The organism is Nitratireductor basaltis (genome assembly GCF_000733725.1).
Lineage (GTDB): Bacteria > Pseudomonadota > Alphaproteobacteria > Rhizobiales > Rhizobiaceae > Chelativorans > Chelativorans basaltis.
On sequence record NZ_JMQM01000001.1, the window covers coordinates 2,498,872 to 2,554,594 of the forward strand.

General features: G+C 59.2%; 56 protein-coding genes and 3 pseudogenes (2 of these 59 running past the window's edge). 27 read left to right on the forward strand and 32 right to left on the reverse strand.

What is annotated here, in order from left to right:
- The 5 genes from EL18_RS12005 to EL18_RS12025 form a co-directional block, all read left to right on the forward strand.
- Positions 1–1,136, forward strand: the end of a protein-coding gene (locus EL18_RS12005) for a [protein-PII] uridylyltransferase (RefSeq protein ID WP_036483332.1). 1,675 nt of this gene lie to the left of the window's left edge; 1,136 of the gene's 2,811 nt are visible here — the last part of the coding sequence; its start codon lies off the left edge, out of view; the stop codon is at positions 1,134–1,136.
- A gap of 24 nt (positions 1,137–1,160) precedes the next feature.
- The gene (gene murJ / locus EL18_RS12010; RefSeq protein WP_036483335.1) at positions 1,161–2,729 is read left to right on the forward strand and encodes a murein biosynthesis integral membrane protein MurJ; all 1,569 of its coding nucleotides are present in this window, start codon (positions 1,161–1,163) and stop codon (positions 2,727–2,729) included.
- 73 nt (positions 2,730–2,802) lie between these two features.
- Complete coding sequence (gene trpS, locus EL18_RS12015; protein ID WP_036483338.1) at positions 2,803–3,870, forward strand: tryptophan--tRNA ligase; 1,068 nt, start codon at positions 2,803–2,805, stop codon at positions 3,868–3,870.
- A gap of 120 nt (positions 3,871–3,990) precedes the next feature.
- A complete protein-coding gene (locus EL18_RS12020) occupies positions 3,991–4,482 on the forward strand; it encodes a universal stress protein (protein ID WP_036483341.1) in 492 nt (163 codons plus the stop codon).
- A 98-nt stretch (positions 4,483–4,580) separates the two neighbouring features.
- Positions 4,581–5,156: a NifU family protein gene (locus EL18_RS12025; RefSeq protein WP_036483344.1), complete on the forward strand. Its 576-nt coding sequence runs from the start codon at positions 4,581–4,583 to the stop codon at positions 5,154–5,156.
- Positions 5,157–5,235: 79 nt separating this feature from the next.
- Here EL18_RS12025 and EL18_RS12030 read toward each other — a convergent pair whose 3' ends face one another.
- Positions 5,236–5,856: a L,D-transpeptidase gene (locus tag EL18_RS12030; protein ID WP_036483347.1), complete on the reverse strand. Its 621-nt coding sequence runs from the start codon at positions 5,854–5,856 to the stop codon at positions 5,236–5,238.
- 166 nt (positions 5,857–6,022) lie between these two features.
- Between EL18_RS12030 and EL18_RS12035 the strand changes: the two genes are divergently transcribed.
- On the forward strand, positions 6,023–6,481 hold the full coding sequence (locus EL18_RS12035; protein WP_036484701.1) for a metallophosphoesterase family protein: 459 nt from the start codon (positions 6,023–6,025) through the stop codon (positions 6,479–6,481).
- Between the two features lie 2 nt (positions 6,482–6,483).
- Here the strand turns inward: EL18_RS12035 and EL18_RS12040 are convergent, their stop codons facing one another.
- The 21 genes and pseudogenes from EL18_RS12040 to EL18_RS12140 form a co-directional block, all read right to left on the reverse strand.
- Positions 6,484–7,731: a glycoside hydrolase family 5 protein gene (locus EL18_RS12040; protein ID WP_036483350.1), complete on the reverse strand. Its 1,248-nt coding sequence runs from the start codon at positions 7,729–7,731 to the stop codon at positions 6,484–6,486.
- Between the two features lie 100 nt (positions 7,732–7,831).
- On the reverse strand, positions 7,832–8,413 hold the full coding sequence (locus EL18_RS12045; RefSeq protein ID WP_036483353.1) for a hypothetical protein: 582 nt from the start codon (positions 8,411–8,413) through the stop codon (positions 7,832–7,834).
- Positions 8,414–8,508: 95 nt separating this feature from the next.
- Complete coding sequence (locus tag EL18_RS12050) at positions 8,509–9,555, reverse strand: endonuclease/exonuclease/phosphatase family protein (RefSeq protein ID WP_036483356.1); 1,047 nt, start codon at positions 9,553–9,555, stop codon at positions 8,509–8,511.
- Between the two features lie 249 nt (positions 9,556–9,804).
- A complete protein-coding gene (locus tag EL18_RS12055) occupies positions 9,805–10,152 on the reverse strand; it encodes a VOC family protein (protein ID WP_036483359.1) in 348 nt (115 codons plus the stop codon).
- 242 nt (positions 10,153–10,394) lie between these two features.
- Entirely contained in the window at positions 10,395–10,958 is a 564-nt protein-coding gene (locus EL18_RS12060) for a TetR/AcrR family transcriptional regulator (protein ID WP_036483362.1), read from the reverse strand.
- Positions 10,955–11,491, reverse strand: coding sequence for a dihydrofolate reductase family protein (locus EL18_RS12065; RefSeq protein WP_036483365.1), 537 nt, complete (start codon positions 11,489–11,491; stop codon positions 10,955–10,957). The genes EL18_RS12060 and EL18_RS12065 overlap by 4 nt, the downstream gene beginning before the upstream one ends.
- Before the next feature lie 662 nt (positions 11,492–12,153).
- Positions 12,154–12,846, reverse strand: a complete 693-nt coding sequence (gene larB, locus EL18_RS12070; protein WP_051914096.1) for a nickel pincer cofactor biosynthesis protein LarB — start codon at positions 12,844–12,846, stop codon at positions 12,154–12,156.
- Positions 12,847–12,848: 2 nt separating this feature from the next.
- The gene (gene larE, locus EL18_RS12075) at positions 12,849–13,631 is read right to left on the reverse strand and encodes an ATP-dependent sacrificial sulfur transferase LarE (RefSeq protein WP_036483369.1); all 783 of its coding nucleotides are present in this window, start codon (positions 13,629–13,631) and stop codon (positions 12,849–12,851) included.
- Positions 13,624–14,784, reverse strand: coding sequence for a nickel pincer cofactor biosynthesis protein LarC (gene larC, locus EL18_RS12080; protein WP_036483371.1), 1,161 nt, complete (start codon positions 14,782–14,784; stop codon positions 13,624–13,626). Before larC ends, larE begins: the two co-directional genes overlap by 8 nt.
- On the reverse strand, positions 14,784–16,073 hold the full coding sequence (locus EL18_RS12085; RefSeq protein ID WP_036483373.1) for a nickel-dependent lactate racemase family protein: 1,290 nt from the start codon (positions 16,071–16,073) through the stop codon (positions 14,784–14,786). The genes larC and EL18_RS12085 overlap by 1 nt, the downstream gene beginning before the upstream one ends.
- Before the next feature lie 26 nt (positions 16,074–16,099).
- Positions 16,100–16,934 (reverse strand): annotated as a pseudogene (locus EL18_RS12090) (fumarylacetoacetate hydrolase family protein).
- Between the two features lie 27 nt (positions 16,935–16,961).
- Positions 16,962–17,696, reverse strand: coding sequence for an SDR family oxidoreductase (locus EL18_RS12095; RefSeq protein WP_036483376.1), 735 nt, complete (start codon positions 17,694–17,696; stop codon positions 16,962–16,964).
- Positions 17,697–17,915: 219 nt separating this feature from the next.
- A complete protein-coding gene (locus EL18_RS12100; protein WP_036483378.1) occupies positions 17,916–19,193 on the reverse strand; it encodes a TRAP transporter large permease in 1,278 nt (425 codons plus the stop codon).
- Positions 19,194–19,197: 4 nt separating this feature from the next.
- Positions 19,198–19,755 (reverse strand): TRAP transporter small permease, encoded by a 558-nt coding sequence (locus EL18_RS12105; RefSeq protein WP_051914098.1) that lies wholly within the window; start codon positions 19,753–19,755, stop codon positions 19,198–19,200.
- A gap of 55 nt (positions 19,756–19,810) precedes the next feature.
- Positions 19,811–20,788 (reverse strand): sialic acid TRAP transporter substrate-binding protein SiaP, encoded by a 978-nt coding sequence (locus EL18_RS12110; protein WP_036484706.1) that lies wholly within the window; start codon positions 20,786–20,788, stop codon positions 19,811–19,813.
- A gap of 43 nt (positions 20,789–20,831) precedes the next feature.
- A complete protein-coding gene (locus EL18_RS12115; protein ID WP_036483381.1) occupies positions 20,832–21,929 on the reverse strand; it encodes a mandelate racemase/muconate lactonizing enzyme family protein in 1,098 nt (365 codons plus the stop codon).
- Between the two features lies 1 nt (position 21,930).
- Positions 21,931–22,929, reverse strand: coding sequence for an ABC transporter permease (locus EL18_RS12120; RefSeq protein WP_036483384.1), 999 nt, complete (start codon positions 22,927–22,929; stop codon positions 21,931–21,933).
- A 3-nt stretch (positions 22,930–22,932) separates the two neighbouring features.
- The gene (locus tag EL18_RS12125; RefSeq protein ID WP_081871171.1) at positions 22,933–23,931 is read right to left on the reverse strand and encodes an ABC transporter permease; all 999 of its coding nucleotides are present in this window, start codon (positions 23,929–23,931) and stop codon (positions 22,933–22,935) included.
- Positions 23,928–25,451 carry a sugar ABC transporter ATP-binding protein gene (locus EL18_RS12130; RefSeq protein WP_036483386.1) on the reverse strand — a complete coding sequence of 508 codons (1,524 nt, stop codon included), beginning with the start codon at positions 25,449–25,451 and terminating at the stop codon, positions 23,928–23,930. Before EL18_RS12130 ends, EL18_RS12125 begins: the two co-directional genes overlap by 4 nt.
- 69 nt (positions 25,452–25,520) lie before the next feature.
- Positions 25,521–26,501, reverse strand: a complete 981-nt coding sequence (locus tag EL18_RS12135) for an ABC transporter substrate-binding protein (protein ID WP_036483388.1) — start codon at positions 26,499–26,501, stop codon at positions 25,521–25,523.
- A gap of 48 nt (positions 26,502–26,549) precedes the next feature.
- A complete protein-coding gene (locus tag EL18_RS12140) occupies positions 26,550–28,016 on the reverse strand; it encodes an aldehyde dehydrogenase family protein (protein WP_244444561.1) in 1,467 nt (488 codons plus the stop codon).
- Between the two features lie 189 nt (positions 28,017–28,205).
- Between EL18_RS12140 and EL18_RS12145 the strand changes: the two genes are divergently transcribed.
- The 5 genes from EL18_RS12145 to EL18_RS18310 all read left to right on the forward strand — a co-directional run bounded on the left by EL18_RS12145 (position 28,206) and on the right by EL18_RS18310 (position 31,151).
- Positions 28,206–28,931 carry an FCD domain-containing protein gene (locus tag EL18_RS12145; RefSeq protein ID WP_051914224.1) on the forward strand — a complete coding sequence of 242 codons (726 nt, stop codon included), beginning with the start codon at positions 28,206–28,208 and terminating at the stop codon, positions 28,929–28,931.
- A gap of 13 nt (positions 28,932–28,944) precedes the next feature.
- Complete coding sequence (locus EL18_RS12150) at positions 28,945–30,600, forward strand: GMC family oxidoreductase (RefSeq protein WP_036483391.1); 1,656 nt, start codon at positions 28,945–28,947, stop codon at positions 30,598–30,600.
- A 92-nt stretch (positions 30,601–30,692) separates the two neighbouring features.
- The gene (locus EL18_RS18300; RefSeq protein WP_280113660.1) at positions 30,693–30,785 is read left to right on the forward strand and encodes a chlorhexidine efflux transporter; all 93 of its coding nucleotides are present in this window, start codon (positions 30,693–30,695) and stop codon (positions 30,783–30,785) included.
- A gap of 7 nt (positions 30,786–30,792) precedes the next feature.
- Complete coding sequence (locus tag EL18_RS18305; protein ID WP_280113661.1) at positions 30,793–30,906, forward strand: chlorhexidine efflux transporter; 114 nt, start codon at positions 30,793–30,795, stop codon at positions 30,904–30,906.
- 56 nt (positions 30,907–30,962) lie between these two features.
- Positions 30,963–31,151, forward strand: coding sequence for a chlorhexidine efflux transporter (locus EL18_RS18310; RefSeq protein ID WP_280113667.1), 189 nt, complete (start codon positions 30,963–30,965; stop codon positions 31,149–31,151).
- Positions 31,152–31,174: 23 nt separating this feature from the next.
- On the opposite strand, the gene EL18_RS12160 is transcribed toward EL18_RS18310, so the two are convergent.
- Positions 31,175–31,861, reverse strand: coding sequence for a GntR family transcriptional regulator (locus tag EL18_RS12160; RefSeq protein ID WP_161781997.1), 687 nt, complete (start codon positions 31,859–31,861; stop codon positions 31,175–31,177).
- Between the two features lie 125 nt (positions 31,862–31,986).
- On the opposite strand from EL18_RS12160, the gene EL18_RS12165 reads away from it, so the two are divergent.
- The 6 genes from EL18_RS12165 (at position 31,987) to EL18_RS12190 (ending at position 38,033) form a co-directional block, all read left to right on the forward strand.
- Positions 31,987–33,207, forward strand: a complete 1,221-nt coding sequence (locus tag EL18_RS12165) for an ABC transporter substrate-binding protein (RefSeq protein ID WP_161781998.1) — start codon at positions 31,987–31,989, stop codon at positions 33,205–33,207.
- 78 nt (positions 33,208–33,285) lie between these two features.
- A complete protein-coding gene (locus EL18_RS12170) occupies positions 33,286–34,155 on the forward strand; it encodes a carbohydrate ABC transporter permease (protein WP_036483398.1) in 870 nt (289 codons plus the stop codon).
- Positions 34,152–34,982: a carbohydrate ABC transporter permease gene (locus tag EL18_RS12175; RefSeq protein WP_036483401.1), complete on the forward strand. Its 831-nt coding sequence runs from the start codon at positions 34,152–34,154 to the stop codon at positions 34,980–34,982. The genes EL18_RS12170 and EL18_RS12175 overlap by 4 nt, the downstream gene beginning before the upstream one ends.
- A complete protein-coding gene (locus EL18_RS12180) occupies positions 34,979–35,728 on the forward strand; it encodes an SDR family NAD(P)-dependent oxidoreductase (protein ID WP_036483404.1) in 750 nt (249 codons plus the stop codon). The genes EL18_RS12175 and EL18_RS12180 overlap by 4 nt, the downstream gene beginning before the upstream one ends.
- 35 nt (positions 35,729–35,763) lie before the next feature.
- Complete coding sequence (locus EL18_RS12185; RefSeq protein WP_036483408.1) at positions 35,764–36,825, forward strand: ABC transporter ATP-binding protein; 1,062 nt, start codon at positions 35,764–35,766, stop codon at positions 36,823–36,825.
- Between the two features lie 8 nt (positions 36,826–36,833).
- Positions 36,834–38,033 (forward strand): mandelate racemase/muconate lactonizing enzyme family protein, encoded by a 1,200-nt coding sequence (locus EL18_RS12190; RefSeq protein ID WP_051914102.1) that lies wholly within the window; start codon positions 36,834–36,836, stop codon positions 38,031–38,033.
- A gap of 350 nt (positions 38,034–38,383) precedes the next feature.
- Here the strand turns inward: EL18_RS12190 and EL18_RS12195 are convergent, their stop codons facing one another.
- From EL18_RS12195 to EL18_RS12215, 5 genes are read right to left on the reverse strand one after another with little or no spacing between them, the layout of a single operon-like run.
- A complete protein-coding gene (locus EL18_RS12195) occupies positions 38,384–39,832 on the reverse strand; it encodes a sulfatase family protein (protein ID WP_036483410.1) in 1,449 nt (482 codons plus the stop codon).
- A 29-nt stretch (positions 39,833–39,861) separates the two neighbouring features.
- Positions 39,862–40,560, reverse strand: coding sequence for a FadR/GntR family transcriptional regulator (locus tag EL18_RS12200; RefSeq protein ID WP_051914104.1), 699 nt, complete (start codon positions 40,558–40,560; stop codon positions 39,862–39,864).
- Entirely contained in the window at positions 40,553–42,043 is a 1,491-nt protein-coding gene (locus EL18_RS12205) for a tripartite tricarboxylate transporter permease (protein WP_036484725.1), read from the reverse strand. The genes EL18_RS12200 and EL18_RS12205 overlap by 8 nt, the downstream gene beginning before the upstream one ends.
- A gap of 1 nt (position 42,044) precedes the next feature.
- Complete coding sequence (locus EL18_RS12210) at positions 42,045–42,539, reverse strand: tripartite tricarboxylate transporter TctB family protein (RefSeq protein WP_036483413.1); 495 nt, start codon at positions 42,537–42,539, stop codon at positions 42,045–42,047.
- Positions 42,540–42,597: 58 nt separating this feature from the next.
- A complete protein-coding gene (locus EL18_RS12215) occupies positions 42,598–43,590 on the reverse strand; it encodes a tripartite tricarboxylate transporter substrate binding protein (protein ID WP_036483416.1) in 993 nt (330 codons plus the stop codon).
- 212 nt (positions 43,591–43,802) lie between these two features.
- On the opposite strand from EL18_RS12215, the gene EL18_RS12220 reads away from it, so the two are divergent.
- The 4 genes and pseudogenes from EL18_RS12220 (at position 43,803) to EL18_RS17370 (ending at position 46,574) form a co-directional block, all read left to right on the forward strand.
- Positions 43,803–44,687, forward strand: coding sequence for a formylglycine-generating enzyme family protein (locus EL18_RS12220; RefSeq protein WP_244444562.1), 885 nt, complete (start codon positions 43,803–43,805; stop codon positions 44,685–44,687).
- Between the two features lie 550 nt (positions 44,688–45,237).
- A pseudogene (locus EL18_RS12225) lies at positions 45,238–45,839 on the forward strand (TRAP transporter large permease subunit).
- Between the two features lie 106 nt (positions 45,840–45,945).
- Complete coding sequence (locus EL18_RS18410) at positions 45,946–46,188, forward strand: winged helix-turn-helix domain-containing protein (RefSeq protein ID WP_081871176.1); 243 nt, start codon at positions 45,946–45,948, stop codon at positions 46,186–46,188.
- On the forward strand, positions 46,182–46,574 hold the full coding sequence (locus EL18_RS17370) for a FadR/GntR family transcriptional regulator (RefSeq protein WP_161782001.1): 393 nt from the start codon (positions 46,182–46,184) through the stop codon (positions 46,572–46,574). The genes EL18_RS18410 and EL18_RS17370 overlap by 7 nt, the downstream gene beginning before the upstream one ends.
- A 200-nt stretch (positions 46,575–46,774) precedes the next feature.
- On the opposite strand, the gene EL18_RS12235 is transcribed toward EL18_RS17370, so the two are convergent.
- From EL18_RS12235 to EL18_RS12245, 3 genes and pseudogenes are all read right to left on the reverse strand, one after another.
- The gene (locus EL18_RS12235) at positions 46,775–47,152 is read right to left on the reverse strand and encodes a hypothetical protein (RefSeq protein ID WP_036483421.1); all 378 of its coding nucleotides are present in this window, start codon (positions 47,150–47,152) and stop codon (positions 46,775–46,777) included.
- Positions 47,152–49,364 (reverse strand): annotated as a pseudogene (locus tag EL18_RS18335) (DNA cytosine methyltransferase). Before EL18_RS18335 ends, EL18_RS12235 begins: the two are co-directional and overlap by 1 nt.
- Before the next feature lie 177 nt (positions 49,365–49,541).
- Positions 49,542–49,823: a hypothetical protein gene (locus tag EL18_RS12245; protein WP_036483423.1), complete on the reverse strand. Its 282-nt coding sequence runs from the start codon at positions 49,821–49,823 to the stop codon at positions 49,542–49,544.
- 642 nt (positions 49,824–50,465) lie between these two features.
- On the opposite strand from EL18_RS12245, the gene EL18_RS17625 reads away from it, so the two are divergent.
- Positions 50,466–50,594, forward strand: a complete 129-nt coding sequence (locus tag EL18_RS17625) for a D-lyxose/D-mannose family sugar isomerase (RefSeq protein ID WP_081871177.1) — start codon at positions 50,466–50,468, stop codon at positions 50,592–50,594.
- A 309-nt stretch (positions 50,595–50,903) separates the two neighbouring features.
- Here the strand turns inward: EL18_RS17625 and EL18_RS12255 are convergent, their stop codons facing one another.
- Positions 50,904–51,617 (reverse strand): GntR family transcriptional regulator, encoded by a 714-nt coding sequence (locus tag EL18_RS12255; protein ID WP_036483425.1) that lies wholly within the window; start codon positions 51,615–51,617, stop codon positions 50,904–50,906.
- 303 nt (positions 51,618–51,920) lie between these two features.
- Here EL18_RS12255 and EL18_RS12260 point away from each other — a divergent pair, with 303 nt between their 5' ends.
- The 5 genes in view from EL18_RS12260 to EL18_RS12280 are tightly spaced (at most 1 nt apart) and all read left to right on the forward strand, a layout consistent with a single transcriptional unit that may run on beyond the window.
- Entirely contained in the window at positions 51,921–52,100 is a 180-nt protein-coding gene (locus EL18_RS12260) for a hypothetical protein (RefSeq protein ID WP_036483427.1), read from the forward strand.
- A 1-nt stretch (position 52,101) separates the two neighbouring features.
- Entirely contained in the window at positions 52,102–53,265 is a 1,164-nt protein-coding gene (locus tag EL18_RS12265) for a UxaA family hydrolase (RefSeq protein ID WP_036483430.1), read from the forward strand.
- A complete protein-coding gene (locus EL18_RS12270) occupies positions 53,262–53,543 on the forward strand; it encodes a UxaA family hydrolase (protein ID WP_036483432.1) in 282 nt (93 codons plus the stop codon). Before EL18_RS12265 ends, EL18_RS12270 begins: the two co-directional genes overlap by 4 nt.
- Entirely contained in the window at positions 53,540–54,343 is an 804-nt protein-coding gene (locus tag EL18_RS12275; protein ID WP_051914114.1) for an HpcH/HpaI aldolase family protein, read from the forward strand. Before EL18_RS12270 ends, EL18_RS12275 begins: the two co-directional genes overlap by 4 nt.
- Positions 54,340–55,723, forward strand: partial view of an aldehyde dehydrogenase family protein gene (locus EL18_RS12280; protein WP_081871178.1) — the 5' portion only. Its footprint extends 56 nt past the window's final position; 1,384 of the gene's 1,440 nt are visible here — the first part of the coding sequence; its start codon is at positions 54,340–54,342; the stop codon falls past the right edge of the window. The genes EL18_RS12275 and EL18_RS12280 overlap by 4 nt, the downstream gene beginning before the upstream one ends.

Here is a 55,723-nt window from a genome sequence, read left to right on the forward strand (position 1 = left end):
AGCGTCTTTGCCCGCATATGGGCCTCGACAAGACGGAGACAGAGCTTGTCACCTGGCTGGTGCAGGAGCATCTGACCATGTCGATGATTGCGCAGACGCGCGATCTCAATGACCGGAAGACCATTCAGGACTTCGCCGATATCGTGCAGTCGGTAGACAGGCTGAAGCTGCTTCTGGTGCTGACTGTGTGCGATATTCGTGGTGTGGGGCCGGGCGTGTGGAATGGCTGGAAGGGTCAGCTCCTGCGCACGCTCTATTATGAGACCGAACTGCTCCTGACCGGCGGTTTCTCTGAAGCTTCCCGTGCCACCCGTGCAGACCAGGCGCGTGAGGAGCTGGTGCAGGCGCTTTCCGAAGCCGGGTGGCAGGAAAGACAGGCGCAGGACTATGTGAAGCTGCATTACCAGCATTATCTGCTGGCGGTGGATCTGGAGAACCGGGTGCGGCATGCCGATTTCATCCGCAAGGTGGATGAAGAGGGCAAGCCGCTGGCGACCATGGTCAAGCCGCACACATTCGAGGCGGTGACGGAGATTACCGTGCTGGCACCCGACCACCCTCACCTTCTCTCGGTGATCACGGGTGCCTGCTCGGCTGCGCAGGCCAATATCGTGGACGCACAGATCTTCACGACCACCGACGGGCGTGCACTCGACACGATCCTGATCAATCGCGAATTCGAATATGACGATGACGAGCGGCGGCGGGCGCAGCGCGTTGGCCAGCTCATCGAAGATGTTCTGGCCGGCAGGACCTATCTGCCGGAAGTGATCGAGAAACGCGGCAAGACGAAGCGTGCTGCAAAAGCCTTCCGCATCGAGCCGCGGGCCGAAGTGAAGAACACGCTGTCGAACCGGTTCTCTGTCATCGAGGTGGAGTGCCTGGACAGACCGGGCCTGCTTTCCGAAGTAACCGGGGCCATCTCGTCGCTCTCGCTCGACATTGCTTCAGCCCACATCACGACCTTCGGCGAGAAGGTGATCGACACGTTCTATGTCACGGACCTGACGGGCCAGAAGGTCGTCAATCCGGATCGGCTCGACGCCATACGTACCACGCTGGTCGACACGCTTACCAACGGCTTCCAGCGCAGAAGCAGCCGTTCATCCATTTCAGCCACGATTACAGCTCGATAATCCCCTCCACGGAAAACCCACCAGATGAGCCTCATCAAGAAATTTGCCAGTGTCGGCAGCGCCACCATGGCCAGTCGCGTTCTCGGTTTCGTGCGCGAAGCACTGATCGCGGCAGCACTTGGCGCGGGGCCGGTGACCGATGCGTTCTATGCCGCGTTTCGATTTCCCAACCTCTTCCGCAGGCTCCTGGCAGAAGGCGCGTTCAATACGGCCTTCATTCCCCTGTTCTCCAAAGAGATCGAAGGAGGCGGGCTGAAGGCTGCGCAGAAATTTGCCGAGGATGTTCTTGCAGTTCTCGTGCCGCTCCTGCTGGCACTGACCGGCCTTGCGATGCTCTTCATGCCCTTTCTGGTCTCGACAATCGTAGCGCCCGGCTTCAGCGACACCCCGGAGAAGTTTGACCTGACCGTCGTCATGACGCGGATCATGTTTCCCTATCTCTTCTGCATGTCGCTGGTGGCAATGCTGTCGGGCATCCTGAACTCGATGCGCAAATTCTTCCTTGCCGCGCTCGTGCCCGTCTTGCTGAACGACATTCTTATCGCGGTGCTCGCCATCGCGATTTTCGGCGAGTTCGATCCCAATGTCACCGGGCTCTGGCTCGCCTGGGGCGTGTTCATCTCCGGCTTCGCGCAGCTCGCCATACTTGCCGTGGCCGTGCGCAGGCACGGTTTCGGAATGCGGCTGCGCCGCCCGCGCCTGACGCCAGCAGTCAAACGCCTCGTCATCCTGATGGGACCGGCCCTTTTGACAGGCGGCATCTTGCAGATCAACCTGCTGGTGGGTCAGATCATCGCTTCCCAGCAGGACAAGGCGATTTCCTTCCTGAACTTTGCAGACCGCATCAACCAGCTTCCGCTAGGCGTCATCGGCATTGCAGTGGGCGTCGTGCTTCTGCCCGAGCTTTCGCGAGCGCTGAAGGCGGGAGACATGGCCGATGCGCAGCACCTGCAGAACCGCTCGATGGAGTTTGCACTGGGGCTGACCGTGCCTGCTGCCGTCGGGCTTATGGTGATGCCGGCGGCGATCGTCTCGCTTCTGTTCGAGCGGGGAGCGTTCACGGCCGAAGACACGCAAATGACGGCCATAACGCTTGCAGCCTTTGCCAGCGGGTTGCCGGCCTATGTGCTGATCAAGGTCTTTCAGCCGGGCTTCTTCGCCCGCGAGGACATGAAGACACCGATGTGGTTCTCGCTGGTGACGGTGGTTGCAAATATCGGCATCAGCATCGCCTTCTTCCCTGTTCTGGGTCACGTTGCCATTGCACTGGCAACATCGATTTCCGCATGGCTCAATGTCCTCCTGCTCGGCTCCACATTGTGGCGGCGCGACTATTTCCGGCCGTCTCCGGCAACGCTGCGCCGGATCGTCATGATCCTCCTGGCCAGCGTCGCAATGGGACTGGCGACCTGGGGCCTGCAGGCTCTTCTGGAGCCGGTCATAATGGAAGGCGCACTTGTGCTTCGCATCCTTGCCGTTTGCGCCGTCATCGCGGTCGCTGCGGTCGTCTATTTCGGACTGGTGATCGCGACCGGCGCGATGGATCGCAAGCAACTGGCAGGTCTTATGCGCCGCAGAAGGGCCGGGGCTTGATCGTCATCACCACCTCGTCCATAAGCCAACACGACTGCCATATGGCACAAAGATCAGCATTCAGAGGCTTTTCATGAGCGGTTTCAAAGAGCTCGTATTCTCCGGCATGCAGCCGACGGGCAATCTGCATCTGGGCAACTATCTCGGCGCCCTGCAGCGTTTCATCGGGCTGCAGGACAGCTATGAATGCATCTATTGCGTGGTGGACCAGCATTCGATCACCGCACAGCTCGTCCATGACGATCTCGCCGAACAGACGCGCCAGATTGCGGCAGCCTATCTTGCCGCGGGGCTCGACCCGAAGAAGAGCATCATCTTCAACCAGGCCCGCGTGCCGCAGCACACCGAGCTTGCATGGTACTTCAACTGCGTGGCGCGCATCGGCTGGATGAACCGCATGACGCAGTTCAAGGACAAGGCCGGCAAGGACCGCGAAAATGCCTCGCTCGGCCTGCTCGCTTATCCCAGCCTGATGGCCGCCGACATTCTGGTCTATCGCGCAACCCACGTTCCGGTGGGTGAAGACCAGAAGCAGCATCTGGAGCTTGCGCGCGATATTGCGCAGAAGTTCAACAACGACTTCTCCGCCCGGATTGCCGATCTTGGCTACGGTGTGGAAATGGAAGTGGGTGAAGAGCGCGTCAACGGTTTCTTCCCCGTGACCGAACCGCTGATCGGCGGTGCGGCGCCGCGTGTCATGAGCCTGCGCGACGGCACCAAGAAGATGTCGAAATCCGATCCTTCCGACCTTTCCCGCATCAATCTGAAAGATGATGCGGATGCAATCGCCAAGAAGATCAAGAAAGCGAAAACCGATCCGGAAGCCCTGCCGAGCGAGGTCGAGGGGCTCGCCGGCCGCCCGGAAGCGGAGAACCTTGTCGGCATCTACGCGGCACTTGCGGAGAAGAGCCGTGAGGAAGTTATCTCCGAGTTTGGTGGTCAGCAGTTTTCCGCCTTCAAACCAGCTCTTGCCGAGTTGGCCGTTGCGAAGCTTTCCCCCATCACTTCCGAGATGAACCGTATCTGCGAGGATCGCGAGCATGTTGACGCCGTGCTGCGAGACGGTGGCGAGCGTGCAGGTGCGATCGCGGAGGGAACCATGAAAATGGTCCGCGAAATCATCGGCTTCAACACGAAGTAAACGGCGGTTGGACATGCGCTTCGGGACAGGCGTCTTGCCGTGCACTGTCTCGGATGGCAGATTGCGCCTATCTGGCCGCACTGCCTGAAATGCTTTGCGCCGCTTGAACAGGGCATCTGAATGGTCTCCAAACGCCTGAGCCGGGAAGCCGGTCATCGACGTAAATTCCTTGCAATCATTGATGATACGCCTGAATGCGAGCGCGCCGCGGCCTATGCGGCGCACCGCGTTCACTCTACGGGCGGAGCGCTGGTCCTGCTGTTCGTCATCGAGCCCGGCGATTTCCAGCACTGGCTGGGCGTGGAGCAGATCATGCGCGAAGAGGCCTTGGCCACAGCCAATGCAACACTTGATGTGCAGGCAACGAAGATCCGTGAAACGGTGGGTATCGAACCGGAACTGGTGGTCCGTGAAGGAACGCCTGCAGAAGAGATACACAAGCTGATCGAGGAGGACCAGGACATCGCCATCCTGGTTCTGGCGGCCGGTAATGCGAAGGAAGGGCCCGGTCCTCTCGTTTCATCCATCGCAGGCAAGGGAGCCGCGTTCCCCGTTCCCGTCACGGTCGTGCCGCACAGCTTGACCGATGAGGAAATCCGAAGCCTGGCATAGCGCCATGGCCGTACCCATATTGGCGCGGAATGCGGCTTGATCGCGAAGCCATCTGCGCATATTTTAGAATTATTCCAAACAATGATCGGAGAACCTTGATGTTCATCCAGACCGAAGCCACGCCAAATCCTGCAACGCTGAAGTTCCTTCCAGGCCGCGTTGTCATGGAAGAAGGCACTGCGGATTTTCGTGACGCGCAGGCTGCAAGCGAGGCTTCTCCGCTGGCCGCACGCCTATTCGACGTTCCCGGGGTCACCGGCGTCTTTTTCGGCTACGACTTCATTACCGTGACGAAGGACGGCGCCGACTGGCAGCATCTGAAGCCGGCGATCCTCGGCAATATCATGGAACATTTCATGTCCGGTCAGCCGGTGATGGCTGCGACTTCCGGGCCGTCGCAGCAGGAGCTTTCCGCCGATGGCGAATTCTATGACGAGGCTGACGAGGAGATTGTCGCGACGATCAAGGAATTGCTTGAGACGCGTGTGCGCCCGGCCGTCGCGCAGGATGGTGGCGACATCACCTTCCGTGGATATGAGAAGGGAACCGTCTTCCTTCACATGAAGGGTGCCTGCGCTGGCTGCCCCTCCTCCACCGCAACGCTCAAGCACGGCATCCAGAACCTGCTCCATCACTTCGTTCCGGAAGTGCGTGAAGTGGAGCAGATGGTCTAGAGATCATCTGACGACCAATGAAAAAGCCGGCTCTCCAGAGAGCCGGCTTTTTATTGTCGCTGTTGCGCAAGCTGCAGTTTCAGCCTTTTACAATGACCTTCGCGCCGACTTCCGCACGTTCGTAGAGGTCGATGATGTCCTGGTTCATCAGTCGGATGCAGCCGGATGACATGGCCTTGCCGATGGAGTTCCATTCCGGCGTACCATGCAGGCGATATCCGGTGTCGCTGCCTCCGCGATAAAGGTAGAGAGCACGTGCACCAAGGGGATTGCTCGTTCCGGGAGGCATACCGCCTGCCCACTTCTTCAGCTTGGGCTCACGACGGATCATGGCCGCAGGCGGTGTCCAGGTTGGCCATTCGCGCTTCATGGCAATGCGGGCCGTGCCCGTCCATTCAAACCCTGCGCGTCCAACGCCGATGCCATAGCGCATGGCTTTGCCGTCGGGCATCACGAAGTAGAGGAACTTCTCGGAGGTGTCGACGATGATGGTCCCCGGCTTCTCCCTGGTGTCGTAATTGACGACCTGGCGGTGATATTTGGAAGCCACCTTCTCGATCGGGATGCGGGGCAGGCTGTATCCGGCATCGCGGACCGCGCCATATTCAGAGGTAAAGACTTGCTTTGGCAGGTTCGCGCAGCCGCTCAAGAAAGCCGCGGCAACAAGCAATGTGGCCAACAGGCCGGATCTCAGATTCATCGTTTTCCCCGATCCCCCAGAATCAAAATGGTTTCGGCGCCATCACACCGAAACATGGTAAGCGAAGTATTAATGACGCAGCGTAAACTTGCAAAGCCAAGGGGTTGAATTTGCGCAATTGCCGCGCAGCTATGGCGGGAGCGCAACAGAAACGGGTCAGGCTTTCATGAAAATCGGTGTGGTGTCAGACACACATGGTCTGCTGCGGGAGGAAGTGCTGCCCGCACTTGAAGGCGTGCAGCACATACTGCATGCAGGCGACATAGGAAGCGCAGACATCATTCCCGCATTGCAGGAGATCGCGCCCACAAGCGCCATCCGCGGAAATATCGACAGGTCCGAATGGGCGGAAAAATTCCCCGAAGAGCTGCAGCTTGAACTCTCCGGGATCAATATCTTCATGCTTCATGACCTGAAGGCTCTGAGAAGCGATCCGGCGCGCGAGGGGATCGATATCGTCATTTCCGGCCACTCCCACAAACCGGCGAGCGAGTGGCGCGATGGTGTTCTCTATCTCAATCCGGGAAGTTGCGGGCCTCGGCGGTTCCGCCTGCCGGTAACGCTGGTGACCCTGGAAATCGGCGATGCGATAGTCGGGGAGCCGGTGTTTCACCAGCTCATCTGAATTCACTGCACAGGCGGAAGGCTTTTCACCATATCGAGAATATTCGGCTCTGCCTTCTCGCCACCGAAAGCTTCCACCGTCCCGAATGCACCGCCGTAGCCCCATAGCGCCCACGCATAGCCGCGCTCCTCGGCCAGTCTCGTCACGTCACGGGTGAAGTCAGCGCGCCATTGCGCCTCCATGACATAGGGATTGCCGTATTCCTGGCGGATCATGCCGAACTCGCTGAGAATGATCTCGTCGGAGGCAATTCCATGCTCGGCAGCCCACGCGTCAACGATCTTGAATGGCGCGTTGATCATGGCGGTCAGCTTTTCCGGAGTGTCGATCTCTGCCAGAAGCTCGTCGAGATATGCGAGCATGCCGTTCTTGCGCAGGACGGGTGCGTTTTCGGCTATTCGCGCCTTGGCCGCTTCCACGGCTTCGGCAAATTGTGCCTCATGCTCGTGCGGCGGATAGGGAATGCCGGTGACATATTTGATGAAGTCGCCCGCCCAAAGCGCACCCTGATGTGTGAGAATGTAGGGCGCGTAGGAGTGGAAGCCCCAGATCAGGTTCTCATCGTCAAAGGCATCCGGGTCGAGGGCCGCGAGACCCTCCGCACTGCCCCAGCAGGCACCGTTCAGGACGAGAGTCGTTTCGGGTGCTGCCTTGCGCGCTGTTTCATGCAGACGCGTGAGCAATGTGTTCCAGCGGCGGGCATCTTCTCCCTCACACCCCATGACCGGCTCATTCATCAGTTCGAACGCCACGGTTTCGGGGGACTTGCCGCCCAATGTCTGCGCGAGGTCTGCCACCAGGTCGAGATATTGGCCGAAGAGGTTTTCATCCGCCAGAATCTCTTCCACACCGGCGAACCTGTCCTGGCCGCGCGGTATCGGGTGAAGGTCGACAATGACCTTCATCCCGTTTCCAGTGAGAAAATCGACACCATCCGCGATGGAGGCGAGGAGCTTCTCACGCAGATGACGCGACCTTCTGGACAGGAAAGGCAACGGATCGACAGGCATGCGAACGAAGTCGAAGCCGCTCTCCCTCAGCAGCGCTATGTCATCGGCATCCATCGTGCGTCGCCATTCCGGATAGGGCAGAAGAACGTTGCGTCTGCCCCAGTCGGATTCCTGAGGCCAGATGTTCCATTGATCGAGATTGAGCCCGCGATGCGCCTTGAAGCTGGCCGCGTATGCAGGGACTTGCAGTATCAGGACCACCGCCAATGTGGCGGCAAGAACTCTTTTGACGGTCTTCATCTGGCGCTCTCCCGGTCAGGTTGAAAGCACCTAGCATGGCCAGCCTGCAGCGGCTTGCGCTTCTTGCGGTTTGCGTTAACGCCTCAGACGGTGCCGGGGATCAAGGTTCGGGCAGCGAGATTTCCACGTCCCAGTCATAGACGGTGTTGATCTCGAATTCCTGTCCACCAGCCTCGACAGCCATGTGACGACGCATGAGCCGTCCGGTCTCCTCGTCAACCCATGACTGGACGGTGGATACGGTCTCCATGGGTTCTGTCGTTTCCTGCACATGACGCAGCAGGCGATGGGGCTTTCCGTCCATTTCGACAGTGCTGCATTCGGTGTCGCGGATTGTCTCGCGCAGCATCCTGTTCTGCGCCAGCTGCTTTTCGTACCAGTCTTCCGGCCTTTCCTTGTGAGGCGTGAAGACGACACCGTCCTTCGACATATATTCCTGATTTCCCAGAACGAGCCAGTGAACGCCGGTTTCCTTCACGTGCTGATAGAAATGGGAGTAGTCGGCAAAGTCCTGACGGCTATGCTGTACAGGATTGCCGCCCATCACCGTCTCGGTCTGGATCCGGTAATTGGTCCATTCGGGACCCGCTTCGAGAAGCTTCTGAACCTCTTCCCGACAATCTGCCGCTGCAGACGAAAGTGTCAGGGCCAAGAGACCCGCGATCACGATGCTGCGAACCATGGAGCCGCTCCCCCTTTTTTTACGATTTCTGCATTCTAGCGGCATTTGCCCGCAGCGCCAATTCACCGGCAGCAACCGCCGCCGACAGGTCTCCCTCAGCCTTCCTGCGCGAGATCGATGTCGCGGCGCGCGCGCTGGAGATCATCTTCCTCCATGGGTGGCGGTTCCTGGTCGGAGGGTGAGGCACAAAGCGTGATCTTGATGGGGTAATGGTCCGATCCGAAGCTTGGGAGCACTTCGTATGACAGGGTCGCAAGAGCGCCCTGATGAAGCACCTGATCAAGAGGCCAGCGCATCCACCAGCTGTTCGCATCATAGGTCGCCATATATCCAAAGCGCTGGCGGGGATCCATGAAGCGCCCGACGCGCTGCAGGCGTTCGACCGTCTTTTCCCACGGCACCGCGTTCAGATCGCCAGCCAGGACAACCGGAAGATCCGCTTCACGTGCCTTGAGGGCTGCCCACATCAGTTGCGCGTCGCGACCGATCGAACGCTGGTTCGGATGGGGCGGCCTTGGATGAAGCCCCAGGAAGCGGATGCGCTCGCCCGACTCCAGCAGCAGCTCGGTTTCGATGGCGGGTGTATCCTGAGCAACCGGATTGATGATGCGGGTGTTTTCGAGGGCAAATCTCGAGAAAAGATGCATTCCGAAATAGCTGCCGGTTATCTTTTGGGCAGTGTTGCCAAAGGATTCAGCGAGCGGCGCGAGTTGCTCATCCCACCATTCGTTGGTTTCAAGCGCCAGAAATATGTCGGGCTCCTCGTCCCGCACCAGTGTCAGCAACCGGTCGGCATTCCGATTCTCCAGCTTCACATTCGCCACGAGAATGGAGAATCGCTGATCCGGCGCGCAGGTCTCTGCCTCTCGGTCTGCAACATGTATATAGGGGTAAAGCTTGTAGAAATTATAGCTCATGCCAGCAGCAGCGAAAAGCGCGATGACCGCCAGAACCTTGCGCCTGCCCCGCAGGGTCATTGCAAAGGCGATCAGCAATACGAGCAGGAGGACAAGGTAGTGCAGGCGGGGAAAGTCCGCCATGCGAACCCACCAGACATTGGTGTCGACAAGCGAGATCAGGCTGGCGCCGGTCAGGACGACGATGATCGTGGCGAGAAGACCTGAAAAGAACGTGCGCAACATGTTGCTCCCTGGTGAAGAGAACAACTTCCGCCGTTGACTGCGGTTCCGCGGGGGGCCTTGGAGAAACCTGTCCGGTGCAAGCGTTGCCTAGCAGCAAGAACCCAGGGTTACCCCGCTTGCAGGTGAGGGAACCGTGGATGATGCATCCGCGCGCAGCAGGGCCTGAGTGGAAGCCGGAACAACTCACTCAAGCGAGGTTTTGACAAATCCACTTTTCGATTGGCCGAGGAAAAGCTTCGCAGCCGAATATCACTGCAACTCCTTTGGCTCTGCCAGCACCACCATATTGCCGTCCGGATCCTCCAGCTGCGCAAAGGAGGCGAAATCACCCTCGACGATCTCACCCACCGACAAGCCGGCTTTCACCAGCCGCTCGTGCTCGCCTGCAAGGTCTCTTACTATCAGCGTCATCGAACCATGACCTGCGTGCTCGGAGTTGGAAACGAGTTGAAAACCTGCATCCGCTCCGTGATGCCATTCCTTGAGACCGTCCATGGGATCGACGTCGCTTCGCCGGCCGAAGAGCTTCTGATACCAATCAGCACTCGACCTGATGTCGCTGCAATTCAGCTGTGCGAAGAGCTTGAGCAATGCCATGGCAAAGAGTTTCCTACAGTATAGCTGTCGAAGCAACTCTGGGGCTCCGGACGGACCTCGGTCGCCCCGCCTGATGACGGCCGCCTAAAGCAAATAGGCAACGTATACGCGAACAGGTCCGCAGGGGCTGGCAAGCAAAGCCGGCTATTGTTGGGATAGGGGCTAGGCTCGAACGGCAGCCTACAGGCGGCCGCTGGTGCAATCAGTCTGTTCCTATCCCCCTCCTCCCGAGCACCCGACGATCAGGTGTTGAGCCCTTTCAGCAGTACCGAAAGCGTTTTGTCATAGTCTTCCTTCGCGTCCCGGGTGGCGGAGCTTGATCTGTCTCCCATCGCTGATGCAATCGCAGCGCCGTGGGTAAAGTCGACGAGAATGTTCAGCCAAAGCCTGGACATTGCCGACGGCAACCCGGCTTCAGCCAGGAGCAGTTTGATCTCGTCGGTTATCCGCTGCGCCTGCCGGGGGAAAACTGCGGGCTGGCTGAAGATCAGCAAGGTGAGTCCTGGATGAGCCAGCACCCGTTCGTGATAAGCTTGCAGCAGCGAGCGCATCCGTTCGAGAAAGGCACCGGAGGCTGGCGCGGACACTTCGGCGTAGACATGTTCAGACAAGGCGTCGACCAAGCCGTCGCGGTCACCGAAGTGATGATAGATGGTCATCGGATTGACCTGAAGGCGATCGGCGAGCGCGCGCATTGTGAAGCCCTCGATGCCACCGGTATCCAACAGTTCGAGCGCAGCGTCCAGGATCCGCTCGCGCGAGGCAGGTGCCCTGTTCCTGTGCGGGCGCCCGCGCGGGCGGGTCATGTGGCAATCTCATAACGCGACTGGACGAGACCGGAGGCGAAGCTTCTGGTGTCCTTGTGCACGAGCGGTATGTCCGAGGAAGTCGCGCCGAACAGGCTACGCCCCTCACCAAGCAGCACCGGAACCTGCGTGATGACCATTTCGGCGATCAACCCTGCGCGCAGGAATGACTGGATGACCTGTCCGCCATCCACATAGACGCGCCGATATCCCTCCGCTTCGAGCATCTCCATCACTCGTTCAGGCGATTTGTCCGAGACGCGCACCTTGCCAACAAGATCTTCCGGTATTTCCCGACCGTTAAATGTAGTGGAGAGAACGACTACCGGGCGAGAATAGAACCACGGACGTACATCGCGCATCTTCTCGAAGGTGCCACGCCCCATCACGATGATGTCGATCGTCTCGATGAAGGCGTCATAACCGTGATCCTCCGCCGGATCGTCGCGCTCCAGCAACCAGGCAATATCGCCATCCTTGCGGGCGATGAAACCATCCAGACTGGTCGCAATGAATACGTGCCCGGTGATCATCTCATTTCCTCTAATTATACAGCGTATAATTACTTAGTTCTCGAAGCCGTTGAGGTCAACACGTCCCCAGGTCCGAGGTGGCAGATCGAGCAGTCTCAACGTCCGGGCGGCAAGGTCGCGTTCCGGTTTCGAACGGTGAAAAGATTGCCGCTGACCTACAGGAGGAACGGGGTCGCGGCGTTGCGGGTTTCCACCGCTCTGGCGTGACGAGTGCGGGTGAGAAGCAGGCGTTTGTGCAGCTGGCACGCAGCATGGCCAGAAGAAGTGGGAAGCCGGCTTGTTTCAGGCGAGGGTTTTCAGCGTCTGCGGTTCATGGAGCGCGTAAGGAAGGAGCTTGAATCAAAAAAGCGCTCGTTTGAGCGCTTTTGGGATGATTTGGTTGCGGGGGCCTGATTGCACCGAGAATTGAAATATGGCGCAACTCATGCGTGGTACATTCTCGCGCAGCGCAAAAGCAACCCAAAGAGGTAATCGGCAAATTTGCGGAACTGATAGAAGAACTGATCCATGGACAGCGCCCACCATCGGGCCTTCATTTTCAGCCTCATTCGGCACAGCTACCCATCTACTCATGAATTGGGCGTGGCCTCGCGACAGGCGACACTCTAGTTGGAGAACGGTTCGCGGTGCATTTCAGCTTTGTGTGAGTGAGCTTCCGCTGGTTAGGTTCCAGGGCTCTGCGGAAGGGTCCGGGTCGTGCTACCTGATTTGTCGCGCGATGTGTTGAGAATGCGCAGCGCGGCACAGGCTGCACCGAAGCCGTTGTCGATGTTCACCACGCTTAACCCCGCCGCACAGCTCGCGAGCATTGATGACAATGCGGTATCGCCTTCACGGGCCGCGCCATAGCCGGTGGAGGTCGGGACACCGATCACCGGCCGGGACACCTGCCCCGCAAGCACACTTGCAAGCGCTGCATCCATGCCGGCAACCGCTATGACAACATTATGCCTTTCGATCTCTTCAAGTCGTGCCAGCAAACGGTGCAGGCCCGCCACGCCAACATCGAAAATCAGTGTGGCCTCATGACCGTTGAAGGCCAGCGTGCGCTGCGCTTCCCAGGCAGCAGGCGCATCGGACGTACCCGCGGTGACGATGGCCACTGAACTTTTTATACGATGGGCAGGGAACGACCCCAGCACGCCGGTGCGCGAGGGCGCGTGGTAATCGATCTCCGGAAGCCCGGCTGCCATCTGGTCATCAAGCCTGGTGAAGAGCACTGACGCATTGCGTCGAACAGCGGCCTCGACAATGGCGTAAAGTTGCTCCCGCGACTTGCCTTGGGCAAGCACGGCCTCGCCGATGCCGATGCGCTTGCGCCGGTTCCAGTCGAAATTGACCTCGTCTTCGCTCATGCTCACTTCGTGCCTCGCAGGAAGGCGCTGCCGCGCCTGTAGGCTGCAAGATGCACTTTCTCGTTGGCCAGTGCACTCGCTTCTGCGGCCAATGACTGTCGTTGCGCGGCGGAAAGGCCATCAAGGCGCTCAGCGTCGATCTCAAGCACATATCCCCCTGCACGCCTGCGGCAGCGCAGGGTGTGAAGGCCGTGACGGCGACGCAGCTCGCTTTCGACCAGATCAATACGCCTGAGCATGGCAGGATCTATGGCAATGCCGGTCTCGACGCGGCTTGAAAGGCAGGGCGAAGCCGGCAGCTCGGAAAGTTCCCGCAATCCCATTTCGAGGGCCAGAGCCCTCACATCCTGCTTCGTGAAGTCGGCTTCCACATAGGGATGGCGGACGCCATGCTGGTTCGCTGCCTCGAGCCCGGGCCGCCAATCATCGAGATCATCCAGATTGGTGCCCGAAAGAAGCGTTCCGCCCACAGCTTCTGCCATGGTGCCGTAGAGATTGGTCTTGCAGAAGAAGCAGCGATTGGCCGGATTGGCTACATAGTCGGGATCGGCAAATTCGCGTGCATCGATGATCTTTAGGTTCCATCCATCGCTGGCCGCGTGCTCTCTCACGCGGCGGGTGGCCTCTTCAGGCACGGCGGGCGAGACGGCATGAACGGCCGTGCAGGCGATGCTGCGCCGATGCGCAAATGAAGCCAAGGTCATGGAATCCACACCGCCACTCACGGCGATCGCGGGATTGTCGAATGCAGCGAGCAAGGCTTCAAGCCTGTCAGGATCAGCCATTTCCGCCCTCCAGCTTACGGCGAAGTTCTTCCCGCTCCGCACGGGTCTGCGCCTTCTGCTTCAGATCATCAAACTCGGCCTTTGCCGTCACGGCAGAAGGCCGCTTTACCTGCTTCACCCGAACCTGGTCACTGACGCTTTCCGTGCGCTCCAGCAGGTGGCGCGTGACGAGCGCCTCACGGATTCCCAGTGTGGAGGTCTGCTCGAATATCAATTGCGTTGCGACATGCACCGCTTCCGGCATACATAGCACGCGCACCGACGCGGCCATCCGGCCCTTCTTCCCCAACACGGCATATTGAAGTGCATCGCGGACCCCTTCCTGAGCGCGGATCAGGTCAAGCGCATGAGCAAGATCCTCGCCAGTCTGGTCGTCGATTTCGAAGCTGAGTTCGGCCAGCCGGTCGAAAGTGGCATTATCGTTCTCCACTTCGATCTCGAGCACGCGCAGCATGTTGGGCCGGCCAGGCAGTTCTCGCATACCGAAACCGTGGCCGCTGCGATGAAGTCTTCCGCTGGGCGCTTTTTCCAGCATCCTTGGCCGCAGATGTGCAAGAATTGCCGCCCCTGTCGGTGTGACGCGCTCGCCCGCAATGCCGTCATCGACAATGGCAAGATCGCCAAGCAGATGCGTCGTGGCAGGTGCGGGAACAGGCATCACGCCATGTTCCGTTTTAACGGTTCCGCCACCAAGCGGAAGTGGAGCGAGGCTCACGCTGGCCACATTCAGGCGGCTCAGAAGAAACCCTGCAAGCGCTATGTCGATGATGGAATCGACCGCGCCCACCTCGTGAAAATGCACCTTCTCTTCGGTCGTGCCGTGCACGGCGGCTTCGGCCTGAGCGAGATGGGTAAAGATGCTGCGTGAAATGTCTGCGGCTTCGTCCGGCATATGCGGCGAGGCTTCGATGATCCGGAGCAAGTCACTCAGATGCCGGTGGTGATGCTGATGCGCGCATTCGACATTCAGACGCAGGCCCGCAAAGCCGCCGAACGGTCCTTGCTCTACCCCGACCTCCGCATGACCCGGCATGAGCGATTGTGCGAGCGCGATTGCCTCGTCCTGCAGCTCGGGCGCAAGATGCAGCAGAGAAGCCGCAAACATGTCACCGGCAATGCCGCCGACGGGATCAAGATGCAGGTGACGCGGCATCAGACAGCCCTGTGGAAGGGCACAACATAGGGGCCTTCCGGTATGACCGCGATCTCGCGCGCACTCGTCTCGGCAAGCACCTCACGCAGCGCCTCGTCGACGTCGTCGCGGCAGGTCACGCCTGTGACGGCGCGATCTTCCTCGCTCAAGGCCGGAGCGACCAGAACAATGCGTCCGACGCGCATGGGCTTCAGCTGCATTTCGGTCTGCCATTCGTCGATATCGGCGAAATCCTTCTTCAGGAGGGTTTGCAGAAATGCTTCCGGGCCGAGTTCGACAAGCCGCTTCTGCGCTTCGCGAAACTCTGCCGAGCCGATCCCCTCGCCGCATTCCGAAACGATGATGAGCGTGCCGTCATCGCCGAGAATGTCTATCGGCGTCACCATGCCCTTGACGGTCTGGTAATAGGTCCGGTCCAGCGGATAGCCGGCTGCACTCGTCACGACCACGGGGAATTTGCGCCCGACATTGACCTCGATGGAGTCGCGCACGAATTCCACTGCTGCCGCGTGGCTTTCGATAATCTCCCCAAAGCTGGTGAAGATCAGGTTGCGCTCTTCATCCAGGACGGTGTTGAGTCCGTAGATCGTGCCGCCCAGCATGCGCACGATCTCAAGCTGGGCCTCGTGCAGCGGATTGCCCTGCAGATTGCAGCTCGTCGCCAGCGGGTCTTCCATGAACCGGGCAGAATGGAATGTGCGGATGGTGGTGTGATGGGCCACACCTGGCGCGATGACCTTGCGCCCGCCCGAATAGCCGGCCATGAAATGCGGCTCGACCAGTCCGGTGGCAATGCGGATATCCGCTTCCACGAAGCGGCGATCGATGCCGACGGGCACCTTGCGGGTGGGCGTTTCGCCCAGCATCACATGGTCCTCGTCATTCAGCGCATAGTGGTTGACGCAAGCGACATTCTCCAGGACCCATGGATCGCCGACAAGCTCGGCAAGCTCCTCGCCCAGATTGGGGCGGTGGAGGCCGGTCGCGACGAGCACGGTGATACCCGACAGCGGCACACCGGATTTTGTCAGGCGCTCGATGATCGGGCGCAGAAAAAGGTGGTTGGGCACCGGCCGCGTGATGTCGCAGATGAGGATGCAGGCCGATTTCGCTGCTTTCGCGGCCTCCTCGAGAGGTCGTGCGGCGACTGGCGCTTTCAGCGCATCTTCGATCACCCGCGCCGGATCGGCCGGCACGGGCAAAGTGTCCTTGCGGACTACAGTGGCTCTGACCGTGTCAGGAACCGAAAGCTCAAGACCCGTACGGCCATAGGCAAGTTCGATCTTCATGGTGTGCTCCGGTTCCCTTTTTTCAATCAGCTGTCGGCAATCACGTCCTGGCGCTGGGAGCCGAGGCCCTCGATGCCCAGCTCCACGACATCACCTGCCTTCAGGAACTGCTGCGGCTTCATGCCCATGCCGACGCCGGGTGGCGTGCCGGTGGAGATGATGTCGCCGGGCTGCAGCGTGAAGAACTGGCTGAGATAGGACACCACATGGGCAACACCATAGACCATGGTGTTGGTGGAGCCGTCCTGCATGCGCTTGCCATTGACGTCGAGCCACATGCCGAGATTCTGCGGGTCGGCAACCTCGTCACGGGTCACGAGCCAAGGACCGGTCTGGCCGANTGTCGCAGGACTTGCCCTTGGTCCACTGACCTGCACGTTCCGCCTGGAATTCGCGCTCCGAGACATCATTGATGACGCAGTAGCCGGCAACATGATCCAGCGCATCGGCCTCCGAAACATATTTCGCAGGCTTGCCGATGACCACGCCAAGCTCGACCTCCCAGTCGGTCTTTTTCGAGTTGCGCGGAATGATGATCGGATCGTTGGGCCCGCAAATGGCGCTGGTGGCCTTCATGAAGATGACCGGCTCCGGCGGCACTTCCGCACCGGTCTCTGCGGCGTGGTCGGAATAGTTCAGGCCGATGCAGATGAACTTGCCCGTGCGGCCGACGCAGGCGCCGAGGCGTGGACTGCCCTCAACCACCGGCAGGTCATCCAACTTGATGTCGAGGCTGTCGAGACGGGTCAGGACATCACCTGCGATATCATCGACAACGCCGGACAGATCGCGGATCTTTCCCTCGCCATCGAGAACCCCCGGCTTCTCCGCGCCGCGCTCTCCGAAACGTACGAATTTCATGGAAACAAACTCCTTCTACGCGAAAAATCAGGTGGTCCAGCCGCCATCGATGGCGTGCAACTGCCCAGTTGTGAAGCCAGCCTCGTCGCTGGCAAGATAGGTGGCGAGTGCCGCGATCTCTTCGGGCTTGCCAAGCCGGCCCATGGGCTGGCGTGCGAGGAATGCCTTGCGCGCTGCCTCATAGTCGCCGCCCGCCCGCATGCGATCATCCAGCGAGGGGCTTTCGACCGTGCCGGGGCAGATCGCGTTGCAGCGAATGCCTTTGGCCACGAAATCTGCGGCGACAGACTTTGTAAGGCCCGCAACGGCAGCTTTGGTGGCCGAATAGATGAAGCGGTTCTGCGGTCCGGTGATCGCACCGGCGACCGAAGAAATGTTCACGATCGAACCTGCACCCTTTTCCAGCATGCCCGGCAGCACGGCCTGGATGGTGTGGAACATGGATGTGACATTGAGATCGAAGGCGAAATTCCAGTCTTCATCGGTCGCATCTAGGATGGTGCCGCCATGCACGAAGCCTGCACAGTTGAACAGCACATCCACGTGACCGATCTCCGCGACGAGCGCCTTGATCGCGCCATTGTCGCGCACGTCGAGCCTGCGACAGGTGATGTTCGCATGGGAGAGTTCCCCTAGCACCTTCTCGTTCAGATCCGTGGCGAACACCTTTGCCCCCTCGTCGGCCATGCGCAATGCCGTGGCACGTCCGATACCCTGGGCACTTGCCGTTGCAAGTACCACCTTTCCTTCAAGTCTATTCATGACTCTCCCTTTCAAGAACACCCATCTCCGAAACCGCTCGGGCCGCGCCGCGAAGCGACAGCACACAGCGGTGAATATCGAAAGGACAGACGGGTTCAGAAACACCCTTGCCTACACGGACCCCATCCGCAGCTCTTCATCTAGGTCATCCAAGCCCCTAACCGTACGCTACGGTACGGGAGTCTAAGGGCGAGACAGACATGAGCCGCATCCAACAACTCACCGATAGAACTGAGTGGGCAGATAAAGCGAAAATGCAGGCACGAATGTCACCAGCAGTAGCACGACTATGAGCGGCACCAGGAAGGGTGCCGTCGCCTTGAGGCAGCGCTCGAAGCTCACGCCGGAAACCTGCGCCAGCACGTAGAGGACCATGCCGACAGGGGGTGTCAAAAGCCCGAGCATCAGGTTCAGGACCACTACAATCCCCAGATGCACCGGGTCTATGCCTACCTGCTGTGCAATGGGCAGCAGCACCGGCACCAGGATCGTGATTGCCGCGATGGTTTCCATGAAGAGACCAAGCGCAAGCACGATCAGCGTAATGAATATCAGTATGACCTGCGGGTTCTGCGAGATGGACAGCAGGAACTCGCCCAGGCCATTCGCTACCTGGTTTGCGGTCAGTATCCACGCGAAAATCGTGGCTGCCGCGACAATCAATAGGATCGCGGCGGATGTTTCAATCGTGTCGATCGACACACGCAGGATGTGCCGCCAGGTCAGCGTGCGGTAAACGAAGAGGCCGAGGCAAAGCGCATATGCCGCTGCAGCAACGGCGGCCTCGGTAGGCGTGAACAGGCCGGAAACAATGCCGCCCACGATGATGACGGGCGTAAGCAGCGGCAGAAAGGCTTGCAAGAAAGATGCTAGCACCAACGCCGGGCGGAAGACCAGGTCGCGCGGATAGTCGCGCCGCCAGGCATACCACGCCACCATGATCATCAGCGCCACCGCCATCATAAAGCCCGGCACAAGGCCCGCGGCAAAGAGTTCGCCGATGGAGGCGGAGGCCATGACGCCATAGATGACGAGCGGAAGCGAGGGTGGGATGATTGGACCGATGGTCGAACTTGCGGCGGTCACGCCAACTGCGAAATCCGTGTCATAGCCGGCATCACGCATCGCCTTGATCTCGATGGTGCCAAGGCCACCGGCATCGGCAACAGCAGCACCCGACATGCCTGCGAAGATGACTGACGCACCGACGTTAACATGGCCCAGACCACCCGGGGCCCAACCGACCAGCGCGCGGGCGAAAGTGAAGATGCGTTCGGTGATGCCAGCCGTGTTCATCAGGTGCCCGGCCAATATGAAGAACGGGATGGCGAGAAGCGGAAAGCTGTCCACGCCATTGATCATGTTGTGGACCACCACGACATTCGGCAGTCCTTCCAGAAGAATATAGATGGCTGACGCGCTCGCGAGAGACAGCGCAACCGGCATGCCCAGCACGAGCAGCAGGGCAAGCAGAACAAACATTACAAGGAGCGACATCGGATCAGATCTCGAAGGTTTCGGTGTTGCGCGCCTCGTCTGCCACCACTTGCGCATTGCGGGAAAGCGTGCGCCAGAGCTGGTGGAGGCTGATGATGGTCATTATGAAAAGCGAGGCCGCCACGATGCCGTAGAGATAGGCCTTGGAGATGTTGAGCGAGATCATCTTCTGATGGCTCGTGCGCTGGGCAAGCTCGACGGTAAACCAGGCGGCATAGCCGAGGAACAGCGAGGAGCCTGCGTGAACCACGGTCAGGGCTGCCTTCACCTTCGGTGGAGACATGCGCTGATGAAGAAAAGTCAACGCGATGTGGCTGCCTTTTCTAAGACCCGTGATCGCGCCGACGAAGCATAGCACCACGAGGAAGTAGCGCGCCGCCTCCTCTGTCCAGCCAAGAGAATTGTTCAACACATAGCGCGTGAAGAACTGGGCAAGAACGATCGCGAAAAGTGCCCAGAAGATCAAAAGCGCAGGGATATCCGCCTTGCGGATGTCCCTGATATCGTCGGACATTTCCGCTTGCGCGAAATCATTCTTCAGATGTTCGGTATCGAGGGTCATGAAGTGCCGCCTCAATTGAAGGGCGTCGGGTCGCAGAAACGACCCGAGCCGCTGGTCACTCTGCGTCCGGAATGGCCTGCAGGCGCTCATAAATGGACGGTTCCCAAGGCATGTCTTCGCTGACCAGGAAAGGCTCGACCATTTCCTGGAATGGCTTGCGATCAACCTCGTGGACATTCAGTCCTTCACTGCGGAACCAATCCGCGAGGCTTTCCTCCTGGGACAGAATTTCCTGCGATGCCCAAGCCGCAGACTCCTGCAGCACCTCGGTCAGGGTGGCGAGATCCTCTTCAGCAAGGCTCGCCATCCGCATACCGGAAATGACAGTCACCAGTGAATTCACCACATGGCCGGTGAGGCTTATATCGGACTGCACCTCGTAGAACTTTTTGAACTTGATCGTTGGCAGCGGGTTTTCCTGCGCGTCCACCACGCCCTGTTGCAGTGCCAGGTAGACTTCCGAGAATGCCATTGGCGTGGGGTTTGCGCCCGTCGCCTGCGGGAAGAGCATATAGGCCGGCGCGTTGGGAACGCGGATCTTCAGGCCTTTCATGTCATCCGGTGTCTTGATGGCCTTATTGGCGGTAACATGACGCGCGCCGTAATAGGTCAGCGCCACGATCGAATTGCCAGAGGCATTCTGGTAACCTTCGGACAGTTCCTTAAAGAGATCGCTCTGGCCATAAGCTTTCCAATGCGCATAGCCGCGCAGCGTGAAAGGAAAGTCGGAGATTGCAAGCGGGCCGTAGACCGCCGATGCAAAGCCCGCTCCGGTGTAGATCACATCCACTGTTCCGAGAGACAGACCTTCATTGAGCGCATCTTCCTTGCCGAGGGAAGAGGCGGGAAAGACCTCCATCGTGTAGCGGCCCTCTGTTCGCTTCTCCAGTTCCTCCGCAGCCTTCAGTGCGGCTTCGTGGTAGGGGGTGCCGACTTCATAAACATGTGCAAATTTGAGCGTTTCCGCGGCCTGCGCCCCGAGTGCGAAAATAGTGGCTGCCGCTGTTGCAGCCAGGATTGCGAGTTTCTTCATGTTCTCCTCCGGTGAAAGTTGACTTGAGTACAAAAGATTGCCCTCACGCCGCCATGCGGTGTGCAGCATTCAGCTTCGCCCAATCGAAGGTCACGCCAGTGCCGGGCGCGTCCGAAGCCACGGCGAGGCCGTCCTCCAGAACAAGCGGGCGCGTTGTGTATTCATCGATGGGGAAGGAATGGATTTCGATATAGCCCGCATTCGACTGGGCTGAGACAAGGCTGACATGCAGCTCCTGCATGCCGTGGCTGCAAACGGGAATCCCATGTTTGCGCGAGAGTTCCGCAACGCGCATGAACCCTGTTACACCGCCGCAATTGGAGGAATCGGGTTGGATGAACGACAGTCCGGCATCGGCGAAGGCATATTCGAATTCGTGGATCGTGTGCAGGTTCTCGCCCATGGCGAGCGGCACATCCGTCTCCCTCGCAATTCGAGCATATGACTTGTAGTCATCGGGGATGATCGGCTCTTCGAACCAGGTGATGTCATAGGGCTTGAAGGCCTTGGCTGCGGCAATCGCCTCATCGACGCTCATGGAGTAATTGGCGTCCACCATGAATTTGACATCGGGTCCGATCAATTCGCGCACGGCCTTCACACGCGCAACATCATCGGCCAAATCCGGCTGACCGACCTTGATCTTCACCGCTTTCGCACCGCGTGCGAGGTAGGAGCGGATGCTGCCGAGAAGCTTGGGCAGCGGGAAATTGAGATCGATGCCGCCGCAATAGGCGCGGCAGCGGTCGGAAGCGCCACCGGCCATCTTCCACAAAGGCAGTCCTTCGCGCTTTCCCCGCGCGTCCCAAAGCGCGATATCGACTGCCGAAATGGCGAAGGACGCGATACCGCCGCGGCCGACATAGTGGATATGCCACTGCATCTCGTCATATAGCGCATCAATATCAGCGCCATCCCGCCCGATAAGCATCGGTTTCAGGTCATGCTCGATCATGGCCAAAATCGAATGGCCACCCTTGCCACCGGTATAGGTATAGCCCGTGCCTTCGCTTCCATCCGAGAACCGCAGCGTCACGGTAATCAACTCGAAATGCGTATGATCGCCGTGTTTGGCATCGGTCAGGACTTCAGCCAGAGGCACAGCGAAACGCTGCGCTTCAAGCGACTTGATCTTGGCCATTTCAGTTTTCCTTGGGAGATGCCACAGGACCGCTCATGCGTGACTGCAGCAGAATGACGATGAAGAGGAAGGCGCCGCGAATGACCATCTGCCAGTAGGCGCTGAGGCTGATCGTGCCGCGTCCGTTCTCGAAATTGAGGATGTTGAAGACAAGGCCAAGCAGCAGCGCTCCGGCTATGGTGGCCGGGACGGAGCCAAGGCCGCCGGTCAGAAGCGTGCCGCCAACCACTACCGATGCGATGGCCGAAAGCTCCCAGCCGATCCCTTCCAATGGCTGCCCCGCTCCGAAACCGGAGGCAAGAAACACACCGGCCAGGCCGGCACAGCCGCCGCTCAGGACATAGACGAAGAACTTGGCGCGGTTGACATTGAGCCCCATCAGTTTCGATGCGTCCTCCGAACCGCCAATGGCAAGCACCGTGCGGCCAAGCGAAGTGTGTTCGAGCACCACCCACAAAATGACGGCCACCAATGCCACGATCACGATGGCCCAGGGGAAGATGCCAAAGGCCTTCTCCATACCCAGCTTTGTAAAGTTGGACGTCCAGTCGATGGAGACCGTTTGTGCGCCGGAGATAATCAGCGCCCCGCCCTTGGCACCCAGCATGGTTGCAAGCGTTGCAATGAAAGGCGGGATCCTCATGGCCACCACGAAGAAGCCGTTCAAAAGGCCGATCGCGGCACCGGCCAGAATGCCGCCGGGAAGTGCGACTTCAATGCCATAGGGCGACAGATAGGCAGCCACCACCGAGGTGAATGCCGCGACCGAGCCCACCGACAGATCAATGCCGCCCGTCATGATGACGAAACACATGCCGATGGAAATGAGGATGAACATCGCATTGTAATTGAGGAAGGACGCGATGTTGTAGGCGCTGCCGAAATTCTCGTAGCGCAGCAGGCCGAACAGTATGAGCGCGATCAGCGCGACAAAGACGCCCGTGGTCTGGGCATTGCCGGTGAGATAGCGGCGCAGGTCGAAAGCGGATTGGTCGAGCATGATCTATTCCTTCCGTCCCTGCTGCAGATATACGGCGGCAATGATGATGCCGGCCTTGGCGACGAGTGCCACCTCGTCGGCCACGCCATTGGCAAGCAGCGTGTATTTGACGAGTTGGATGATGATCGCGCCGAGGATTGCGCCGAAAATCGGCGCCCGCCCGCCCTGCAAGAGCGCGCCACCCACAACAGCGGCAGCAATGGCATCAAGCTCCATGAGATTGCCGATGCGCGCGGCATCGGAAGCGGAATTGATGGCCACAACGATGAGACCGGCAATGCCTGCAAGCCCGGCGCAAAGCACATAGGCGCCGATTTTCACCCGCCGGACCGGAGCACCGGCAAGGCGCGCAGCCGTCTCATTTCCGCCAATGGCAAGCAGGTAGCGCCCGAAAAGCGAGCGATGGACGAGCCACCAGATCAGGCAGGCAATGGCAATCACCAGCCAACCCTGGAAGGGCAGACCGAGGATCTTGCCCGTGCCCAGATAGCTGAAACCCTTGTGCGAGAAGGTCTGCAGGTTTCCGTTGGTCAGAACCTGTGCGATGCCGCGACCGGAGATGAACAGTATCAACGTTGCAATGATCGGCTGCACATTCAGAAAGCTGACGAGTGACCCGTTGAATAGCCCGCAAAGCAGCGCCACCAGCACCGGCACCACGAAGGCGGCGGCCAGACCGAGCATCGGATAGGCTTCCGCAAAGGATGAGGTGAAGATCAGCGGCGCCAATGCACCGGCCAGTGCCATGACCGCGCCGACAGAAAGGTCGATGCCGCCAGTGGCGATGACGAGCGTCATCCCAACCGCCACGACCGCGATCGTAGCAACCTGGCTGATATTCACGAAAAAGGTCTGCGGATGCAGGAAATTCGGTGTGAAGGCGATGTTGAACAGGATGATGGCGATAAGCGCGATCAGTCCGCCATTGCGTTTGGCGAAACCAATGAAGCTCTCAATCTGCATCACGCCCTTTTCGGCAGGGCTTGCTTCCGTGGCGCTCATGCGGGCCCCCTTTCCTCGTGATGCGCCATCGCGGCGACAAGGGCGTCTTCGGTAATGCCGGGATTGGTGAGCTCTGCCACCGAACGTCCGTCCTGAAGCACGGTGATGCGGTCGGCACCTTCGACCAGCTCCTCGAATTCGGAACTGATGAGCAGCACGGCTCCGCCTTCGGCCACGTAATCGCGGATGATGGTCTGGATCTCGAGCTTGGCCCCGACATCCACGCCGCGCGTCGGTTCGTCCAGGATCAGAAGCTCCGGCTCGTTGGCCAACCAACGGGCGAGCAGGACCTTTTGCTGGTTGCCGCCCGACAGTTCCTTGATTGGCTGCTCCATCGAGGCGGTCTTGATGCCGAGCGCCTTGACGTAGCGGGCGACGATCTCTCGCTCACGCTTGCGATCAATGCCACCGCCTTTGCGAAGCCGGGGCAGCAAGGCCAGCGTGAGGTTTTCGCGCACGGACATGTCGGGCACGATCCCTTCAGCCTTGCGGTCTTCGGTGAGAAAGCCGATCCCGCCCTTGATCGCATCTGCCGCCGATGCGGGAGCCTTGGCGGACCTGGCGAACCGGATCTCGCCCTTGTCGAGCTTGTCGAGGCCGAAAATCGCGCGCGCGGTTTCGGTTCGCCCAGAGCCCAGAAGCCCGCCAAGCCCCACGATCTCGCCCCGCCTGATTTCCAGCGAAACGTCCCGCAGCGCGCGGCCAGAGCCAATCGAATTGGCAACAAGAAGCGCTTCGCCCGGCGCGCGGCTTTCGCCACCAAGGCCGGTCATGCCTGCTGATGCAATTTCTTCTGCATTGCGGCCGAGCATGTCTGCGATCAGGCCGAGCTTGGTGCTGTCGGCGATATTTCGAACTGCCACCGTCTGCCCGTCACGCATGACGGTGGCGCGGTCACAGATGGCAAAGAGCTCGTCGAGAAAGTGGGAAATGTAGAGAACGCCAACGCCCTCACGCTTCAATGCGCGCACCACCTCGAAAAGGGTCGCAACTTCGCGGTCATCGAGCGATGATGTCGGCTCGTCCATGATGACAAGGCGCGCATCAAGCGACACCGCACGGGCGATGGCCACCAGCTGCTGGATCGCGGTAGAATAGGAGCCAAGCGGCTGCCGGACGTCGATATCGACACCGAAGCGCTGAAGGATTTCACGTGTGCGTGCATGGGCCTTCGGCCAGTTGATCAGCCCGCCAAAGCGGCGTGGCTCATAGCCCATCACCACATTTTCGGTGACGGAGCGCAGCGGGACGAGATTGAGCTCCTGATAGATGGTGGCGATCCCCGCGTCCTGCGCCTCGCGTGGACTTCCGGCCGTAAGGTCCTTGCCATCAAACATCACTGTCCCGGCATCGCGCCGATAGACCCCGGTCAGGATCTTCACCAGTGTCGACTTGCCGGCACCATTCTGGCCGATGATCGCGTGAACCTCGCCCGGCTCGATCTCAAGCCCTGCACCTTGGAGCGCCGCGACACCGGCGAAGGATTTCGAAATGCCGCGCATGCTGACGAGCGGTGTCATCGCTTTTCCCCGACTGGAAGTAAAAAAGGCCCGGGAAGCCGGGAGGGACTGTCCCGGGCCAGCGGAGGATCAGTACGCTTCGTCGATGTGATCGACGGCGTTGTCCTTGGTGAAGATGCGGTCTTCCACCTGCACCCAATGCTCGATCTCTTCACCCGCGGCGTAGCGCTTCATGACTTCGCAGGCGAGCGGGCCGAAGAAGGGCGAACTTTCGACCGTTACGCCCATCTTGCCGTCGATGATGGCCTGAAGGGCATCCCGCGTGCCGTCGATGGAAACAACCAGAACATCTTCGCCCGGCTTGCGGCCAGCAAGCTCCAGCGCCTGAATTGCGCCGATGGCCATCTCGTCATTGTGGGCATAGACAATGTTCACGTCCGGATGGGCCTGAAGCAGCGTTTCCATGACCTGTCGGCCCTGATCTCGCGCAAAGTCACCGGATTGCGATGCAACGATTTCAAAGCGCTCATCCTGCAGGATGCGGTCGTCGAAGCCCTTCTTGCGATCATTTGCAGGAGAAGAACCCGTGGTGCCTTCGAGTTCAACGATGACGCCCTTGTCGCCGTCGAAGTTCTCGATCACCCATTCGGCCACGCGTTTGCCCTGGTCGATGAAGTCGGAGCCAAGGAAGGCAACAAAATGATCGCCCGGTTTGGCAACGGCCGGATCGACCGAGCGGTCCACGAGAAAGGTGGGGATCCCGGCGGCCTTGGCCTTCATCACTGCCGGAATGAGCGGCTTTTCCTCGCGCGGCGGCAGGAAGAGAACGTCGATGCCCTGTGCGATCATGGAATCCACGTCAGCGACCTGCTTGGCGGCAGAGCCGGCAGCATCCGTGGCGACGAGGTCCCAGTTGCAGGATTCGGCCGTGTCGTGGAACGACTTGGTTTCGGCAATGCGCCAGGGATTGTTGCTCTCCATCTGCGCAAAGCCGACCTTGTAGCGCTCTTTCTGTTCAAGCGGCGGTGGCTCCGCACTTGCAGCGCCAAGGCCCAGGAATATCCCGGCAATGGCTGCCGAGCACATGAGAATCCGTCGGTTCATCGTCATTTCCTCCTCCACAAGATGCGGCTCCTCCGCCGCAATTGAGAACCGGGATCAGCCCCAGTTCAGATAGGTTGTCTGCTTGCGCAAATAGCCGTCGAAACCGTATTTCCCGTCCTCACCGCCCAGACCCGACTGGCCCCAGCCGGAATGGAAGGCCTGAACCTGCTCGCCATTTGAACGGTTGAGATAGAGCTCGCCGAATTTGAGCGCGTAGGGGCTCTTCATCAGGCGGCGATGGTCGCGGGTGAAGACGTAAGCCGACAGGCCATAAACCGTGTCATTGGCAAGTCGTGCCGCTTCCTCGAAGCTGTCGACGCGCAATGCAGGTGCGACCGGACCGAACACCTCTTCTTGGATTAGCGGAGACGTGTTTTCCGTTACCTCCAGAACCGTTGGCGAATACCAGTGTCCCTTGGCAAAATTGCCCTCGCGCAGCGGCCCGCCTTCCAGAAGAAGCTCAGCGCCCGCGCGACGTGCACGGGTGACCATTTCCTCGATCTTGGCAACTTCAACACCGCTGACCTTCGGCCCCATATCCGGATCGTCCATCGGATTGCCGATGGAGATCGCGCGGGACCGGGCGACGAATTTCTCCAGAAACTCGTCCGCAATGGCGCGATGCAGATACATGCGTTCGTTGCAGGTGCAGATCTGGCCGCAATTCGTGTAGCGCGCGGTGACTGCCGCATCGACCGCGCGGTCTATATCGGCATCAACCATGACGATGAAGGGGGCTTTGCCGCCAAGTTCCAGGCGGAGCACCTTCAACGTGTCGGCAGCGGCTGCATAGATCTGCTTGCCGGCGCGCGTGCTGCCGGTCATGGTCACGAGGCCGGTATCGCGGCTTTCCACCAGCGCCTGTCCGACCACCGGACCGCGCCCGGTGACTACATTGAAGACCCCGTCAGGCAGCCCCGCCTCTTTTGCCAGATGGGCAAGGAAAAGGCCGGAAACTGGCGTGATCTCGTGGGAGAGCAGAACGAATGTGTTGCCTGCCACCAAGGCAGGCGCCAGCTTTCGTGCGGCAAGGGCTGCGGGATAGTTCCATGCCGTCAGGCCAACCACCACGCCGTAGGGATGGCGGCGGATATGGATTTCCTCATCCACATTGTCCGACGAAATGATGTCGCCTTCGATGCGGCGCGCAGCACCTGCATGGTGGCGCAGGAACATCAGAACCGCGCCGACTTCGCCGCGCGCCTGGCTGATCGGCTTGCCCTGCTCCAGCGTTAGGATACGTGCAAGCGCCTCGGCGTGCTCCTCGACCTTGTCTGCAAGTGCCAGTACCGCCTCGCCGCGCTTGATCGCAGGCAATGCCGCCCAGGACGGCTGCGCCCGTTTTGCCGCAGCAAGTGCGGCATGTGCGTCCTCTGCGCCGCCCTCGGGAATGGTGGCAATCACCTCCTCGGTCGCGGGGTTCTCGACCGTAATCACAGCCTGTGCGGAACCGGAGGTCCACTGACCGCCGATGAACATGGCGCCACGGATCACACTGCCACTGTCCAGATCAAACCGCAAAGCCCGCTCCTTTTGTCGTACCAAACTTGAGCGCAAAATAGATTTGATGATTTTACAGAGTCAAGCGAAAATCGCTAAAAGTTGCGGGATCTGTCGTTTATTCATGTATTTGGGGCAAGAAACCGGTTGATTTCGCCCGTCAAAACATCGAATAATATGACAGATGGTTCGACCAAAAGGCTGTGTCTGATGGATCAAATTGAGGCGGCGCGCCCTGCTTCGGGCGGCAGAGCGGCAGACTGGGTGGTGTCGCAGATCGAGGATGACATCCTCTCCGGTGTGCTGGAAAACGGCACGCCCCTGCCGGCGGAACGCGAATTGATGGAGCGCTTCAAGACCTCCCGCACCGTCGTACGCGAGGCGATCACCACGCTTTCCAGTCGCGGGTTGATCGACGCAAAGCCCCGCTTTCGCCCCGTTGTGCGCAAGCCCGGCTTTGATACCGCGCTGTCGTCAGTGGGCAGCATCGTGAAGCTTCTGCTTGCAGAGACGCGTGGCGTGAAGACGCTCTACGAAAGCCGCGTTTTCGTGGAGCGCGCGCTGGTGCGTGATGCGGCCCGTGCCGCCACGCGTAAGGACATCGACGACCTGCGCGAAGCGCTCGCGGCGAACCAGAACAGCATCTCCGACTCCGAGGAATTCTATCGCACCGACACTGCCTTTCACGGCGTGCTCTACCGCGTGCCGCGCAATCCGATATTCCCGGCAGTCCATGAAGCCTACACCTCCTGGCTCGCGCCACATTGGGAGCGCATGCCGCGCTCGCCCGAGCGCAACCGCGTGAACTTCATGAGCCACAAGGCCATCTTCGACGCCATTGTTGAACGGGATGCAGATGCCGCAGAGGAGGCTCTCGAAACCCATCTCAAGGCGGCATGGGAATATGTCCGCGTCACCTTCGAGCTTGAGGAATAGGCGGCGGCAACGGATGAGCTACGATTTCATAGTTGTCGGAGGCGGTGCCTCCGGTTGCGTGGCGGCTGCGCGGCTGGCGCGAAGCGGTGCGCGCACCCTTCTTCTGGAGGCTGGGCCCTCCCATCGCCATCCGCTTCTCGACATGCCGCCGGGCATTTTCAAGATGATCAATGGCTGCAAGTTCATGCGCTACCACAAGACGGTGCCGCAGGAGCATCTTGGCGGACGCTCGCATGAGATCGCGCAAGGTCATGTGCTGGGCGGCGGTTCCTCCGTCAATGCGCAGGTCTATATGCGCGGCCGCCCGTCCGACTATGACGAGTGGCAGCAGCTTCTGGGCAGCAGCAATGACAATCCCGGCTGGGGCTGGAAGGATGTTCTGCCGCACTTCAGGGGCATGGAAGCCAACAACCGGCTGGCGAATGAACTTCACGGCACCGACGGCCCCCTGTTGGTGTCCGATCCCGGCCATATCGATCAGACCTCGCGCTGGTTCGTGCAGGCGGTCCAGAATGCGGGTGAACCCTTCAATCCGGATTTCAACGGCCCCGCCCAGCGCGGCGTCGGCTTCTACCAGTTCATGAACCGCAATGGCCGGCGCTCCTCGGCGGCCTATGCCTTCATCGAGCCGGAACGCAACAATCCTAATCTCGAGGTCCGGCTTGGCTGCGAAGCGCTTGAGGTGCTGTTCGATGGCGACCGCGCAGCCGGTATAGCCTATCGCGATGCGAAAGGGATGCGTCAGGAAGTGCGTTGCGGCAGTGAGGTGATCCTGGCCTCCGGCGCGCTTGTCACCCCAAAGCTGCTCATGCTTTCAGGAATTGGCCCAGAGGACCATCTGAAGGCGCACGGCATCACCGTTCGCAGTCCACTGCGCGGTGTCGGGCAGAATCTCATCGATCATCCGGAAGTGCCGGTCACCGCAAGGCTGAAAGGCGCTTACGGCTACTACCGCCAGGGCGAAGGCTGGCGGATGATCCGCAACGGGCTCCAGTTCAAGCTGTTCGGTTCGGGGCCGGTCACTTCGGCAGGCGTGGAGGCTGGCGCATTCGTCAATCCTGCCGATCCCGAAGGCGTCCCGACAGTTCAGGCGTTCTGCGTGCCAATCGTCTATGTCGACCGCGACAGGCGCGATCTGGTGGAAGACGGCCACGGGCTCACCGTGACCACGGTGGTGGTAAAGCCGCGGTCGCGCGGCGAGGTGCGGCTTGCATCCTCCAATCCGCTCGACATGCCCTCTGTCTCTCCCAATCTCCTGAAGGAGGAGGCTGACATGCGGGAGATGATCGATGGCGTGCGCTTCTTCATTGAAGCCATGCAGAGGAGCCCGCTTGGAAACAAGATCCAGAAATTTGCCCTGCCCGCCTCGACCGACCTTTCCGATGAAGCGCTGCGCGAGCATTGCAAGGCCTTCGTAAAGACGAACTACCACCCGGCAGGCACCGCCCGGATGGGTGCGGAAGGCGACGAAGACGCGGTTCTTGATGCGCGCATGCGCGTGCGCGGCATTCGCTCCTTGCGCGTCTGCGACATGTCGACCGTTCCAAACATCAATGCAGGAAACACCAACGCGCCAGCCATGATGCTCGGTGACCGCTGTGCCTCATTCATACTTGAAGAGCATGGACTGGCGGCAGCGCCGGCGGGTGAATTGCAGGCGGTACGTTAAATGGTCCGGCAGCCTTCGCAGCGGCATATCCAGACGCTACACTAAAAGGGACCAGTAGTCGGGACGGCCCGGATCAGCAGCAGGAGATCATCATGCGCCGTCCGGCAGACCGTATTCGCCACGCAATAAGTTTCGAGGTCATCGGCCTTTCCATCACAAAGCCGCTTGCCGCCTGGGCTTTTTGAAAAGCCGATGGGCGACATTGGTGTCATAACCATTGTCGGCGCCACCATCACGACGATTTGGAACTACCTCTACAATCTCGGCTTCGATCACCTGATTCTGGCTGCGCGGGTCGGTGCGTAAAACCGTACTCATCCGCGTTGCACATGCGGTGATTTCGAGTCAGGGTTTCTCTTGTTATTGCTGCCCCTTATTGCGTGGAAGCTGGGGTTGGGCTGTGGGAAGCGCTGGTGATGAACATAGCCTTCGCGCTTTTCTATCTCGTCTACACCTTCGTCTTAAATTGGCTCTACGACGTCATCTTCCCCATTGAAGAGAAGGCGACGGGAGACGTCTCCGAGGCCGGCGAGCGAGAGGCCGCGCGGTAACGGTATCCCTCAGCAAACCGGAACTAGTAGCCGCCTTCCAGCACCTTTAGCTGCGCGTAAAGCTGTTCGCCCGCCCCGCTCACATGTTTCTTGATCGTGGCGACGGCGCGTTGCGTGTCGTTATCGCGGAAGGCGGCGATCAGTTCTCGATGCTCAGCGATGATGACCCTGTGGCGTGATTGCGAGATGGGCACATTCAGCGCAAGCGCATTCAGGATGCGCCGCTGAAGCTCCCAGATGGCAAAGGCCCGCCTGTTGTAATGCTTGCGCGCAATATATTCGTGAAAACGCTTGTCGCATTCGCCGAACGGTCCCTTGTCTTCAACGGGAAGGCGTTCAAGCTCCTCCTGGAGAGCCTCCAATTCGGCTATGTCCTTGGCGGTGCAGGTCTTGGCGAATGTCTCGACGAAATACGGCTCCATCAACTGCAAAAGCTCGAAGATTTCCAGCAGCACGCTGGAATTCAGCTCGGCAACGGCAGCACCCTTGTTCGGCGTTATGGTGACAATTCCCTCGCCCTGCAGCATGCGCAGCGCCTCCCGCACCGGAATTATTGAGGTGCCGTAGCGATTTGCCAGATCCTGCACCTTCAGCCGAGTGCCACTCGGGAACACGCCTCGGCCAATATCGGCCAAAATGCGGGAATAGCAGGATTTTTCGTCTATCTGTTTGCCTTCCACCATCACCACCCGAAGCAAAATCGGCGGCATTTGCCGCACACCACACCCACAAAACATATATTAAGCAGTCAATTATCGTTTGACAAATGATGATATAATATATTTTCTTTGCTCAGTTCTATATAAGATGCTGATCGATGGAGGAGTGGATGAGCATGCGCAAGACGATTTTGGGTGCAACCGCATTGGCCCTTACCCTGCCCGTGGTAGCAATGGCGGAGCCGGTGGTTCTGGACGTGACCGCCTGGAAGGGAAATGAGACCGAACCCGCGGGACTTCCGGAACTGATCGAGAAATTCGAGGCCGAAAATCCCGCTATCGATGTCGAACTCTCCTATATCAGCCGTCTCGATACCGATGTCGTCCTTCCTCCGCGTTTGCAGGGCAACAACGCGCCAGACGTGATGATGACGGACATGCCGCTCGTGGCCGTCTGGGGTCGCGCAGGGCTTCTTCACGACTATGGAACGGACGCCAAATGGTATGGTCGCGTTGATCCGATCGTGCAGAAGGCCATCACCACCGGCGACGCGGTCAATATCATGCCGCTCGAGATCATTGGCATGGGCAATTTCGTCAATATGGGCCTCTTGAAAAAGGTTGGTATCGACAAGGCTCCGACCACAATCGAGGAGCTGAAAGCCGCTTGTACCGCGCTTGATGCTGAAGGCATCAAGCCGATGGTCTTCACCGGTGGCTTCTCTGCGCCACTTTTCGTGGTGGCTAACGGCCTGCAGCGGGCTGACGCTGCGGCGGCCGCGTTTGGCTCTGGCGATGTCACTTTTGAAGGCAATGAGGCCTTCGGCTCAACGCTCGACACTGTTCGCGAACTTGTGGAAGCCAAGTGCTTCGACCCGAAGGCTCAGGCCGGTCTTGATCCGTGGTCGACGGCTCTGACCGAGTTCAAGGCCGGCAATTTCGCGATGATGCCGCAAGGTGCGTGGAACATAGCAGATTTTGCCAAGGTCGAGGGTCTGGACTTCGTCTTCGCTCCAATACCCTCCCAAGACGAGGGCGGTGTGGCACTTGATCTGTTCGGCATCGGCTGGTCGATCAGCGCCAACAGCGAGCAAAAGGAAGCGGCACAGAAATTTGTCGACTTCTTCACCAGGGACGAAAACCTCAAAGTGATGCTGACCGCCGAAGCTGCCTATAGCCCGTTTGCAGGCGGTACGGCCGGCACGCCGGAACGGGCAGCACCTTATGATGCGGCGCGTCCCGAGAATGTCATCATGTTCCCCTTCGCCACATTGGCTTGGCCCAAGCCACTCGAGATGGAGCTGTGGGACAGCCTGACCTCCTTCCTGCTCAACATCGAGCAGGACAGCGATGACGTTCTGTCGCGCTGGGACGAGACGGTGGAAGACAGCCTCTAGTCGCTCCCGAGACTAGACCCTGGCGCCGGCCTGCCTACCCTCCGCGCGGGCCGGCGCGAACAATCCAGCGAGAGTACTATGGGCAGCTCGAAGCGCATCTATCTGTTCACCCTGCCGGCGATATTCGTGATCGGCTGCTTCTTCGTCTATCCGATCCTGCTTTCCGCGCGCCTGAGCTTCACCGATTTCTCCGGCGTGGGCCTGGCCGAATGGGTGGGCTGGAAGAACTACGACCGCTTCTTCTCACGCACACGCTATCTCTACAGCGTCTGGATCACGATCAAGTTCACGCTGGTCGTGGTGATCGCCCAGACCATGATCGGCCTTGTCTTCGCAACCCTCCTGCACCGCATGCCTGCGGTTAGAAATCTGTGTCGCGCAGTGCTCTTCACGCCCGCGATGATGTCCTGCGTCATCGTCGGCTATGTCTGGCAGTTTATCTATTCGCCTTATTCGGGTGGGCTCAATGCGCTGCTTGGCATGATCGGGTTGGAAGAGTGGCAGCGTGGCTGGATCGGAGACCCCTCCACCGCTCTTTATGCGCTGGCGGTGGCCCATGTCTGGATGTTCGCCGGCTATACGACGGCAATCTTCCTGGTGGGCTACGCGAACATTCCGCGCGACATCGAGGAGGCGGGCCGGCTGGATGGCGCAAGCTCCTGGCAGCGTTTTCGCCATCTGGAACTCCCTCTGCTCGCCCCCAGCTTCACCGTCAACATAATCCTGTCCACGATCGGCACGCTGAAGACCTTCGAGCTGCCTTTCATCATGACCCGCGGCGGACCCGACCGGGCTACGCAGACGCTCAGCCTTGAAATCATCAACCAGCTTTTCGGCAACTACAAGTTCGGCTTTGCCAGCGCCCTGTCGATCATCATGCTGATCATCGTCATCGCAGTGGCGGTCCTTCAGAATACTTGGTTGCGTGGCAGGGAGGACAATCAATGACACAGATGCCGCGCAAGGCCCTGCGCTTCCTCGCTCAAGGCGTCGTAGTCGCTGCGACCTTCGCCATGCTGGCGCCGGTTGTCTACATGGTCGCCATGTCATTCCGCACCAGCGAGGAGATTACCCAGGCACCGCTTGCGCTGCCGGAAACATTGTATCTCGGCAACTACGCCAATGCGCTTTCGCAGATGAACTATCTGCAAAGCGTGTTGAACTCACTCGGTATCACCCTGTCGGTCACAGTGATTGTTTCCCTTGTCGGCTCAATGGCAGCCTATCCGCTGGCGCGCCGCACGAACACGTTCACCCGCATCATCATCCTGCTCGCAGCACTTGGCCTTGCGACACCCAATTTCGTAACCATCACGCCGATCTATGTGATCTTCCGCAATCTGGGTCTGCTTGACACTTATGTCGGCATCATCATCGCCTTTTCCGCGCTCAACCTGCCGCTGGCCGTGTTTTTCTACACGAGCTTCATCAGCGCGATCCCCAAGGAGCTTGAAGAGGCGGCACGGCTCGACAATTGCGGAGACTGGGCGGTGTTCTGGCACGTCATCCGCCCGCTGCTCGGACCGGCCACCGCGACGCTCTCGCTCTTTGTCATGCTGATGGTGTGGAACGACTTCACCTATCCGCTTCTGCTTCTGACCGATCCGGAAAAATTCACCGTCATGATCAGCGTCTACCGCTTTGTGGGCAATCTGAACGTGAAGCCGGAGATGCTCTTCCCGGCCGCGGTTCTTGGATCGCTGCCGCTTCTCGTCCTCTTCATCATTTTCCAGCGCCGCATCGTGGCCGGAGTGACAGCCGGAGCCGTCAAATGAATGTACTTCTGAAAGACAAGACGGTGGTTGTAACCGGCGCAGGCGCTGGCATCGGGCTTGGCATTGTACGCCAGTGCATCATGGCAGGTGCGAATGTCATTGGCATCGAGCGAGATGAAAATCGCCTCGTCCGCATCGAGGCTGAAGGTGCGAGGGGGGTTCATGGCGATGTCGGGGATGCCGAGGCATTCCCCTCGCTTCTGCAAAGGCTTTGGGAGAACCGTGGACCCATCCACGGCCTCGTGAACAATGCCGGCATCACCATCGAAAAACCGTTGGAAGAGATGTCCCTGGAGGAAATGGAACTGCTGTGGCGTGTGAACCAGCGCTCCGTTCTCCTGAGTGTTCAGGCGCTCGCCCCGCTGATGAGCGGCAATGGCGGCGGCTCGGTGGTGAATATTGCCTCCAACCACGCCCGCGCTTCGGGCACGGGATATGAGGCCTATGCCGGCACAAAGGGGGCCATCGTCGCGATGAGCCGCGCCATGGCCTGGAGCTATGGCAGACAAGGTATCCGCGTGAATGCGCTATGCCCTGGCCTGACCATGACGGAGGCGGTTGCCGATGCGGCACGTGACCCCGCCCTGGCAGCCCGGTTCAGGGCGTGGCACGCCAATCAACGGGTCAACACCGTGGATGAGATAGGTCAAGCCGCGGCATTCCTGCTCAGCGATGCCGCGAGCGCCTTTACCGGTGCCGATCTCATTGCCGACCAGGGCATGTCATCGCGGCTGGGAGACATCTGAAACATGAACACGAACTGCGAATATCAGGTGGCAGCATGGCTGACGTAAAGCTTCAGGACGTACGCAAGAATTTCAGCGGGCTTGAGGTCATCCACGGCGTTGATCTGCAGGTTGAAAGCGGAGAATTCTGCGTCTTTGTAGGGCCGTCGGGCTGCGGCAAGTCCACGCTTCTGCGCATGATCGCGGGGCTTGAGGAGACCAGCTCCGGACGCATCAGTATTGGCCCGCGCGACGTCACCCATGTCGACCCCGCCAAGCGTGGCGTAGCCATGGTTTTCCAGTCCTACGCGCTCTACCCGCATATGACCGTGCGCGACAATATGGGCTTCGGCCTGAAGATGGGCGGTGCGCCCAAAGATGAGGTGAAGCGCAAGGTTGACGAGGCTGCCCGCGTCCTCAAGCTTGATGCTTTCATGGACCGCAAACCGAAAGCGCTGTCTGGCGGCCAGCGTCAGCGCGTGGCTATCGGCCGGGCCATCGTACGCGGGCCGGATGTATTTCTTTTCGATGAGCCGCTTTCCAATCTGGACGCAGAGCTGCGCGTGGAAATGCGCATCGAGCTTGCACGCCTGCACCGCGATATCGGCGCGACCATGATCTATGTCACCCATGATCAGGTGGAAGCCATGACGCTTGCCGACAAGATCGTCGTGCTGCGTTCCGGCCGTGTCGAGCAGGTCGGCGGGCCAATGGAGCTTTACCAAGACCCGGCAAATCGCTTTGTAGCCGGATTCATCGGCAGTCCGGCCATGAATTTCATGAAGGCGGATGGCATTGGCGGTGCGCGTGTTCGCCTGCCCGCGCTTGGCCAGGAGGTGGCACTGCCCGTGAGCGCTGCGCTGACAGGGCGCGCTGTTACTCTCGGTTTCAGGCCGGAGCATCTCCAGTTGAAGCCGGAGCAGGATGGCTACCCTATCGACATGGTCGAGGCCCTTGGCGGTGTTTCCTACGCCTATATCCGTGGTGCCGACGGTACGCAGATCGTTGCGGAAATGCGCGGAGCCGAGCGACTGAAAAGCGGTGATCGGGTGAAGATCGTGCTCGATCCAAAAAGGCTCTACGCCTTCGACCAGAAAACCGAAGAACGCATTCGTTGAGAAATTTCATGAACAAGCAGAATTTGCTGGAAGCAGGTGTCACCGTAGGGGACATTCACCCGATCAAGTCGATCCGCCCCTTCATCGTTTGGAGCGGCGGTCGCAACCAGCTCATCGTCAAGGTTGAGTGTGAGACCGGCCTTCATGGCTGGGGCGAAAGCGGTCTTTCTGGCCGTGAGAAGGCTGTGGCGGGTGCTTTAGAGCATTTCGAGCACACGATCCGCGGGCAGGATGCCATGCAAATCTCCGCGATTTGGCAGCACATCTATCGCAGCCAGTATTTCGAGGGCGGTCGTGTGTTGCAGGCAGCCCTTTCTGCGCTGGACCTTGCACTGCACGACATTAAGGGCAAGGCGCTTGGCGTTCCGGTTCATTCGCTGCTGGGCGGTCGCCATCGCGAGCGGGTGCCAACCTTTGCCAGCACCGGTTCGGCGGGTTTTCATGACGCAGCCGAGCGCGCAGAGGCTTTAAAGGCCGCCGGCTGGAACTGTATCCGCCTCTTCCCCGACTATTCCAGCCAGACCGTCTTCGAACCCCGCGAGCATATCGCGCCGACCGCACGGCTTTGTCGTGAGGTACGGGAGGCTCTTGGCGATGACATCGTCCTGGGGATCGACTGGCACCACCGCCTCAGCGTGGCGGAAGCGGCTTCCTTCTGCCAGAAGATGCCAAGCGGTACGCTCGATTTTCTTGAAGAACCGATCCGCGACGAAACACCGGAAGCCTATGAAGCACTGCGCCGCCTGACCGATATGCCCTTCGCGATTGGTGAGGAGTTTACCAGCAAATGGCAGTTCCTCCCCTATATCGAGCGCGACATTACACAGTTCGCGCGCATCGATATCTGCAATGTCGGCGGGCTGACGGAAGCGATGAAGGTCGCGGGGCATTGTGAGGCCCACTATATCGACATGATGCCGCACAACCCGCTCGGCCCCATCTGTACCGCTGCCAGCATTCACTTCGCAGCTGCGGTGCCCAACTTCTCCTGGCTGGAAGTTCAGACCGCAAAGGATGGGCCCTACGGAACGGACCCAGACGACAAGCTGTTCCTGCGCCAGCCGCAGCTCAACGGCGTTGTCTACGACGTAGACGCGGCTCCTGGGCTTGGGATCGAGGTCAACGAAGAAGAAGCAGCGTCGCGCAACTTCCAGTTCTGGCACCCCCCGACACTGCGTCGTCGTGACGGCTCAATCACCAATTGGTGACAACTTGTGCTCAAAAACTGCGTTCGAATGTTTTTTCCATGCGACCCATAGGAACCTCACGGTACTGCACGGCGCGATGCGGGCTAGCACTCCGGGTGAAGCGCATGCGCCGACTTGAAGGCGAGATCAACCGGCTAAAGAAGTTCTCGATCCTCAAGTAGAGCGCTGCGTTCCAACGTCGTCATCTGCCGCGCCAGCGCGCATCCTGCGGCAAGCTGGACCTGCGCCACGCATATAGTATCGCTCCGGGTGGTAGCGGCCCTGCCGTTGGCAGAGGCGCTTCCATAGATTAGCGAGCGTCTTCCGGAAATGTTGGATCATGGACTAGATCTCTCACTAGCCGTTCTTGATCATGCTGGCTCTGCCAGGGGTACCACAGTCCGCTTGCGAACATTCTTGGTACGCAGCGTGCTCTGGACATACCATTCGAGCATCTGCTCTTTCAGCTCCTGCTTGACCGCCGCATATGCCGGATCGTCCCAGAGGTTCCTTTTCTCCTTCGGATCAGCATCGAGGTCGAAAAGCTGACCGAACTCCTTGCCTGCAAAATGCACAAGTTTGTGTGACCTGGAGCGGACCATTGTCAGATACTCGGCGCCTGTGAGATTCACATCCTTGCCCTGCTCGCAATAGACATGGGTACGCCCCTCAAACGGCTTGCCTTCAAGAGCCGGATTAAGCGATTCAGCCTCAAAAGACTCGTCTGGCTCGATGCCTGCCCATTCCAGGATGGTAGGCCCGAGGTCAAACAGCTGCACAAGCTCATCCACATCGCGCCCACCCTCGAAGCGCTGCGGGGCACTGATGATGAGCGGCACGCGTGTCACCTCCTCATAGGGTGCCCATTTCTGGCTCAGACCATGATCGCCAAGGCAATCCCCGTGGTCGGAAGTAAAGATGATGATCGCGTTACCCAGACGACCCGCCGCCTCCAATGCGTTAAGAATCTCGCCGACTTCCCGATCAATCATTTCTACATTGGCGTAGTAATAGGCGCGCATGCGGTGCAGCTGATCGCGTGTCGGCTGCAAATCCCAGGCGACCGAGTCATGATCGACTTCGACATCGTGATGGCGCTTTTCCACGAATGGCGGCGGTAGCTGCTCAAGCTCCGCATCGCTTACCTCCGGAAGCGGCACGTCACGCTTCATGTATTTTTCCGCATAGTCGGGCGTGGGATCATAGGGCGGATGCGGCCCGGGGAAACCAACAACGAGAAACAGCGGCTTGTCGAGCGGTTTCGTCTCCAACCACCATCTGGTCATGCCGCCCACAAAGTTATCCGATTGCAGATGGGCCGGAAGATCCCATGTGAAGGCACCGAGACTGGTGCGGTAGTCATCGCGTTTGCGATATTCCTCGCGCTGTTGCTTCTTGAGCCCTTGCGCAGCCAGCGCCTTGTCCCATTCATCGAAGAACCAGCGCCCTTCGTAGTAGCGGTCCTTGTTTTCCACCACATAGCGCTCATCAAACCCCGCCGGCGCATCATAGGGAATGGTGTGCATCTTGCCGATATTGACCGTGTGATAGCCCGCATCACGAAGTTTCGAAACCCAGGTCTTGCTCCATTCCTGGCCATTGGCGAGCACACCATTGGTATGCGGATAATAGCCGGTGAAGAGACTTGCCCTGCACGGCACGCAACTGGGCGCAGTGACGTGGCAATTGGAAAAGGTAACCCCGCGTTCTGCCAAGCGATCGAGATTGGGCGTATCCATGTGGCTAGCACCCAGGCTTCTGATCGTGTCGTAGCGCTGCTGATCTGTGACAATCATCACGATGTCGGGCTTGGCGGACATTTTGTTATTCTCCAGTTCGAAATAAGGACTCAAAGACTGAGATCGAAAAAGCGCTCGGCAAGCACGTCGATATGCGCACACATGGCTGTCTTTGCGACTTCCGGTAGACCGCGTTTGATCGCCTTGAAGATCGCTTTGTGATCTTCAACGGATTGTCGGCGATTGGCGGGATGGCGGGTAGCGTCATACCAGCGGTTCCAAAGCGAGCTGCCGCGTAGCTGCCAAAGATGCGCGACATAGTTTTCCACGACACTGTTGCCCGCCGCGGCTGCGATCAGCATATGAAACTCTGCATCGGCCTGATCGAAACGCGGGATGTCATCGATGCGCGCCTCCATCCGCCGAAGGCAGTCCTCCATGGCAGCTATCTGCTTCTCGGTGGCGCGTTGGGCAGCACGGAAAGCGGATTCACCCTCAACCATCCGACGCGCCTCAAGCACTTCCCATGGGCCTACCTCTTCGACCGGGAGCAGGTCGCCACGCGACTTCTCACGAAGGTTTTCCGGAAGCACGAACACGCCTGAACCGATGCGAATTTCCACAAAACGCATGATTTCCAGCGCCAACAAGGCTTCGCGCACCGTCGTGCGACTAACGCCTAGGGTGGCAGCCAATTCGCGTTCGGGCGGCAGACGGTCGCCTGTCTTATAGGTTCCTGCACTAATGCTTTCGGCAATGTTCTGCGCGATTTCGAGATAGCGGCGGCCACCGCCGGGCAGTTCAAGCATGATCACTCTCCAGTCGGGTGCGGCCTGATCGGATGCGTTCAAGGATGACAGGCCACATCAGGGTAAGCGCAGCCAAGGCAAGGAACAGCAGCGCATAGGGGCGCGTCAGGATCTCCGTTACATCGCCGTCGGACATCATGAGGGAGGCGCGAAGTTGCTCTTCGGCGATCGGGCTCAGAACGAAGCCGATCACGAATGGGCCGAGGGGAACCCGTGCTGCCTCAAGCCCGAGGCCAATCACGCCAAAGCCGATCATCACCCATACATCGATGAAGCTGTTGTTTACTGCATAGGAGCCGACAACACAGAAAATGAGTATGCAACCGAGGAGGCCTGCGCGGGGGATTTGCGCCAGGCGTGCGATATATTTCACGGCGCTCCACATAAGCACCAGCATGATGATATTGGCGACCAGGTACGCGGCAATGATGCCGTAGGCAATTTCGGGTGCGTTTTGGAACAGAAGCGGACCAGGCTGCAGATTATGGATCGTGAGCGCGCCTATGAGTATGGCCTCGGTTACGCTGCCGGGAATGCCCATCGTAATGAGTGGTATGAGCGCGCCGCCGATCGAAGCGTTATTGGCGCTCTCGCCCGCAACAACGCCCGGCTCATGGCCTTTGCCAAAGCTGTCCGGCTCTTTGGAGAGTTGTTTGGCCGTGGAATAGGCGACCAGTGCTGCGATATTAGCCCCGATACCGGGCAGTAGCCCGATCCAAGTACCAATCACGGATGACCGCACCATATTCGCACCGTGCTGGCGAGCATCCGACCATGCGACGGGCAATCGTGACTTTGGCAGTGCTGTCGCAGTCCCGCTGTCGACAGAACAGGAATCGCGCAGAATCTGGCTGATGGCAAATGCCCCGATCAGGACTGGAAGCAGGCCGAAGCCAGAAAGCAATGCATCTGATCCGAAAGTGAGCCGGGCCTGTCCAACCGAGCTATCGATGCCTGGCAGGGCGAAGGCCATGCCAAGTGCCGCAGCAAGCAATCCCTTGACCATTGAACTGTGTGCAAGAGCTGCGAGCATGACCAGCGCCATCAACACCAGTGTGAAATATTCCCAAGGGCCAAATTGCAGGGCAAAGCGCGCCAGTGAAGGTGACATGCCGGCCAGGAACACCCAGGAGATGATCCCGCCGACGACGGAAGCCAAAATGCCCAGTGCAAGTGCCCGCTCCGCACGGTTGTCCTGGGCCATCGGGTAGCCGTCGAACGTCGTGACAATGGAAGCCGGAGTGCCAGGCATCCGAAGCAAGATCGCCGTTATCAGACCGCCTGAGATGCCGCCGACATATTCACCGATCAGCAGCGTAACCGCGCTTACCGGGTCCATATGGAACGTCAGTGGAAGCGTCAGCGCGATCAGCATTGACGCAGTCAAGCCGGGAATCGCGCCAACGACGATGCCGAGCCCGGTTCCTGCGAGCAAAAGCAGCAGGTTTTGCCAAGTGAGCAGAAGGGAAAATGCGTCAGCCATGTCAGCCGAGATCCACATAGAGGAAGTTCGTGAACACGAAACTCAGCGATAGCGCCAGGAGCACGCCAACCAGCCCGAAGACAAAAGCCGATCGGAGGCTGAACCCATTTAGTATCAGCCCGCTGGCGAGCAACATAAGGGCAGTTGCTATAACGAAGGGCACGGCAAAGAAGTCGAGAGCGGCCACATAAAGCACAAGAGCGGCGAACATCGCCCAGCCCCGCCAAAATGCTTTTTCTGGAACAGCTTCATTGCCGGCACTTTGGTTACCTTCGTCATCCGCGGTTTTGCCGAAAGCACGCACCGCGATGATCGAGGCAAAGAACAACAGCAGGATCGCAAGGCCGCGCGGAAGTGCGGCCGAGCCTAACGGTTCAAAGCGAGGCTCTGGCAAGAAGGATGCCCCATAGAGAAGCAGACTTGCTCCCAGCACTATGAACAAAACCAGCGCCAGATCTGCGTAGGCCTCAAAGCCAAGTCGCTTCGGAGACTTCATGTTTTACCCTGCCAAGCTTGGAGAGACTGGAGCTCGCAGCTCCAGTCCGCCGTTGTCGTTACTGGATGGTGGCGGCTACAGCGTTCAGCTGCTCAAGCGTCTTTTCGGCATCCGCCATGGCTTCAGCCCCGCTCGTCCAGTACGGTTCGAGTGTATTCTCATTGAAATATTTCACGATCTCGGGATCGTTGATCGCCTTCTCCAGCGCTGCCGCCAACGCTGTGACCGCTTCGTCCGGCGCGTCAGATGGCGCGAGCCACCAGTTCGGGTTGGCCCAAGTCACGTCATAGCCAAGCTCTGTTGCCGTTGGCACATCCGGCATGTCCGGCAGGCGCTCGCGACCAAAATAGACAAGAGCCTTCAGCCCGTCGCCCTGAGCAAGGAATTCCGAAGCCGCGAAAAGGGCGATGTCGGCATTGCCGCCAAGAACGAGCCGCAATCGATCGGCAGCGCTGTTGGCTGTCACGTAACGCGTTTCGAAGCCTGCTTCATTGGCGAGCATGGCGCCGACGAAATGCGGGATCGTACCGATACCAACTGCCTCGACCAGGCTGCGCGGCTCTGCCTTTAGATGCGCGACAAGATCATCCAGAGTTTCGAAGGGAGCATCTTCTCGCACCACCCAGACAGGACTGCCGCCACCCGTATAACCAATGGACTTGAAGTCATCCAAGCCGAAGTCGCCGAGTTTCATTGCGGAAGCAATCAGCAACTGATGATGCCAATGAACTATCGTATGCCCATCCGCTTCTTCCCGCTTCATTTGATTGACCGCATTGGCACCGGCCCCGCCATCAGCATTGACCACTGCCATGGGCTGACTGAGCCAACCGTTCTCCTTGATCTTCTCGCCCATCATGCGCGCCACGACATCGGTACGGCCGCCCGGCTTGAACGGAACGATCACTTTCAGGGGCTTGCTTGGAAATTCCTGTGCGACAGCCGCACTGCCCATAATTGGCCCAACCGGTGCCGTGGTTAGCACCGCCAAGCCAGCAACAAGACCGGCACCGACAAGCTGTCTTACAGACCTTTTTACGTTGAATGACATAGATATCCTCCCATTCTGTCGCGTCAGACGGCACACCCTCCAACGGCCCAACCAATTTAGACAGAAGGCGGGTTGACTGTCTAGACCAATTATTATTTTCTGACGTAAAGGCCCGACCAGTTATCGTTCCGGCCGGTGCCAGCATGAGGGAGGAGCCTTATTGAATGACATGCTGCCCAGATGTTTCACCAGAGTGTTCAAACCGTCGCACCGTGTTTGCTGAACAATGCTTGAAGAGGTCTTCAGACACTACGCCTAGGCGCTTCGTCACTTTGGAAGGTGGGCAGTCGTGGGTCGGTACTCACCGTCAGCTATTCCGCGAGGACGGGGAAGGTCCTCCCCGGAAGGTGCGCATAAAGCCGTTCCGGATAGATCCACATACCGTGACCGTTCGGTGGTTTACGGAGTTCGTAGAGCAGACAGGTTATCTGACGGATGCTGAGCACTATGGGTGGTCTCTTGTCTTTCACAGCTTCGTAGCGGACGCACAAAACTACCGCCGCGTCATCGAAACACCTTGGTGGCTCCAGGTCGAGAGCGCTGATTGGAAGCATCCATTTGGTCCAGCGTCCGCGATAGAAGGCCTGGAAGATCACCCGGTCACCCATGTCTCATGGAACGACGCACGGGCCTTCGCCGCCTGGGCGGGCGGTCGACTGCCATCGGAAGCAGAGTGGGAATATGCAGCGCGCGGCGGAAGCCCAGGCGCGACATATCCCTGGGGCGAGGCAGAGCCGGACGACGAGCTTGTGCTCTGCAACATTTGGCAAGGTGACTTTCCCCGCCACAATACGGCGAAGGACGGCTTTGCAGGAACTGCTCCGGTCAGAAGTTTCTCACCGAATGGATATGGCCTCTACAACATGTCCGGCAATGTCTGGGAATGGTGCGCGGACCTCTTCCGCGTCCGCTCACTCACCAGTAGCGCCAAACGGCGCAATGCCGCAGCCGTAACAGCAAACCAGCGCGTCATGAAAGGAGGCTCCTTCCTCTGCCACCGATCCTATTGCCATCGCTATCGCATATCCGCGAGGACCGCTGCCAGTGCAGATAGCTCGACCAGCCATGTCGGCTTTCGTATCGTCGTGGATCACTAGCGTCAGCGGGCTCCGGTGCAATGTTGCGAAGAACGTATGCAGCCGCACTTTGGGTCAATTGTGAGGCACTTCAAGAAGCCACCTCCACCCGCAATAAGGACGGGTAACCGTCGTTGCTAAAACCAACCCTTGTTGCTGGAGGACTTGAGCTGGCGCTTTCGCTTATGGTCGCGGCGGCCTGCAGCCTTTCCCGCCTCAGGCTTGATCACCCGGCGGAACTCATCAGCTGTCGCAAGAAGGCAGGCTTGGGTGGTGCCGATTGGTGCCCGGCATGCACATCATCATCCAACAGCTCCCATGCCACCTGCAGGGAGTTATTCGCCAGCTCGTGTCCTGCTACGCCTTCTGAGATACTCAGCTGAATCGGTGGTCAATCCCGGCTGGCAGGACAGTCGATAGCAAAATCCAGCCGTTGGGAGCATAGCGTTCACGCTACAGGCTGCCGCCTTCCCCGCGCGCGTAACCTCGGATCCACAGCAACATCGTCTGGACCTTATCCCCGGAGCCGACAGAAACCAAAAGGCCAAAGGGGGGGATTTGGGTGCTCCTGGTGCCGATCATCATCCTTGGCGGAATTTACGGAGGAATTTTCACACCTACCGAAGCAGCTGGAGTAGCCGTCTACGCTTTTTTTTGGTCAGCCTCTTCATCTATAAGGAGATCAAACTTACCGATCTTCCAGATATCTTCATCCGGAGCGGAAAAACAACCGCAACAATAATGGTCATGGTTGCAATGGCTTTTGCTTTCGGCCGCTTCCTCACCATCGAAGGTGTGCCTTCTGATCTTGCTGCACTGATCACAAACGCAACCACAGAACCAATCGCTGTTCTTCTTCTCCTCAATCTGGTTCTTCTGGTCGCAGGAATGTTTCTGGAACCTGTCGCAGCAATCATCATACTTGCACCAATATTGCTTCCGATTGCCCAGTCGGTTGGTGTCGACCCCATTCACTTCGGAATAATCATGACATGCAACCTGACGATCGGTTTCTGCACACCGCCTGTCGGGATCAATTTGTTCGTTGCAAGTTCGATAGCCAAGGTACCAGTTGAAGACGTTATTCGGCGGATCCTGCCGTTCATGGTAGCAATGTTCATCTCAATGGCGCTTGTATTGTTCGTGCCAGAGCTCTCTTTGCTGTTCATCTAGCTGACTATCTGCGGAAGCACAGGATTCTGTTGTGGCGAGAAGCTCAAAACTCACTGACTCAATCTACGAGACGATCCGGACGCGTATCGAGATCTGAGAATACAGAGTGGGGCTTCGGTTGCCGTCGGAACAGGACCTGTGCCGCCAACTCGCGGTGTCGCGAACGGTTGTGAGGAATGCAATATCGCGGCTCAGAGACGATGACCTTGTCGATAAAATCCGTGGTTCAGGTGCGTTCGTGCTGGAGTGTCCAACAAGCACCACCTCCCGCGCCCATCTAACTAAAGCTTTGGTTTCAACGTTGAAGCGATGTCGGACGTGCTCGAATGTCAGGAGATGCGCATGCTGATAGAGGGCGAGATGGCGTATCTGGCGGCTGAACGATGGGCACCAGATGACATGGCGCGGCTGGAGACAGCCTTGGCAAACATGTCTCGAGAAGAAGATGAACTGGGCACAGTCGATGAGGATCTTGCCTTCCGTGCAGCTATTGTAGCTGCATCACACAATAAGATGGGGATAGCAGTTTATGCATCCAAGATGCCAAGTATCCGTATTGGGATGAACATGCAGAGGGGCGTGTACAAACTGCTTCCCAAGTCACGCAAGCCACAGGGGCTCAAAGAGCACAGAGCTATCTTGGATTTGATACGCGACCGCAAGGCAGCGGAAGTGCGTGATGCGATATACAATCATATTTCCTACTTCCATTCTGATCTTCGGAGATATGGGTAGTGTTGCAAGCACCCCCGTTTCGCGATTGCCGCTGAAACAGCTTCTCAAGTTTCCAACTAAAAGCGGACCGTCCGCTATCGGCCCCATCACAGCCATTGCCGAAGATAGGGGATTTCATGCGCCTCTACGGCATCACGCTTGCGGCGCGGCGCAAGCGTGATGCCGTAGCACTCGAGTAGTTTCCTACTACGAACGCGCACTCACTCAAGCAACCGGATTATCATTGCCAAGGGATCTGCGATGGCTGCTTTGCGCATCTCTGGCCAGATCGCGGGCGGGAAAGCAAACTGCTCCATGTCTTCGCGGGTACCGTCGGTGCGTATACGACGATGACGGTAATGAACTGTAAGCACTCCCCCACCGTCTTTGTGGCTACTAACATCGAGACCGACATCCCGTTTGATGTTGAGCCTGAATGCGGTCCGTTCGTCAAGCCTGTCCGGGAAATTGATCAGATCTTCCATTCCGAAGTCCTTCCAGTTGAGTGAATCAAGGTAAACGACACCGGCACTCATCGGCGCTAGAACACGTTCAGCATCGTGGCTGAGGTTCCGTTGGTTAGGCTTCGGCAACATCATCAGCCGACTGTAAGCTCCTCGCCGTCCCAATCTGAAGGATAAGGATCAACATTGTCCGGAACCGCCTTCAGATTGAGGCTCTTCCTGTGCAGGCGCTTCTGCTCCTTCTCCAGATCAACCTTGTATCCGGTGAGAACACGGAGGATTGAGAGGCCGATGGCTTGAGCCATCGCTGGTGGGAACGCATTGGCGATCTGCCGGAACTTCTGCAGATTGCTCCCCTGCAGCTGCCAGTCGTCAAGGAAGCCTTGCAATCGCGCCATCATTTCCAGCGTCAGTTTCGGCATATGATCGCGAGGCGCATCACGATCCGGTGCAGCCTTGGCGTAGTGGCCGGGGTCAACGCCGAGTTCTCTCCAGCTTTCCCGTGATTTCGGCTGTGCGAGGTCGATGCCGCCCTTCTTCTGGCTGCCACCGATGATGGTGGGCGCGTACCCGTTGGCCCGCTCTTTCCATTCATCCACATGAGCCCAGCCCTTGGCTGCCATGAGGTCGTAGAGTGCTTCACCAACCGTGGGCGCGTTCTTGGCCAAGGGTTCGGGCCAGGAGAAGCGGTGCATGATCCCGCGCCGGAAGCCGACAAGGATCGCCCGCCTGCGCTTTTGGGGCAGACCGAAGTCCGGTCCGCTCAGGATGCGCCATTCCGCATCGTAACCAAGGGCCGCCATGCGGGCAAGAATGCGCAAGCGGTGCATCGCGTTCGATGCCTGAAGAGCACCGGTGACATTCTCCAGCATGACGGCCTTGGGCTTCAGTTCACGGATGAGCTTCATGGCCTTCGGGAACAAATCGCGTTCGTCAGCTGCTCCCTTACGCTTGCCCGCCTGTGAGAAAGCTGGCAGGGAACGCCACCTGTAAGAAGATCAACACCCTCGAACTGGCTCAGGTCGACATCACGCAGATCCGCCTCGATGACTGGCCAGTGCTTGCCGTTGTGACGCAGCGTGGCTGCTGCATCCTTGTCAATTTCCACCAGGCCCACATGCTTGAACCCCGCAGCTTCAAGACCGATGGCCTGTCCGCCAGCACCGGCACATATTTCCAGAACAGTAGGCGCTTTGTAGCCGTAAACGCCGACGGGAACATCAAGCGGGGTGTCTCCGGCTTCTCGCATGCGCTCTACAGCCGAAGAGGTTCCGCTGTCGTCATCATAACCAAAGGCCCAGGCCAACTGCCATTGCAGCAAGTTGTTAAACTGATGTTCGACCTGCCATGGCTTGCCGTCGCCATAGTGTTCCTTGTAATAGACCTTCTCCTCGGCGATCGCCTGCAGTGCGCTGTGGGTTCCGGACCAGCCTCGGTTGAACCCTTCCCGTGATGCGGTGATGAAGTCGGGATCAACAAGGTCACGCAGATCCTTCAGAAGCTCCGCGGCACGAGGCGCAATCGCTTCGACGCGACCGATTTGGTGAACACTCGAGTCCTCCTCTTCCAGCTGCGCGATGGTGCAAACCTCTTCCGTCAGTGCGTGGAGGGAATCGAGCCAGGCATCTGCTGCAGCAAGTGCCTTATCACGTGCCTTGCGCGCAGCGGCATTGCGGAAGGCACGGCGGCGACGGTCATCGAGTGTGCCTTCCACTGCAGCCTTGGCCAGCGCGATGTCGCGCTTCAGGCCGCGCAATTCCCTTGCCTGCAGCGCGCGTCCGGACTTGATCATGCGGATTGCTTCATCGCGCACCGTCTCATCCTGCCCAGCCAGATCGAGCAGAACAGAGGATGCGACACCATTCTGGATCAGTAATTCGCGCGGTGTCAGCGCCTCGCCGCGGAAGGCGATGCGTTCGTCACAGTCGCGGGGAAAGAGTTTGGCAAGTCGTACATAACGCTGCACGTCTCGGCGCGGCACCTGGCACTCATTCGCAAGGAAGGCGGTGAGCTCACCGATCTTCATGTCCTGCGAAAGCTCCTCCCACAGATCGCCAATCCGGAACGCTGCCTTCGCCTGCTGCACGCGCCACCTTGTGACGCTGTCTTTGACCTTGCTCAACTCCTTGCCGAAGAGCGTTTCCATCTCACGAGCATCGTCGCCATCATCTGCTGCAGCCTGTTCGGCATCAGCGGCGTGCCCAACGTCTTCCGGCACATTGTCCATGCCGTCGATCGATGGCACATCATCGAGCATGATGTGCTCATGCGTGTCGTCTTGCCGAGATTTCAGCTCTTCCATTCCCACCCCATAGTTCGTTGATTGCACCCATAGCGGGCAATGCATTGCGATGCGGTGAGAGAGAACATTCAAATACAACCGATTGCAGAACTAAACGACATTACTGCCCATCGAGGCTTCTCAGCGTCACTATGTGAGTTTCTGTTATTCCGATTCAAAAACATGGAGTAATGGGGGGAATACAGAACAGTGCATCACCATGTGATCCGCAAAGGGCCAGCACTAGCCGAAGCGGCGCATCCGACGGTGGAGCACCCGCATGACCTGCTCCTTGTCATAGCCGTCCTCGACCAACCGTCGCCGGGCGCACCTCAGAATCCACTGCAACGCCTGCGGATGAAGGGCGGGGTCACGTGCCGCAGCACTGGCGAAAGCAGCTACAGCCGCAGCAACAGCAACATCGAGGGTCGAGGCTTCTGGCCGCCTCTCCGCTGCAAGCCGTTTTCGGTAGCGCTGCTGGCGCTCCCTGTGGGATGCATCATCTGACTTCACTGCTCGGGGCATGCACTTTCTCCTCTGTCTCGTCACTACGAGACAAGGATGCCGGACACCCATGCAAGGAACAAAAGCCGGCGGATAGACAACAAGGAGGCGACTGCTGCACGAACAGCGACAGCTCCCTGCCCTTCTGCCTTGCGCACGCCGTTTGCCGGAGTAACGCTTTCCACCGTCTCGGAATCGACTTCCCAGAGATTTGAATCGCTTGTCCGTGATTCGGAATCCGAAGATCTCAATTTATGTCGAAGTAAGATGCCTCGCCTGCACGTCGAGATGCATTCTTCAGCTGGCAGAATCGCTTTTTCCTTATCCGGAATCGCTGGTCTGCATTGCGGAATCGGCTTCCACCGATCCTGAATCCAGACATCTCAAATTTTTTCGCGTTGCAGGCACTGCATCATGGGTTGGCTGCATCTCATCACGCATCATTGCGCATTGCCGCACCTTCTCGAGCAGCCGAGCAAGCGGTTCGCTTTCGAGTGGTCTGTGCTCAATAAAAGCTGCAGCAATGAGCGTAGTCCCCCTGTATTCTGGCGAACAAGGGCCAGAGCTTGCACATGAGCCTTATCCAGACGTTTGCTCACCCTCACCCTCAGTTCCGGATCGCTAGCCGGGAGTGAAACATGCTTGATTGGCTGAGGGCAAAGAATGCTGATCGGCGGGATCTCGACCGTTAACGGTGATAATATTGATGATGTCTTTAACGAGCCAATCGGTCAATTTTCCGCCATCGAAGAAAACGTGCTGCCGATCCACCTACTGGTATCAGTCTTTTGAGGTTGTTCCGATTTGAGACTGCCTTCGGGAGCGCAAAGGGTGTGCCTACCCTCGCACTTTCTGTCCCTCAGTAGGCAACTGCTTCCTTGCACGGTTTTGCGTTCATCGGCGGCAACCTGAGCCAGAATATCGCGATAACGTACTGGCTAAGTTAGGGAAGACAACGCCCGCCGCAATCTCAAGTATTTAAGAGGGCCACAGCCTAGCTGGAGAAAGTCACTGTGGCTGGCTAGCGCAACGGCTCAACACCCCTTATGAACGATGCCTAGACGCTGCGCCTGCCAAAGCGACCGGACGGCCCGCTTGCCTTCAATACTCGATGGCGTCAAGGAATCTCTGCTGCGCGGTGTCAAGATGGTCTGCAAGAAGACGCGCGGCTTTGTCTGGGGCCCTCTCTACTATGGCGTCCAGAATCGCGTAATGCTCGGCAAAGGCCTCGCCATGACTGAGATATCGGGGCGGTAGCTGCAGGCGGACTAGCATTTGCCGGGTCTCTAGATTGCGGTAAATCGAGTCTACAAGGCTGCTTTGGAGCGCGCGCAGGAAGGTTTGGTGAAGGTCCCAATCTAGCTGCGTTCGTTTCTGGACCAGAGCCTGCCGTTCTTCGGCGGTCTCCATCGGCGCATTAATGATCTCCATCGTCTTGCGGCGGAGCGTGGCCACCTCCTCAGGATCGTGGTTCAGCGCATAAATCTGTACCGCCGGCACTTCGACTAGCTTGCGCAGCTGGTAAATCTCACGCACCTCGTCAGCGGTGATTTCGCGCAGGATGACGCCCTTCTTGGCAATCAACTCCACGATGCCTTCGCCTTCCAGCCGCTTCAGAGCCTCGCGCACAGCGGTGATGGGCGATCCTGTCGCGTCACAGATCTCCCGCTGCGTGACAAGCCTTCCGGGTCTGAAGACGCCTTGCATAAGGCATTTCAGAAAGCCTTCATAGGCACCCGATCTTTGAACGGGCGCCGTCTTGGTGGCGTCGTCTATGACCGCGTTCTGTGCTTTATCGAAACGTGCATCTTCCATCAAATTGACCTTAATAACTTAGGCTTCGCCGCCGAATGTTCAAACGTGGCTGCTGTCCGCTGGCATTTCGTGCCGTCATTCCGCGAGCGCGCATTCACCTGCATCACATCTATACATGTACTCTGGCTGTCCTCAGTATCGGATTTGACAGCATTATCAGAATGTTACGGACGAACATGCCAATCGGATCCCGTAGCGGAAACGCTGATTGTTGATAATTGACTTAGCGGCACAACTATGTCAAACCCTAGTTAAGAGCTCAGTTAAGCTCTCAGTTGGCAAGCATTAGGTTGGGAGGAACTTATGATTTGCGACGCTCTGTGGATCGAGCGGCTGATGTGGGGTTCGGACCTGTCGGTGATGGGGTATGAGCCGCTGAACAATCTGACCGCGGCCTTCACACTGATAGACCATGGGCTGAGTTTTTCGGATCACGAAGAATCCACCCTGCTGGCAGGCACGGCAGTACGGGTGTTCTTCTAGAATGTCTGGCATCGATACCTTTCTCGGCTTTCCGCGGCCTAGCGGGCGACCCGGAATCCGCAATCGTCTTCTGGTGCTGAACTGTACTGGGCTCACGGACGCAGCGGCCCGCCGTGTGGCCTTCGCCTTGCCTGGTTCGGTCTTTGCCAGCACGATGTTTGGCATGGGCATGGTCGGCGCCGATGCGGGGTTTCACACCGCCGCGCTGGCTGGAATGGCAACTCATCCCAATTGCGGCGCGGTGCTGCTGATTGGTGCCGATCGCACCCGGCTTGACCAGATGATCGCGGTGGTCAAGGCCGCCGGACGCCCATTCGTAGCATTGGGACTGGACGATACCGGCCATGACGCGCATCTGCTGAGCCAGAGAGCGATCGCCGAAGGCGCGCGACTGCGGCGCGATCTGTCAGTGGAGCGCCCGGTTTCCTGCCCAGTCTCGGAGCTGTTCCTTGCTTTCGAGTGCGGTCTTTCCGATCCATCCTCTGGACTGGCGGCGAACCCGCTTCTCGGCTGCATCGCCGATTGGCTGGTGGATGCTGGTGGCAGCGTAGTGCTTGGCGAAACCATTGAATGGCTCGGCACCGAAGATGAGCTGGCGCGCCGCGCCGCCACGCCTAAGGTGGGCGAGGCGCTGAGGCGGGCCGTTGCCGAACGGCTGGCACTGGCCCATGCCGCCGGCGTGGACTTGCTGGGCACCAACCCCAACGCCGCCAACATCAAGGCAGGGCTCAGCACCATTGAGGAAAAAGCCAGCGGGGCGGTTCTCAAAGCCGGAACCCGTGCAATTCAGTCGGTGCTCGCGTATGCCGAGGCACCCGCCACAGCGGGCCTACACTTCATGGACGCGCCCAGCTATTCGCCCGAATCCCTCACCGGTTTCGTAGCGAGCGGAGCACAGATGATCCTGTTCACCACCGGGCTCGGCAACAGTTATTGTAGTGCCTTGGCTCCAACGCTGAAGCTAACTGCCAATGCCAGGACCGCCGGGTCCCTTCCCCACCAGATCGACTTCGACGCCTCGGATGTCCTGGCTGGCCGGAACTTGCAGGACGTCGCGCAGGACCTACGCAGGTGCATCGCCGCCACTGCATCTGGGCAGCTGACCTTCGGCGAGATCCTGGGCGAAGGCGCGGAATCCATCAGCCGCTTTGGAGCCGCCATATGACGGTCACCGCCCAGTCAGTCAACCCCGGCGACAGGGTCGCCTATCTGCTCGCCGATGTGCCCGCGGGTGGCGCCGTGAAGACCGTCACCGGCACGCTCACCGCACGCGACAGCATCCCAGCTTTCCACAAGATCGCCCTGAAAGATATCGCAGCGGGCGAAATCCTACATCGCGGCGGCTGGCCTATCGGCCGCATCACGGCAGACACCCCGGCGGGCGCGCATGTGCATGTGCACAACCTCGTCAGTGCCTATTCGACGCCAAAGGAGACGAAATGACTGAGTTGCCACGAGCTCTCGAAAAGGGGCTGTCTTTCAAGAGGAAACTGGCCGAGGGGCATGCGGTTTCGGGCGCGTGGTCGACTCTGGGTTCGCCCGAAGCTGCCTGCCTGATGGCCGCCGCCGGATTGGACTATCTGCTGATCGACCTCGAGCATGGCCGTGGCGGGCTCGACGGCCTTGCGGCGCAGATCCAGGCCCTGGCGGCGTTTGACACCGCAGTGATGGTCCGGCTGCCGGATCACGACGCAGGCAGCATCAAACGGTGCCTCGATCTGGGCGCCAATAGTCTGCTGGTGCCCCAGGTGGATACCGCCGCGATGGCGCGAAGCATTTTGGACAACGCGCTGTTCCCTACCGAAGGGCGTCGCGGCGTGGCCGTCGGGGCGATACAGGCCGCCGATTGGGGGTATGCGGCAGAAGCCTACTTCAAGCATGCCAATGAGGCGTTGACCGTGCTGATGCAGATCGAGTCGCCTGAGGCTGTCGCCAATCTCAAAGACATCCTGGCAATCGATCGAATTGATGGGCTGTTTGTGGGGCCGAATGATCTCTCGGCCTCCATGGGTCTGTTTCGCCAGTTCGATGCACAGGAATTCCGCATGGTGTTTGACCAGGTTCTGGATGCCACTCTGGCTGTGGGCAAGGTTTTCGGCGCGCTGCCTGCACCCGCCCTTGAGGTCAAGACGCTGGTGAGGCGCGGGGCGCAACTGGTACCCGCCGGTTCCGACCAGACCATGCTGCGCGGTGGGGCGCAGGCGTTGATCGCGGCGCTCGCCGCAGCAGGAGATCCCGCATGAATAGCGCCGCGATCGAAGCTCCGGTGCTGCCCTTCACTGGCGAACAAGCACACAGAGCCGTTTTCATTACTTGCGACCCGGCGACCGGCGCCAGGGTCGGCCGCTATAGCGCGGCAACGGCCGGAGACGTTGCCAGAATTCTGGCGACGGCGCGGCGCGGTTTCGTCGCATGGTCCGCGAAAACCGCAAACCAGCGGTGCGACCTGCTGGCCGAATGGCTGAACCGGGTTGAGGCGCAGACCGAGGTTCTGGCTGGCGCGATGACGGACGAACAGGGCAAGCCGCTGGCTGAATCTCGGGCGGAAATCGGCAAGGCGCTGCGTGAGGCGCGGCAGATGCTGAGCTTTGCCCGTGCCCATGGTGGACGAACCCTTCCGGGGCGAGGTCCTGGTTGGTCAAACACAATCCTGCGTCGTCCGCTGGGCGTTGTTCTGGCAATTACGCCATGGAACTTCCCGGTGCTGACGCCGCTGCGCAAGCTGGTGCCGGCTCTGGCTGCCGGCAATGCGGTGGTCCTGAAGCCTTCCGAGTTTACTCCGGCCGCCGCAATGTGCGTGGTGCGCGCCGCGAAGGCTCTGCTGCCCCAGGGAACACTCTGCTTGGTCAATGGTGCGGGCGACGTAGCGGCGAGCCTCGTCGAGGCTGATGTCGATGCCATCTCCTTCACCGGTTCGGTCGCTACCGGCCGCAAGATTGGTGCCGCCGCCGGGGCCCGGCTCGTACCGGTTTCGCTGGAACTCGGCGGCAAGAACGCCGCGATCCTCGATAGGGTAGCCAATCTGGACGCGGCGCTGGACGCGATCACGGGAGCCGCCTTCCAGTGTTCGGGCCAGCGCTGCACCGCGATCAGCCGGGTTATCGTCCACGCCGATGTCTATGCCGCCGCTTGCGAGGGGCTGATCCGCCGTCTAACCGCGCTGAAGCTCGGGCCGGGCCGCGACCCTGAAACGACATTGGGCCCGATTACCACACAGGCGCAACTCGCCCGTGTGACAGACCTGGTTCGCGCAGCCGAAAGCGCGGGCGCGCGTATACTCACCGGCGGTCAGAAGCTGGCGTTGCCCGATGCGCCCGAGGGGCTGTTCTTCGCCCCCACCCTGCTGGCGACGGATGACCCGGAGAACCCGGCGTCGCGGGAGGAGATTTTCGGGCCGGTCCTGACGATCACCCGCTATAAGGACGATGATGCAGCGCTGAACCTCGCCAATGCGACCGATTACGGCCTCACCGGCGCGGTCTTCACAGACCGTTTGGAGTTCGCCCAGCGGGCGATGTCAGAACTTCAGACCGGCATGATCCACATCAACCATGGCACTGCGCCGGACGACAACATGCCTTTCGTCGGCATCAAGGACTCCGGCCTGGGAACTGGCTCCGTTG

What these genes read in the sequence shown, in the direction of transcription:
- EL18_RS12115 (WP_036483381.1), bottom strand. Translation starts at nt 21,929, where the DNA reads ATGGCCAAGATCAAGTCGCTTGAAGCGCAGCGTTTCGCTGTGCCTCTG.
- EL18_RS12180 (WP_036483404.1), top strand. Translation starts at nt 34,979, where the DNA reads ATGAATGTACTTCTGAAAGACAAGACGGTGGTTGTAACCGGCGCAGGC.
- EL18_RS12110 (WP_036484706.1), bottom strand. Translation starts at nt 20,788, where the DNA reads ATGAAGAAACTCGCAATCCTGGCTGCAACAGCGGCAGCCACTATTTTC.
- EL18_RS12120 (WP_036483384.1), bottom strand. Translation starts at nt 22,929, where the DNA reads ATGCTCGACCAATCCGCTTTCGACCTGCGCCGCTATCTCACCGGCAAT.
- EL18_RS17625 (WP_081871177.1), top strand. Translation starts at nt 50,466, where the DNA reads ATGCTGATCGGCGGGATCTCGACCGTTAACGGTGATAATATTGATGAT.
- EL18_RS12200 (WP_051914104.1), bottom strand. Translation starts at nt 40,560, where the DNA reads ATGCTTGAACTGCCCGGCGGTGGCCGCCGCTATCTCGAAATCGCGCAG.
- EL18_RS12145 (WP_051914224.1), top strand. Translation starts at nt 28,206, where the DNA reads ATGGATCAAATTGAGGCGGCGCGCCCTGCTTCGGGCGGCAGAGCGGCA.
- EL18_RS12265 (WP_036483430.1), top strand. Translation starts at nt 52,102, where the DNA reads ATGTCTGGCATCGATACCTTTCTCGGCTTTCCGCGGCCTAGCGGGCGA.
- EL18_RS12275 (WP_051914114.1), top strand. Translation starts at nt 53,540, where the DNA reads ATGACTGAGTTGCCACGAGCTCTCGAAAAGGGGCTGTCTTTCAAGAGG.
- EL18_RS12095 (WP_036483376.1), bottom strand. Translation starts at nt 17,696, where the DNA reads ATGAATAGACTTGAAGGAAAGGTGGTACTTGCAACGGCAAGTGCCCAG.
- EL18_RS12270 (WP_036483432.1), top strand. Translation starts at nt 53,262, where the DNA reads ATGACGGTCACCGCCCAGTCAGTCAACCCCGGCGACAGGGTCGCCTAT.
- EL18_RS12020 (WP_036483341.1), top strand. Translation starts at nt 3,991, where the DNA reads ATGGTCTCCAAACGCCTGAGCCGGGAAGCCGGTCATCGACGTAAATTC.
- EL18_RS12035 (WP_036484701.1), top strand. Translation starts at nt 6,023, where the DNA reads ATGAAAATCGGTGTGGTGTCAGACACACATGGTCTGCTGCGGGAGGAA.
- EL18_RS12190 (WP_051914102.1), top strand. Translation starts at nt 36,834, where the DNA reads ATGAACAAGCAGAATTTGCTGGAAGCAGGTGTCACCGTAGGGGACATT.
- EL18_RS17370 (WP_161782001.1), top strand. Translation starts at nt 46,182, where the DNA reads ATGCTGATAGAGGGCGAGATGGCGTATCTGGCGGCTGAACGATGGGCA.
- EL18_RS12175 (WP_036483401.1), top strand. Translation starts at nt 34,152, where the DNA reads ATGACACAGATGCCGCGCAAGGCCCTGCGCTTCCTCGCTCAAGGCGTC.
- EL18_RS12030 (WP_036483347.1), bottom strand. Translation starts at nt 5,856, where the DNA reads ATGAATCTGAGATCCGGCCTGTTGGCCACATTGCTTGTTGCCGCGGCT.
- EL18_RS12025 (WP_036483344.1), top strand. Translation starts at nt 4,581, where the DNA reads ATGTTCATCCAGACCGAAGCCACGCCAAATCCTGCAACGCTGAAGTTC.
- EL18_RS12215 (WP_036483416.1), bottom strand. Translation starts at nt 43,590, where the DNA reads ATGTCATTCAACGTAAAAAGGTCTGTAAGACAGCTTGTCGGTGCCGGT.
- EL18_RS12055 (WP_036483359.1), bottom strand. Translation starts at nt 10,152, where the DNA reads ATGGCATTGCTCAAGCTCTTCGCACAGCTGAATTGCAGCGACATCAGG.
- larE (WP_036483369.1), bottom strand. Translation starts at nt 13,631, where the DNA reads ATGGCTGATCCTGACAGGCTTGAAGCCTTGCTCGCTGCATTCGACAAT.
- larB (WP_051914096.1), bottom strand. Translation starts at nt 12,846, where the DNA reads ATGAGCGAAGACGAGGTCAATTTCGACTGGAACCGGCGCAAGCGCATC.
- EL18_RS12205 (WP_036484725.1), bottom strand. Translation starts at nt 42,043, where the DNA reads ATGGCTGACGCATTTTCCCTTCTGCTCACTTGGCAAAACCTGCTGCTT.
- EL18_RS18305 (WP_280113661.1), top strand. Translation starts at nt 30,793, where the DNA reads ATGGGCGACATTGGTGTCATAACCATTGTCGGCGCCACCATCACGACG.
- EL18_RS12100 (WP_036483378.1), bottom strand. Translation starts at nt 19,193, where the DNA reads ATGTCGCTCCTTGTAATGTTTGTTCTGCTTGCCCTGCTGCTCGTGCTG.
- EL18_RS12245 (WP_036483423.1), bottom strand. Translation starts at nt 49,823, where the DNA reads ATGCCCCGAGCAGTGAAGTCAGATGATGCATCCCACAGGGAGCGCCAG.
- EL18_RS12135 (WP_036483388.1), bottom strand. Translation starts at nt 26,501, where the DNA reads ATGACGATGAACCGACGGATTCTCATGTGCTCGGCAGCCATTGCCGGG.
- murJ (WP_036483335.1), top strand. Translation starts at nt 1,161, where the DNA reads ATGAGCCTCATCAAGAAATTTGCCAGTGTCGGCAGCGCCACCATGGCC.
- EL18_RS12160 (WP_161781997.1), bottom strand. Translation starts at nt 31,861, where the DNA reads ATGCCGCCGATTTTGCTTCGGGTGGTGATGGTGGAAGGCAAACAGATA.
- EL18_RS12045 (WP_036483353.1), bottom strand. Translation starts at nt 8,413, where the DNA reads ATGGTTCGCAGCATCGTGATCGCGGGTCTCTTGGCCCTGACACTTTCG.
- EL18_RS12235 (WP_036483421.1), bottom strand. Translation starts at nt 47,152, where the DNA reads ATGATGTTGCCGAAGCCTAACCAACGGAACCTCAGCCACGATGCTGAA.
- trpS (WP_036483338.1), top strand. Translation starts at nt 2,803, where the DNA reads ATGAGCGGTTTCAAAGAGCTCGTATTCTCCGGCATGCAGCCGACGGGC.
- EL18_RS12130 (WP_036483386.1), bottom strand. Translation starts at nt 25,451, where the DNA reads ATGACACCGCTCGTCAGCATGCGCGGCATTTCGAAATCCTTCGCCGGT.
- EL18_RS12060 (WP_036483362.1), bottom strand. Translation starts at nt 10,958, where the DNA reads ATGACCCGCCCGCGCGGGCGCCCGCACAGGAACAGGGCACCTGCCTCG.
- larC (WP_036483371.1), bottom strand. Translation starts at nt 14,784, where the DNA reads ATGCCGCGTCACCTGCATCTTGATCCCGTCGGCGGCATTGCCGGTGAC.
- EL18_RS12040 (WP_036483350.1), bottom strand. Translation starts at nt 7,731, where the DNA reads ATGAAGACCGTCAAAAGAGTTCTTGCCGCCACATTGGCGGTGGTCCTG.
- EL18_RS12185 (WP_036483408.1), top strand. Translation starts at nt 35,764, where the DNA reads ATGGCTGACGTAAAGCTTCAGGACGTACGCAAGAATTTCAGCGGGCTT.
- EL18_RS18300 (WP_280113660.1), top strand. Translation starts at nt 30,693, where the DNA reads ATGCGCCGTCCGGCAGACCGTATTCGCCACGCAATAAGTTTCGAGGTC.
- EL18_RS12125 (WP_081871171.1), bottom strand. Translation starts at nt 23,931, where the DNA reads ATGAGCGCCACGGAAGCAAGCCCTGCCGAAAAGGGCGTGATGCAGATT.
- EL18_RS12195 (WP_036483410.1), bottom strand. Translation starts at nt 39,832, where the DNA reads ATGTCCGCCAAGCCCGACATCGTGATGATTGTCACAGATCAGCAGCGC.
- EL18_RS12170 (WP_036483398.1), top strand. Translation starts at nt 33,286, where the DNA reads ATGGGCAGCTCGAAGCGCATCTATCTGTTCACCCTGCCGGCGATATTC.
- EL18_RS12165 (WP_161781998.1), top strand. Translation starts at nt 31,987, where the DNA reads ATGCGCAAGACGATTTTGGGTGCAACCGCATTGGCCCTTACCCTGCCC.
- EL18_RS12085 (WP_036483373.1), bottom strand. Translation starts at nt 16,073, where the DNA reads ATGAAGATCGAACTTGCCTATGGCCGTACGGGTCTTGAGCTTTCGGTT.
- EL18_RS12050 (WP_036483356.1), bottom strand. Translation starts at nt 9,555, where the DNA reads ATGTTGCGCACGTTCTTTTCAGGTCTTCTCGCCACGATCATCGTCGTC.
- EL18_RS12150 (WP_036483391.1), top strand. Translation starts at nt 28,945, where the DNA reads ATGAGCTACGATTTCATAGTTGTCGGAGGCGGTGCCTCCGGTTGCGTG.
- EL18_RS12260 (WP_036483427.1), top strand. Translation starts at nt 51,921, where the DNA reads ATGATTTGCGACGCTCTGTGGATCGAGCGGCTGATGTGGGGTTCGGAC.
- EL18_RS12105 (WP_051914098.1), bottom strand. Translation starts at nt 19,755, where the DNA reads ATGACCCTCGATACCGAACATCTGAAGAATGATTTCGCGCAAGCGGAA.
- EL18_RS12065 (WP_036483365.1), bottom strand. Translation starts at nt 11,491, where the DNA reads ATGATCACCGGGCACGTATTCATTGCGACCAGTCTGGATGGTTTCATC.
- EL18_RS12255 (WP_036483425.1), bottom strand. Translation starts at nt 51,617, where the DNA reads ATGGAAGATGCACGTTTCGATAAAGCACAGAACGCGGTCATAGACGAC.
- EL18_RS12210 (WP_036483413.1), bottom strand. Translation starts at nt 42,539, where the DNA reads ATGAAGTCTCCGAAGCGACTTGGCTTTGAGGCCTACGCAGATCTGGCG.